The following is a 54,632-nucleotide window of genomic DNA, read 5'->3' as shown; positions in this document are numbered from 1 at the left end:
CCGCAGGCTTGGGGGAGCTGTTTTGATTCCGAATTGATGAGTTAAAGCGCCCGCTGCCTCCCCAGCGAGAGATCGCCGGGTCGCAGGTCCGCCGTCGGGCTTTAGGACAGGGCCTTTCCCGCTGCTAGAGGCAGGCGGGCTGGTAGGCGGGGTCTGCCGGGCCGGAAGGATTGCCCAGGGCATGGGCTACGATCTGGTGCACTACGGGATCGTTCGGCGTCTGGTCGTGTTCAAAGACATCTGCCGGGCACTTGTCCTGGATGGTGATGTTGGTGACCTGCCGGGCCGGACCTGCCAGGAACTGACTGTTGTAGGGAATGACCACTTCGTCGTAGACCGTGGAGATGACCGTGTAGGACGGTCCCCTCACTGTGTCACCGATGGAGTTGAGCTTCTGCATAAAAACGGAGCCTGCCTGCTGGTCGGCACAGGCAGCGCAGCCCAGACCGGCGAAATCGGGATCCTCGACGAAACTCGGGGGCGGGACGATCAGGCCTTCCGTGCCGTGGTTGGAAGGGGCGATGCCGACGAGCTGATTGACGTACTTCGCGCCGCCGAGGAAGCCCATGTAGTAGCGGGGCATCATGCCGCCTTGGCTGTGGCCCACCAGGTTTACCTTCTTGGCGCCGGTGGCAGTCCGGACCGCATCCACGAAGGGGGCCAGCTCCTTGGCTGATTCTGCCACCGGCGCCGTCGCGTACACGCCGTTCGTCTCGCCGTAATTGAGGGCGAAAACGCAGTAGCCGGCGCTCTTGAGGTACGGAGACAGCGTTGACCAGTTCTTTTCCATGCTCTCGAAGGTTCCCGGCACCAGGATGACCGGATAAGGATGTTCGGCGCTGGGTTTGCAGGACGGCGGCAGCGGCGGCGGACAGGACCCGGGTAAGCAGTGACATGGAAACCTCTTTGTTTGTGTGCCAACAGGGGCGGCCGGTGCTGGTGGACTTGTAGCGCCGTATTAGCACCGGCCGGGTTTTCCATGCTGGCAGCACCGCCGTTGCAGTGGACGTGGACTGCACAAACGTGCGGCGGAATTTGCTCCAAGGGCGCGGGCCTCCCCCTCTTGGTACTCGTAGCCAGACGGTGCATTGTTACTGGTGAGTAGCCGGCTGCCGCCCGAAGGACAATGAACGGCCACTCAGGAATGCTTGCACAAACGTGCAGGAATCTAACCGGCCCTTCGCGCTGGGTTCGCCATGCACGCTGCACGTTCAGGGGAAAACCGCATCAGACGATGGGGCGTCCCGAGGAAGGCCGCGTTGAGTGAGAGAGCGTTGCACGAAAACCCGCATTAAATGAGAGAGCGTCCTAGGGGGCGTGGGGTCAGAGGGAGGCGCCTCCGCAGATGACGTAGTTCTGGCCGGTGATGGATTTGCCGTGCGGGCCAAGGAGGAACGCAGCTAGGGCGGCCACATCATCCGGATCCACCAGGGCACCGAGGGCCGGCATCCGCACCGGGGTTGCTGCCCGGCCGGGGTCGTTCAGCATCGGGGTGTCGGTGGGACCCGGCGACAGCACGTTGACGGTGATCCCCCGCGGCGCGAGCTCCTGCGCCCACGTCCGGCCGAGCCCCATCAGCGCAGCCTTGGTCGCCGCGTACTGGCTCTTGCCCGGCGAACCAGTCGAGGTGCGGCTGCCCAGCAGGACGATCCTGCCGCCGTCGGGCATGGACGGCACCAAGGCATTGGCCAACACGGAAGCCGCCGCCACGTGCACAGCGAACATCCCCGCGAACGCCGCGGGATCCAGCTCCCCCAGCGGCGCGGTCCGCTGGAACCCGGCGGCGTGCACCAGGGCGTCGGCCGGCGCAATGGCCCCAACCACACTATCCAGCGATTCCGGCTCGGAGAGGTCGGCCTGCAGCCACTCGAACTTCCCGTCCAGGGACGACTCGGTCCGGCTCAGCCCGGTCACCCGCCACCCGTCAGCGAGTAACCGCTCAGCTATCGCCTTGCCGATTCCCGAGCTCGTGCCGGTGACAACGGCGTGCAGCTGTTCAGGCACTGAGGGTCCTGTCATTCGTCCCCACCAGGAGTAGTTGTGCCCTCGTAGGCCCACTGCGGGTCAACCCGCACGAACTTGATGGCCTGCCGGAAGTACGTGTACGCGATGTTCAGGGAACCGTCCGGCCCCTGGTGGATGGACGGGTAGGAGTATTCGCGGTTGAGGCCGTCGCGGGAGTTGTTGGACAGGCAGTACCCGTCCCCCACGTCCAGGTTCCGGCGGATGGGCCACGAACGGCCGGAGTCCTCGGAGATGGCCAGCGTCATCGGCGAGCGCGGCGTTCCCCAGAAAGCCTTCCGTGAACCGTCGTCAGCAACCGCGGCAGCATCCGGCTCAGCCAGCTGGCCCTGCTCCTCGGCCAGGCCGTCGTCGTCAATCTCGTCGTAGAGGGAGAGCCTGCGCTCGGTGTTCTCCCCCGCCCGGCTGTGGTTGTAGACCAGGGCCAGGCGGCCGTCGGCGAGCGCGGTGAACTGGATGGAGGAGTTGTTGTTGGGCAGCTCGGTGGGGACCGGCTCGCTCCAGGTGGAGCCGCTATCGGTGGAGCGGGATTCGTAGATCGAGTCGGCCCAGCGGCTGCGGAACAGGGCCAGCAGCGAACCGTCGGCCACGGGCTGGATGTTCATGTGGACGCAGCCCAGGCTGCCGGGCAGGACGTGCTCGGTCCAGGTGGCGCCGGCGTCGTCGGAGATCATCACGGCGCTGTCGTCGCTGTTGCCCACCCACTTCTCCCCCGGTGTAGTGATGCAGCGGAAGATCGGCACCATCAGGCGGCCGGACGGCAGCACCACCGGCAGTTGGCGGACAAACACACCGCCGGTTTCGTTGGCGGGGAACAGTGTTTCCACGTCACCCCAGGTGCGGCCGCTGTCCGTGGAAATACGACGGCGGACCTCGGCGGTGTCCTGGTTGCCCGCCTTCTGCGCGGTGTACAGCAGCCAGAGCGTCTGGTCCGGGGCGGTAAACAGGATGGGGTTCTGCTCAGAGCGGGTGGAATCGTCGGAGAGCTGCTGCGGTTCGGACCACTGGCTGCTGCCCGGCTCCAGGGCGGAGAACCAGATAGAGATGTCCGGCACGCCTTCCTGGGTGCCGCCGAACCAGACGCAGCCCAGCCGGCCGTCCGGAAGCGTGAGCAGGTTGGCCGCGTGGCTCTGCACGGTGGGGGCCGGCAGGTAGGCGTAGTCGGCGCCGTCGGCCCGCTTCACCTGGCCGTTCGGGGTGATGGTGCTGTACGAGTCGGTGGTGGTGTTCGTCATGGTTACTGGTCCTTGGAAGTAGCGGCGTCGAGGTGGGACTTGGCGATCTGTTCCAGGTGCGTCAGGTCCGAGGCGATGGTGGTGAACGTGTAGCCCTGCTTCAGCCGCTGGTTAGCAACAGTGCCGGCGGGGGTGTGGATGCCGGCGGCGATGCCCGCGGAGGCTGCGGCCTCGGCAATGGTCTCGAGGGCTGCGTTGAATTCACTTTCTACGTCGGGATCCCCGGGGAAAGCCCCGCCCACGGCAATCGACAGGTCGGAAGGTCCAACGTAAATGCCATCCAGGCCCGGGGTGGCGCAGATTTCCTTGACGTTGGCCAACCCCTCCGGCGTCTCGATCATGGCGAACACCAAGGTGGTGGCGTTGGCATCGGCGGGCTTCGGCCCGATCCGCAGCGCCGAGCGCATCGGTCCATAGGAGCGGCCGCCCAGGGGCGGGTACTTGGCGGCGGCCACGGCAGCGGCAGCGTCCTCGGCGTTATTGATGAGCGGCACGATGACGCCCACCGCGCCGGCGTCGAGTGCCTTGCCGATCGCGGTGAAGTCGTTGGCTTCCACACGGACCATGCCGACGGCGGTGTGCCCGGCGTCGATGGCCATCAGCCCGTTCAGCACGCCCGAGTAGCCAAGCAGCCCGTGCTGCGCGTCCAGGGCCACGTAGTCATAGCCGAGCCGGCCGATGCGTTCGGTGGCCACGGGCGCGTCCAGCACTGCCCAGTAGCCCACCGCCTGTTCACGGGCGCGGATCTTGCGGGCGAATTCGAGGGCCAGGTCGGAGGTCATCAGAGTCCTTCAGTCAGAGTCGGTCAGGAAAGAAGTCGGTTCGGTTAGTAAGGAGAAGTCAGCGGTTGTAGGCGGGCATCGGGCCGCGCAGCGAGGTCCCGACGACGTCGCAGGCTTCCACAACGTCCGCCGGCAGCGGCCCGTTGGCCACGGCGGCGATGTTGGCCCGGAGTTGCTCCACCTTGGACCCGCCCAGCAGCATCGATCCAACGCCGGGCCGGTATGCGAGCCAGCGCAGCGACAACTCGGCCAGCGAAACACCGGCACCGTCAGCGATGCGGGACAGCTCCCCAATTGCGTCGAACAGCTGCTTGTCCCAGTACCGCTGCGTGTACATCGCGGCGAGCTTGGAGTCGCCGTAGCGGCCTTCGGTGGGCTTGGCGTCGAAGCTGTGCTTGCCGGTCAGCAGCCCGCCGCCCAGCGGGTTGTAGACCATGGTGTGGACGTTGTGGGTGGCGGCAAACTCGAGGTATTCCTCTTCCAGCCGGCGTGCCACCAGGTTGTACAGCTGCTGCGCGACGACGGGCTGCGGCGCCCCCACTTCCCGCGCCGTATGGATGACGTCGGCGATCTGCCAGGCGGCGAAGTTGGACACGCCAAGCGCGCCGACCTTCCCCTCCGCAACCAGCTCGGCCACGGTGGACAACGTCTCAGCCAGCGGCGTGGCCCGGTCCGGCTGGTGCAGGTAGAACAGGTCGATGCTGTCCGTGCCCAGCCGTCGCAGGCTCCCCTCCACGCTGGCGCGCAGCGCGGCAGGAGAAAGCGGCGAATTGGAGCCGGCGTCCGCATGCGGCATGCCCGCCTTGGAAGCCAGGACGACGCCGTCGCGCTTTCCCTTCAGTAGGCGCGCAAGCATCTCCTCGGTCACCCCGCCCACGTAGGCGTTGGCGGTGTCGATGGTGGTGATGCCGGCGTCGAGCGCCTCCTCCACCATCCGCCCCGCAGTGGCCTCGTCGACCGTGTCGCCGAACGTCATGGTCCCCAGGACCAGGCGGGAGATGGGAAGTTTCAGGCCGTCCACCTGTGCGCCTTCGGGCTGCATGCTCATGGGTGATTCCTCGTGGTTGCGTTCTTCGGAAAGGGTCAGTTGGACTGGTTGGGCTAGTTCGATTGATTAGCGAGCGCCAGGGAGCGGACCAGGTGGCGGGGCTTGAGGCCCGTCATGGTGGAGGGGTCCAGGGCCGCGCGGCGGAGTTTGCGGGTGTAGTCCTCCTTGGGGGCGGTCAGGACGGACGCCGTGGAGCCATGCTCCACCAGCTTGCCCTTCTGCATCACCATGACGCTATCGCTGATCTCCTGCACCACGCCGAGGTTGTGCGAGATGAACACGTAGGTGATGCCGGTTTCGTCCTGGATGGATTTCAGCAGCCGCAGCACCTGGGCCTGCACGGAAACGTCCAGCGCGCTGGTGGCCTCGTCGCAGACCAGCAGTTCGGGCTTGGAGGCGAGCGCCCGGGCGATCCCGATGCGCTGGCGCTGGCCGCCGGAGAACTCCGCCGGGTGTTTGTCCAGGGACTTCACGGGCAGGCCCACCTGGTCGATCAGCGTCGCCGCCGCCTTGTGCCGCTCCGCCTTGGACCGGACGCCCTGCAGCTTCAGCGGCTCGGCCACGATCTCCTGCGCCGTCATATGCGGGTCCAGCGAGCCGTACGGGTCCTGGAACACCATCTGGAACTTGGAGCGCAGCGGCCGCAGCTTGGCTTCGCTCATGGCGGCGATGTCCGTGCCGTCCAGCTCGATTCGCCCGCTGGTGGGCGTGACCAGCCGCATCAGCGCCTTGGCGATGGTGGACTTGCCGCAGCCAGATTCACCCACGACGGCGATCGTCTTGCCTTTGTCCACGGAGAAGGAGACGTCGTCCACGGCCCGGAAGGTGCCGCCCGGCACGTGGTAGTCCACCACGAGGTTTTCGACGGCGAGGAACGGCTTCGTCATGGCTTTGCTCCGGTCTGGGTGAGGGCTGGGTCAGAGGTGGCTGAGGATCCGGCGGGGTGTGTGCCGGCGGAACGGCGGCCAGCAGCGGGGGCAGCGGGTGTTTCATCCCACGGCCCCAGCACCGGCACGGCGGCCAGCAGGTCCCGGGTGTACTCGGTGGCGGGGTGGTCCACGATCTGCTGGACCTCGCCGGACTCCACAAAGCTGCCGTCCTTCATCACGTGGATGCGGTCCGAGATCAGCCGGGCCACGCCGAGGTCATGCGTGATCATCAGGATGCCGATTCCCCGCTGTTCCTGCAGTTCCAGCAGCAGGTCCAGGATGCCGCCCTGCACGGTGACGTCCAGGGCAGACGTCGGCTCGTCCGCCACCAGCAGCTGCGGCTCGCTGGCCAGGGCGATGGCGATCAGCACGCGCTGCAGCATGCCGCCGGAGAGCTGGTGCGGGTACTTCTTCAGCTGCTTCTCCGGGGTGGGGATGTGCACCTGTTCCAGCAGCCGGATGGCCCTGGCCTGCAGCGCACCCTTATCCTTGGCGGAGGCAGCACCGGCAATCCGGATGGCCTCAAACAGCTGGCTGCCGATCGAGTGGACAGGGCTCAGCGCTGTCATCGGGTCCTGCGGGATTAGGGCGAGGGTCTTGCCGCGCACCTTGTCGATGGCCTTGGGGTCAGCGCTGATGTCGACGCCGTCAATCAGCACGGTGCCGGACAGTACCGCCAGGTCCTCGGGCAGCAGGCGGAGGATGCCCATCGCCGTCGTCGACTTGCCGGAACCGGACTCACCGATGATGGTGACCGTCTCGCCCCGGTGGATGCTGAAGCTGACGGAGTCAACGGCCCGGATGATGCCGGCGTCGGTGATCAGCTCCACCTGGAAGTCGCGGACTTCCAGCAGCGGCTGCTCCTTGAAAGAGGTAGCAGTAGTCATGTCAGGCACCCTTCTTCTTGCGGCGGGGACGGTCGCGGAGGCCGTCGCCCAGCAGGTTGACGCCCACCACCATGAGCACGATCACCAGGCCGGGCAGGGTGACCATCCACCAGGAGGTGGTGATGTAGTCCTGGCCGTCGGAGATGATGCGGCCCCAGGTGGCGAAGGGCCGCTGCGGGCCGGCACCCAGGAAGGACAATGCGGATTCGAGCAGCACGGCCTGGGCCAGCAGGAGCAGGACCACCAGGGTTGCCTGCTTGATGACGTTGGGGATGATGTGCTGGATCAGGATCTGGATCTTGTGCAGGCCCAGGATCCGCGCGGCGGAGACGTACGGCTTTTCGCGTTCCACCAGCACCATGGAGCGGGTGAGGCGGGCAACTTCGGGCCATTGGGCGATGGCGATCACGAATGTGATCACCGGGATGGAGGGGCCGAACAGGGCCACCACCAACAGCAGCATCATGAGCAGCGGCAGGGACATCTGGGCTTCGAGGAGGCGGGAGACGATGGTGTCCACCCAGCCGCCGAAATAGCCGGCGGCCGCGCCGAGGATGATGCCGATGGCGCCCGAGACCAGCACGGCCAGCAGGCCGATGGTCAGCGAGACCTGGCCGCCGTGCAGCACCCGGGACAGGAGGTCGCGGCCCAGCTGGTCGGTGCCGAACAGGTGTCCGTCCGTGAGCGGCGGGAGGCGCCGGGCACCAAGGTCCTGGAAGTTGGCGTCCGGCAGCGGCAGCACCTGGGCCAGGATGATGGGGATGATTACCAGCAGCGTGCAGATGGTGCCCACAATGAGCTTCCACTTCGCGGCATTACGACGGCGGGTGGCGCCTGCCTTGGCGATGTCCGCCTTGGTGACGGCGCTGGGGCTGGGCTGCCGGACTGTGTTTTCGGCTCCGCCGGGAGTGGGGGTTGCGGTGTCGAGGCTCATGCTGTTGCCGCCTTTCCAAGACGAACGCGGGGATCAAGGAGCGGGTAGGCGAGGTCGATGAGCAGCTGGACAGCCACCGCCAGCAGCGCGGTGAGGAGGACCGTGGCCTGGATGAGGGGGTAGTCGCGGGTTTCGAGGGCCCGCACAATGAGGGAGCCAACGCCGGGCCAGGCGAACACCACTTCCACCACCACCACGCCGTTGAGCATCGCCGCGAAGCGGGTGCCGAGGGCGGTGAAGACGGGGATGGCGGAGTTGCCCATGGCGTAGCGCCACGTGAGGGCGGAGCTGCGGACGCCTCGGGAGCGGGCCACCGTGAGGAACGGGGCTGCCAGGTTGGTGGTCATTTCGCGCCGGACCATGCGGGAGATCAGGGCGATCTGCAGGATGGCGATGGTGATGGTGGGGAGGACCAGTCCGCCCCAGGTGGCGAAGCCGGAGGCCGGGAAGATCGGGATCAGGACGGCGAAGCCGGTGAGGAGCATGATGCCGGTCCAGAAGTCGGGCATGGACTGCCCGGCGATGGTGAGCACGTTCACGCCGAGTTCCTTGCCGGTGTCCGGGCGTCGGGACATCCACACACCCAGCGGGATGGCCACCACGGCGGTGAGGAGGATGGACGCCGTCGCGAGGGTCAGCGTGTAGGGCATCCGCTCGGCCACCACCTGCATGGCGGGGGCCTGGAAGGAGTAGGACTGGCCCAGGTTGCCGGTGAACAGCTGCTGCAGGAAGATCCAGTACTGCTCCAGCACCGGACGGTCCAGGCCGAACTGCTCCCGCACCTTCGCGAGCTGCTCCGAGGTGGCCAGCGGGCCGGCGTAGGAGACGGCAGGATCGCCGGGGGCCATGCGGATGAGGATGAACACGGTGGACACCGTGAGGAACACGGTGAGCAGGCCCTGTCCCAAGCGTTTGAGGATGTAGTTCGTCATGGCTTAGGCCTCCAGCCGGACATCAACGAGGGGGTAGGAGTTGGTGGGTGCCAGGTTGATGTTGGACACCCGCTCCCGGTGGGCGAGGACGGACTTGGGGACGAACGCCCAGGCGCAGGGCCAGGTGTCCCATACAGCCTGCTGTGCGTCGTTTAGCAGTCCCGTCCGGCGGGCCGGGTCCGCTTCGGCGGACGCGGCCTGGATCTTGGCGGTGACCTCGGGGATCACGTAGCCCTGGTAGGTGTCGCGGGTGGCTTCCTTCTCCGGCGTGCCGGAGTACATGCCCTGCAGCATGGTGATGGCCAGGCCGGTGGGGCTGGGGTAGCCGTTGCCGAGGAGGTCCCAGTCGCCCTGCTTGCCCTGACGCCAGGCCAGGATGTTGCCGCCGGGTTCGAACTGCTGCAGTTCGGCCTTCACACCGATGTTGCCGAACATTTCCACCAGGGCCTCCATCACGGAGGTGTCGGAGGCGAACTCGCCGGTTTCCCAGATGATCTTCAGCGTGAGGTCCTTGACGCCGAGCTCGGCGAGGGTGGCCTTAGCCTTCTCGGGATCGTAAACGTACTCACCGGTCTTGTAGTAGCCGGTGAGGCTGGAGGGTGTGACGCCCTCGGCCTGGGTGACAGAGTCCACCAGCACGTCGCGGACCAGCGCCTCGCCGTCGATGGCCATGCTCAGTGCCTGGCGCACGCGGGGATCGGCCAGCGGGTGGCCGGCGGGCTTGCGGAAGTTGAAGAAGATCTGGTTCAGGCGGAGGCTGGACGCTTCCTGGAGTTCGACGCCGGGAAGTCCGGCGAGCTGTTCGCGGGAGTCGGGCGTGATGGAGTCGATGACGTCCACCTCGCCGCTGCGCAGGGCGATCACGCGGCTGGATTCCTCGGGAAGGAACCGGACTTCCACGTTGTCCACCTCGGGCGCCGGGCCCCAGTAGTTCTCGTTGCGGGCCAGGCTGTAGGTGCCGGCGCCGCGGTTGAATTTGGTGACCACGTACGGGCCGGTGCCCACGCCTTCCTGCAGTTCCTCCGGCTTGTTCTGCGCGGCCGGGGTAATCAGGATCATGCTCATGAGCGAGTCCAGGATGGGGATGGGCTTCTGGGACACCATCTTGAAGGTGCGGTCATCCACCGGGACAACCTCGGGGAATTCGGGGAAGAAGCCTGCCACGAACGAGCCCTGCACTTGCTGGTACATCTTCAGCGCGGTGGCGATGTCCTCCACCTGCACGGGGCTGTTGTCCGAGTAGCGGATGCCTTCACGCAGCGTGACGGTCCATTCGGTGGGGCCGGTCATCTCGAAGCGCTCGGCGAGGACCAGGATGGGCTTGGTTTCGGGGCCGATGGCGGTGAGGCCCTGGCGGACGGCGCGCTGGACGGTGACGGCGGCGTCGAACTGGTTGAGCTTGTTGTCCAGGCTGACCAGCGACCGGTTGAGGGCCAGGGTCAGGGTGCTGGGTCCCGGCAGTCCGGTGGGGCCGGCACAGCCGGCGAGGCTGCCGGTGCCCAGCAGAAACCCTGCAGCCGCGCCGAACTGCAGCAGGCGGCGGCGGGAAATCTCACTTCCTTGAGGAAGAACGGTCATCGTTGACCTCTCGGTAGATCGGGGACGGCTGCCGGCCGGATGGCTGCGCCGAATGTTGTGTCCATCACTGTGCCACTCCTGCGCAAATTGCGCAACCCCTCTAGCGTGATTCACGCAACCGTGTCAGAATGTTTGAAAGCATCCCGCACTTGAGCGGGGTTCGAGTCGACTACGGACGAGAGGAGCAACGTGGCTTCCGTATTTGTGCAGGCCGACGATTTCTCCGGCGCCGCCGAGGTTGGCTACTGCTTTGTCCAGCACGGGCTCTCCGCGCAGGTTCTGCTCGGAACGGGCAGCGCTTCAACAACGCACGACGGCGAAGCCTCCTTCATCCGGCCGGCCACCGATGTGGTGGTCGCGGATACGCATTCGCGCGGGCTTGCCGAGGCCGCCGCCGAGGCGTTGGCGAAGGCCGCCTTTTCGGGTCCCGACGCTGCGGGTGCGCAGGTGATGTTCAAGAAGATGGACTCCCTGTGGCGCGGCAACGTGCGGGCCGAAGTTTCCGCGCTGATTAGCCTTGGTTTTCATGCTGTTGTTGCCGGGGCACTCCCCCAGCTTCAGCGCTCCGTCGTGAATGGCCGGCCGCTGATGGCCGGCACTCCCCTGGCGGAAACGGACCTGTGGCAGGCCGAGCTTTCGGCCCCGCCGGCGGACGTTCCGTCGCTGCTCCGGCCGGAAGATCCGGCCTCAGTGCAGACCCTGGATCTGGCCGAGGTCCGGTCGGGCTCGCTGGCTAGGGAGCTGTCCGCATTGTTGGCCTCTGACCGGCCGCAACTGGTGGTTGCTGATGGCGAAACGGTTCAGGACCTGGAGCAGGTGGTGGACGCCCTGCTAGAGCTGGACTTCCAGGCCGGTGGCCGGCGGATTGTGTTGGTAGGCACCGGTGGAACCGCTGACGTGCTCGCGCAACGGCTGGCTGCACAAGTTGCGCGAAATGCGCAAGTTGCGGCAGAAACGAACGCAACCGCCACAGAACCGCAGGCAACCGCAAGGCCGGTGCTCGCCGTCGTCGGCTCCGCATCCAAAACTGCCCAGGCGCAGCTGGCTGAGCTGGAGGGCCGCGGCTTCGAAGTCATCAGGCTTCACCCGCAGTATGCCGGCGCCACTGGTGCTTACGGACCTCAGCTGCAGGAAGCAAGGGTGGCTCTGGCCGCGGGCACCGACGTGGCCGTCACTCTGGCGGCAGGAAAAGTGGATCCGGCACGCGCCGCCAGCATCGTGCAGGCCCTCTCCTCCTTCGCCGCCAAGGTAGCAAAAGGACTGGAGGCGGACCTGATACTCACCGGCGGTGAGACGGCCCGGGAAGTCCTGGACGCCGTCGGCCACCAACGCCTGGTGCCGCTCGCAGCGGTGCAGCACGGCGCGGTGCTCAGCCGCGCCGATGACGGGACGCTGGTGGGCACCAAGCCCGGCAGCTTTGGCGATGACCTCGCCCTTCTACAGCTTTACGACGAAATCCGGGAGCGCCGCGGCCAGTCCGTGCAGGCGCCCGCCAACACCCTTTCCCCGCTAGACCAACCATCTGGAGCAGACATGACAACCGCCGCAGTGACCAAGACCGAGCAGAACGAACTCCCCTACGTGGCCGTGACCATGGGCGACGGCGCCGGGGTGGGGCCGGAGGTGGTGGTGGCCGCCGTGCTGGATCCGCAAAGCAACGCCGAATGCCGACCCGTGGTGATCGGCGACGCGCTGCGCCTGCGCCAGGCCGCTGACGTCCTGGGCATCGAGGCGGACATCCAAAGCATCGAAAACGTGGAGGATGCCGTGTTCACGCCGGGCCGGGTGAACGTGATCGACCTGGCGCTGCTGCCGGAGGACCTGGCGTGGGGGCAGCTCTCCCCTGTGGCCGGGCACGCCGCGTACGAGTACATCCGGGTGGCCAGCGAGCTGGCTATGGCCGGGAAGGTGCAGGCCATCTGCACTGCGCCGCTGAACAAGGAGGCGCTGCACTCCGCCGGACACATCTTTCCCGGGCACACGGAGCTTCTGGCACACCTGACGGGCACGGAGGAAGTGTCCATGATGCTCTCCACACCCAAGATCCGGGTGATCCACGTGACCACGCACATCGGGCTGATGGATGCCATCCGCAAGATCAACCCGGACCTGGTGGAGCGCACCATCCGCCGCGGCCACGAGGCGCTGGTCCGGGCCGGCATCCCGAACCCGAAGATCGGCGTGTGCGCCATCAACCCGCATGCTGGCGAGAACGGCCTGTTCGGCCAGGGCGAGGAAGCGGAGAAGATCGAGCCGGGTGTGAAAGCGGCGCAGGCGGACGGGATCAACGCGGTGGGCCCGCTGCCGGCGGACACGCTGTTCTTCCTGGCCGGCCGGGGCGACTACGACCTAGTGGTGGCCATGTACCACGACCAGGGCCACGGCCCGGTGAAGGTGCTGGGCATCGAAGCCGGGGTGAACATCACGGTGGGCCTGCCGGTAATCCGCACCTCCGTGGACCATGGCACCGCCTTCGACATCGCCGGCAAGGCCATCGCCGATTCCCGGTCCATGGTGGAGGCACTGCACCAGGCGGCGGAGATGGCCACGCGGCCCGCCGTCGCCGTGTAGGCGTTGCTGCGGGGTCTCGTCGAGAGCCGGAACTAGCATGGTTACCACTGCCACGGGAAGGAGACCGGGAATGCTCAGCGCAAACGCGCGGCGCGAGGAGATCTACCACCTTGCCGTGACCACCGGCCTCGCCTCCGTGGAGGAACTGTCCGCCCGGTTCGAGGTGACGGCGTCCACCATTCGCCGGGACTTGGCCCTCCTGAACGGGCAGGGCCGGCTGGCCCGCACCTACGGCGGCGCCATGGCGCTGGGCGCGCACCCGGAGGCGTCGCTAAGGCAGCGCACCGGCGAGGCGTTCGAGCAGAAACACGCCATCGCCCGCTGGGCGGCGTCCGTGATCCGGCCCGGGGAGAACATCCTGCTCGACGCCGGCTCCACCGTAGGCGCTTTGGCCCACGAACTGCGCGGGTTCGAGAAGCTGTCCGTGACCACGCCGGGCATCAACACCATGCAGGAACTCGCCGAGTCCGAGGGCATAGAGGTCGACTGCCTGGGCGGCCGGCTGCGGAGCGTTTCGCAAAGTTTTGTGGGACCGCTGGCCGAGGCGGCGCTGGAGCGGATGAGCTTCGACCGCGTGTTCCTGGGTGCCGACGCCGTCACCGCCGAGGACGGCATCTGCGAGGCCGACCACGCCCAGACCCGCCTCAAGGAACTCATGGCCCGGCGCGGGCGGGAAGTCTACGTGCTGGCCGATTCGTCCAAGCTAGGGCTTAGGCCCTTCCACGCGTGGGCGCGGCTGGCGCTGCCCTGGACCCTGGTGACGGACGACGGCGCCGACCCTGAGCAGGTGCAGAAGTTCCGTGACGCGGGGGTACAGGTTGAGGTGGCGGCTGCAGGCGGTTAAGCAGGCACCGACACGATCCACTTGCCGGGTCGCCGCATTCCCTGACGCTGGTCGCGTGGGGAGACTAGATGAGTAAGTCCTATTGCCGTGGCGGGGCGCGGGAGCTTTTAAAGTAGGGCGGAGAGTGTTAAGCCGGGGTTGTGAACTCGCAACTAAACACTCTCCTGACCACACTTTACGTCTATTTGGATGGGTTGTTCTGGTAGTAGAGGTGGTAGACGCCGTCATGGAAAATCAGGCCGTTGGGGTCATTGAGCCAGGTGTTCCGGGCGGCATAATGCAGGGCCGGCCGGAAGGTCTCGGCTGTCGTGGCGGTCGCGGCAATCATGAAGGTGGCGTCTCATTTCTTGGCAGGTGTGGTCTCTGCGGGTCCCGTGGGAGTACCGGCAGGGGGGTGAGCGGGGCGGGTGGGGGCCGGCGCGGGAAGCGCCGGCCCCCACCCGTTTTTGGGTGTTAGGAGTTCTTTTTGTAGCGGTCGTAGGCCTGCTGGTAGACCTCGATCATCTTGTCGACTCCGACGTTCTTGAGCTGGGAGACGTAGCCGTCCCATTCCTGCTCGATTCCTCCGGAGACGATCCACTTGGCCATGTTCTGCTTCACCAGGGACGTGACATCGGTCTGGATGGTGCTGATCTGCTGGAGTTCCTCGTTGGACAGGGCCACCGGAGGGTAACCGTCGTTGCCGGCCAAGGGCTTGTAGAGTTCCTCCACGGTCTTCTGGCGTTCCGCTGCCCGCGGTTCCGGGGCAACCACCGTGGTGAAGTTCTCAGCGGTGTTTGCCTTCGGACCGCCGGGAGCGACCTTTTGGCGGCGTTCACCTTCGCTGGTTCCGGCCGGGGCCGGGATCTGGGTCAGCAGGCCGCTGGCGTCCCTTTGCAGGGTCTCGCCGATCGGTCCCCAGTTGGCCTGTGCGGACTGGATGGGGTCGTAGAGGTTGTCGGCCCAGCGCATGGTGGCCGCCGGGTATTTGTTGTTCCGGGTGATGGCGAAGGCGCCGCGGGCGATTTCCTGGTTGTTGGCCTGGCTGGCGATCCTCTTGCCGTCCACGCCTTCCAGCACGGGGACCAGGGCGTAGTCGGCGGCGCGGTCCGCGCCGACCATTTCGGGGATTTCCCACCAGACAAAGGAGCCGAGATTTTCGGTGGCGGCCTTGCCCTTTGCCAGGTACGCCTTGTCGTCCTGCGAGAAGGACTCAGGGTCAATCAGGCCTTCCTGGTACCACTCGTGCAGGGTCTGGATCGCCTTTTTGTAGCCGTCCTGGGTGGCGGTGAAGATGACCTTGTCGTCCTGGACAATGCGGTGGTCCATGTTGTCCGGCACGCCGCCGAGGGCAGCGATAAGGTCCACGATGTCCCCGCACCAGGATCCGGGCATAAAGCTCAGCGGGATGGTCTTGCCGGTCCCGGACGCGTCCTGGGTCTTGAACGCCAGCAAAGCATCGTGGAACTCGTCCACGGTCTTCGGCATCGGGATGTTGAGTTTTTTCAGCCAGGAGGTGTTGATGGCGAGTTCGTGGGGGAACTGGACCAGGCCGAGTTCTTCGATGGAGGGCAGCGAGTAGATGTGCCCGTCCGAGGAGGTGATGGCTGCCTTGATGTCAGGCCGTTCGGAGAGCAGCTTGGAGAGGTTGGGGGCGTTCTTTTCGATCAGGCCCTCGAGCGGGATGAGGGTGCCGCTGGCGGAGTACGTGGCGATCTCGGCGTCGGTCAGGCCGGTGTTGAAGAACGCATCGGGCAGGTCACCGCTGGCCAGGATGAGGTTCTTCTTTTCCTGGAAGACCGTCTCGGGCAGGTTCTCCCAGTTGACGCGGATGTTGGTGGCCTTTTCCCATTCCTGCACCACGGTCATGGTGTTGTAGTCCGGGGCCAGTGCGGTTTTGGTGCCGGAGAAGGTCAGGTCAAGTTTCTTGCTGACGATCGGGAAGCCTGTTTCCTGGAAACCGAAGTCAGCGGAGGCGTCTTTGATCTCCGTGGTGCCCGAGCCGCCGCCGGAGCAGGCGGTGAACGTCAACGTTCCGGCCAGGACGGCGCCGAGGACGGCGTATTTGCGGCTGAATGCCATGGTCATTCCTTATCTGAGGTGTAGTTGTTCCGAGGTGGGGTGTTCCCAGGTGGGAGGTGCTGTTGCTGCCCGACGGCGGTTGCCGGGGCGGGAATAGGAGCTATTTGACGGCGCCGATCATGGCGCCCTTGGTGAAGTGCTTCTGCATGAATGGCAGGGCAATCATGAGGGGCAGGCTCGAGACGACGATCATGGCGTACTTGGTGAGCTCTGCGATCCGCTGCGCTGCGGCATAGGATTCGATGTCTCCGCCGGTGGTACCGGTGGATGAGACATCTGACTGGATGAGGATGTTGCGCAGGACTAGCTGCAGCGGGTATTTGGTGTCGTCATTGAGGAAGATCAGTGCGTCGAAGAACGAGTTCCACTGCGCCACCACGTGGATCATGATCATGAGCATGATCAGCGGTTTGGACAGGGGCAGCACCATCTTGAAGAAGAACTTGAAGTCGGTTGCCCCGTCCATCTGGGCGGCTTCGCGCAGTTCGTTCGGAATGGTGTGTTCAAAGAACGACCTTGCGATGATCAGGTTCCACACACCCACGGCGCCGGGCAGGACAACTGCCCAGACGGTGTCGAGCATGCCCAGGTCGCGGACCACCAGGTACTTGGTGATGAGTCCGCCGTCGAAGAACATGGTGATGACGAACAGGAGCATCAGGAATTTCCGGCCCGGCATGTCCTTGCGGGACAGGGCGTAGGCGCCGCAGAGGATCGTGCTGACGCTGACGGCCGTGCCGAGCACTGTGTAGACAACGGTGTTGCCCAGGCCATTCCAGATCCTGCTGTCCGCGAAGATGCGCTCGTACCCTTCGGTGGTGATGCCCGAGGGGAGGAGCCAGACCTTTCCTTCGTAGACGGCGTTCGGGTCGCTGATGGAGGCGATCACGATGAAGTACAGCGGATACACCACGGCCAGGATGGACAGCACGAGGACGGCTGTGGCGGCGATGCCGAAGGCGCGGTCGCCGTACCTGGCCCGCAGCGATTGCTTGGGGCGGACCTGGCTGACGGTCCGGTTCGGGGTGTCGGTAGTGCGGGGGTTGGTTGTCAGAGACATATCGGCATCACCACAGGGTCGCTTGGTTGGCCCGGCGCGCAATCGTGTTGAAAACGAGCAGCAGCGCCAGGTTGAGGAGGGAGTTGAACAGGCCGATAGCGGCCGAGTAGCTGAACTGCGCCTGCTGCAGGCCCGCGTGGTAGACGTACGTCTGGATGATTTCCGAGGATGCGATGTTCAGCGGCGTCTGCATCAGCAGCGCCTTCTCAAAACCGACGTTGAGCAGGTTGCCGATGGCCAGGATGAACAGGATGGTCACCACCGGCATGATGCCGGGCAGGTCGATGTGCCGGATGCGCTGAAGCTTCGAGGCGCCGTCCACCTTGGCCGCGTCATGCAACGCAGGATCGATGGCTGCCAGGGCCGCCAGGTAAACAATCATCGAGAAGCCGGCGTTCTGCCACACATCCGAGATCACGTACACGGGCCGGAACCACTCCGCGGAGCCCATAAAGAACACAGGCTCCCCGCCGGCAAGCTGGATGGCGTTGTTCACCAGCCCGGACCGGGGTGAGAGGAGGACGAACATGATGCCCACCACCACAACGGTGGAGATGAACGCGGGCGAGTAGAGCACAGTCTGGGTGAACTTCTTGAACCTCTCGCTTTGAAGCTGGTTGACCAGCAGCGCGAGGATGATCGGGATGGGGAAGGCCACCAGCAGGCCGAGGATGGCGATCCACAGGGTGTTTCCGACCACCTGGCCGAACTGGTAGGAGTTCACGAACCTGATGAAGTGGGTCAGGCCCACCCAGGGGCTGTCCGTGAAGCCGTCCACCGGGTTGTAGTTCTTGAACGCTATCTGCACGCCGTACATCGGCCAGTACTTGAAGACCAGGATGTAGATAACGGCCGGTGCTAGTAATACGTATAACTGCCAGGCGCGGGAAATTCTCTTGAGGCGGAGCGAAAGAGAATTTTTCCGCTGCGGCAGCGGTGCCGCGGCTGGACTGCCGTGTCGGGCCGGGATGGTGCGGCTCATGGCGTCTCCTTGGGACGGGTCACTGAGTTCCGTTCGATCAGAGGGCAGTCCATGAGCTCGACCCGGCCATCGGGTTCCGCATCCTGGAGGATCAGTTCAACCGCGCGCCGGCCCATGGCGACGAACGGCAATTCAAAGGTGGTCAGGCCCGGCCGCAGGAACGGCGCCAACGTTGCCTGATTATCAAAGCCCACAATGGACACGTCGCCAGGGATTGAAAGGCGCAGGTCAGAGACGGCCTGGTAGGCGCCCCAGGCGCCGCGGTCGTTGGCGCAGAAGATCGCGGTGGGCGGGTTGCTGGAGGTCAACAGCTCCATCGCGTACTTGTAGCCGTCTTCCTCGCCGCCACTGCCGAAGCGGACCAGGTCCGGATCCAGTTCCAGTCCGGCTTCCCCAAGTGCTTTCCGGTAGCCGTCGTAGCGTCCGACGGCGGCCGGCAGCCCGCTTTCGAGGGTCTCAATATTGATCAGCGCGATCCGGGAATGCCCGGCCTCGAGCAGCCGCTGGGTGGCCGCATATCCGCCGGTGACTTCGTCCGGCGCGACACTGGCAACCCTTCCTGCCCGATCCTGTGAGTTCAGCACCACGGACCGGACGCCGGTCAGGGCCTCCGGAACATCCAGGCGGCGGTGGTACATGCCGGCGTAAACCACTCCTGCAACCTTGTAGGAGAGCATTGTGTCCAGCGACGCGGCCTCAAGCTCCTTGTCCCCGCCCGTGTTGACCGTCAGCAGGAGGAGTCCGTCTTCCCACGCCCGCTGCTGCGCGCCTTCGATGATGGCGCCGGCAAAAGGAGTGGTTGCAACGGTGTCGCCGATGAAGCCGATCATCCCGGCCACGCCTTCGCGAAGTGTCTTGGCGTGGGCGTTGGTGCGGTAGCCCAGCTGCTTAACTGCGTCTCGGACCTTCCGGCGCGTATCCTCGGAGAACCGCGAGCCTGAGGCCGAGTTCAGCACCAGGGATACGGTGGCCTGCGAGACGCCGGCGGCAGCAGCGACGTCGTGCATTGTCGGTCCTGACTTTGGCCGTGATCCAGCCATGGGCACCTCCTCGGGCCGGTGGTAAATCGCATAGTTATTCGTATAACTGGGTCAACTGTAGCGGGCGTCACGTTGGAGCGTCAATAGGGGAGTGGATGATGGCACGCAGGAATATCTCTCCGGGACGCGGGCTTGTCCCCAATGGCAGGAGCAGCACACCATGAGGAGGACCATGACCATCGGAACAGGAACAACAAGAAGTACGGGGCGTACGGCTCTCGTGGTGGGAGCCACCGGCATCGCAGGATCCGCCCTGGTGGACACCTTGGCAGGCGAAGGCTGGGATGTCCTTGCGCTGTCCCGCAGGTCCGGAGCGGAGCGCGCCGGGGTTCGGTGGTTATCGGCAGACCTGACCTCGGCTGCATCCCTGGCCAGCGTGCTCGGCCCGGAGAATCCCTCGCACGTCTTTTTCACGGCGTGGTCCCGGCGCGACACGGAAGAAGAGAACATCACCGTCAATGCCGGCATGGTCCGTGACCTGCTCGCTGCACTCCGCGGCAAGGACGTAGCCCACGTCGCCCTGATGACCGGCCTTAAGCATTACCTCGGACCCTTCGAGGCATACGCAGCGGGAGAGATGGCGGACACGCCCTTCCACGAGGAGGAGCCGCGCCTGCCGGTGCCGAACTTTTACTACGCGCAGGAGGATGAGCTCTGGGCCGCGGCGGCGGAGCAGGGGTTCACCTGGTCCGTGCACCGTGCGCACACGGTGATCGGGCATGCGGTAGGCAACACCATGAACATGGGCCTTACCCTCGCCGCCCAGGCCACCCTTTGCAGGGAGCGTGGGGAGCCGTTCGTTTTTCCCGGGTCCGAGACGCAGTGGAACGGCCTGACCGACATGACCGAGGCGGGCCTGCTCGCCGAGCACATGCTCTGGGCAGCCACCGCACCGCAGGCTGCAAACGAGGCCTTTAATATCGTCAACGGCGACGTGTTCCGCTGGCGCTGGATGTGGCCGAAGCTGGCAGCCTACTTTGGCGTGGAGTGGGAGGGGTACCAGGGGGAGCCCCGGCCGCTCGAGCAGTCGATGGCAGGGCGGGAGGACCAGTGGCGGGAACTGGCCCGGCGCCATAACCTCAGTGAGCCGGAGCTGGACCGGGTCGCCTCTTGGTGGCACACGGACGGCGACCTGGGGCGCAACATCGAGGTAGTGACAGACATGGGCAAGAGCCGGGATGCCGGGTTTACCGGCTACCGCCGGACGCTCGATGCCTTCATCGCACTTTTCGACCGCTACCGGGCGGACAACCTCATTCCCTGACCGGGGCGCTCGCAGGGGGCGGCGGCCGGTTTGCAGGCGCCGCTGCCCGGCCCCTTGGCTCCGGCCCTTGGGACGGAGGGCTGAAATCACGACGGCGGGATGCAAGCTCCCGGCCGCATCCCGCCGTCGCTTCCTGCTCGGTTAGAGGCCCTGGCGGGCCAGGTCCTCCGCCACGAGCCGTGCCAGTTCAATGGCACCGGCACGGTTGGGGTGCAGGGTGTCACCGGTCATGAACAGGGCCAGCGTCGCCTGCGGACCAATCTCGGTGAAGTAGCTGGATGACAGGACGTTCAGGTCAACCAGGGGGATGCCCTCCTCCTGTGCCAGGGCAATAGTGGAGTTGCGGTACCAGCGGTTCACCGAGGAGTGGACGCCGTCAACGAAGTCCGTTGCCCGGCCCTGCGGCGTAACCAGGACGGGCGTCGCTCCGGTGGCTGCCACCTGCCGGACCATGTCCCGCATGATCTCCTTAAACTCCGCCTCGGTGGTGGCGTTCTTGGCAGCAGTGTCGTTGATGCCCATCTCCAGCAGGAACAGGTCGCCCGGCTTGATGTACTGCAGGATGGCTTCCAGTTGACCGTCGTTGCGGAAGCCGCGGGCGATTTGTCCGCCGGTTGCAATGTTCCGGATGTCGAAGGCTTCCGGGTCAACAAACTGCGGGAGCATCTGGCCCCAGCCGCCCTGCACGCTGGTCTCCAGGGGGTAGTAGCTGGCAACTGTAGAATCCCCGCCCACCCAAATGGTCGGGTCCATCTCCGAATGGCGGGACACCTTTTCGATTTCCAGTGCGCTCAGCGTGAAGGCCGTGCCAACCTTGCCTTCGGTGACCAGCAGGTTCAACTGGCCATCAGTTACGGGAATCTCGAAGGAAGCCGTGGCACCGTTTCCGGTCAGGTTCATCTCCTGGAAGACGCCCTCGGCCGCAATGCTCGCGCGGGAGGTGTCACCGAGGGTGACGGACACCTTGTACAGGCCTTCCTTCAGGTCCACATCAAAGGTGTTGGCGCTCTTGGTCCCGAATTGCAGGAAGCGGACCGCGTCGCTCCCTGCCCCGGTTCCCTTTGCGGGAACGTTGGCCATGTGCTCGGGCGTTTTGAAGCCGTAACGCTTCTCGGGGCTGTACACGTCGGTGGCGTTGACCCCGATGTAGCCCTCTTCAATCGGTCCGCTGCCGAAGTCAAAGAGGTAGTTGCTGGGCTCAGCGTGGGCGGCAGGTGCGGACACGCTGAGTCCTGCGCCGCTCACCAGCGCCGCAGCCGCAAGGCAACAGGCAAGGGTTTTTCGAGTGGGCTTGCCGGACGTGTTGCGCAGGCTGGGACTTTCGGTCACGTTCATCTCCTTCGATGACGGTGGAGCAGGGACCACGGCGTCGTGTTCTTGTATCGATTCAAAAAGTGGGCCCAACGGTGCTGCTTGATTCGAACCGGGGCTCGCCGGAGGGGGATGTGATGTACCGGCGTTACAACCTTTGTAACAGTGTGCAACGTGAGCGGTCAAGATGTTTTGGGAGAATTGTGTGCTGTTTTGTTCCGCAATGTAGCAGATCCGTGACCCCAAAACTTGGCTCGTGGAAGTGCCCGCTAGCCCAGTTCCCCGGTTCCAGCTGCAGCAAGGGGCAGGATCCTGTCCCAGAAATCCTCGGGAATTTTCGTGCTGGCCAGCTGCAGCGCTTCCTCAACGCGGCCGGGTTCGGACATGCCCACGATGGTGGAGCTGACCCGAGGATCGCGGATGGAGAACTGCAGGGCAGCGGCCGCCAGCGGCACGGAATACTCGGCACAGAGCGCCTCCATTTTCCGGACCCGGGCGATGATCGCCGGACTTGCCGGGCGGTAGCAGTAGTTGGGCGCGGCGTCGGGCCCCTTCACCAGCATGCCACCGCCAAAAGGTGCGGCATTGATGAACGCCACCCCGCGTGCCATCGCGTCCTGGATCAGGGGCTCGGCGGTCTGGTCCACCAGGGTGTAGCGGTTGTGGCTGATGACGACGTCGAACAGGTCCGTGGCCAGGTACTTCAGCTCCAGGTCGATTGGCCCGCCCGCCACGCCCAGGTGCCCGATGACGCCCTGGTCCCGCAAATCAACCAGCGCCTCCAGCGGCCCGCCCTCCCTGGTGCCTTCCTCGAAGGTGATCTTTTCCGGATCGTGCAGGTAGACCAGCTGCAGCCGGTCCATGCCGAGCCGCTCGAGGCTTTCCTCCACGGAGCGGCGGACGCGGTCCCCGGAGAAGTCGTTGGTCCCGCGGATGGGGTCAACTTTAGTGGCCACAACGAAGCCTTCCGGGAGGCTACCGGCCTCGGCAAGGGCCTGGCCGATCCGCTTCTCGCTGTTGCCGCCGTCGCCGTACTCGTTGGAGGTGTCGATGAAGTTGAAGGGGCTTTCCAGGACGCGGCGGATGGTTGCGACGGCGGTGTCCGTCCCGCGCGGAGCAGGGTGGCTGCCCAAGGAGCTGGTGCCCACACAGATGGCTGAGACGGAGAGGCCGGTACGGCCCAGAACACGGTAATCCATTGTTTGCTCCTCAATGGTGGGTTTCCCGGAAAGGCTACCCCGATCTTGAGCCGGAGCAACTGGAGTACGCTCGTCCAGGAGCCGGAGCCTCACCCGGCGCGCCACGCAGGGAGGTGCGGATGTCCTGGGAGATGGTCGCCGGAATTGCGGCCGGATTGCTGCTGGCGTACGCCGTGCTGCTCCTCCTTCTGTGGTGGTACGCGCGCCGCCATCCCGAGACCGTCACCATGAAGGACGCGCTGCGGCTGCTGCCGGACCTGCTCCGGCTCATCAGGAGGCTGGCCGCGGACCGGACCCTCGCCGTCGGAGTGAGGGTGCGGCTGGTGCTGCTGCTTGCCTACCTGCTCTCGCCCATTGACCTGGTGCCGGACTTCATTCCGGTGATTGGCTACGCGGACGATGCGGTCATTGTGGCCCTGGTGCTGCGGTCGGTGCTCAAGCGGGCCGGGCCCGAGGCCCTCGAAAGGCACTGGCCCGGAAGCCGGCCCGGGCTGGACGTCATCCTGAAAGCGGCGGCCCCGGTCCGCCGTCGGCCCTAAATTCTTTGGCTTTGTCCGCTCCTTTCGCGCCGGGTGCTGTTAGCGTGGAGGCCCGGCCACTGAAGGAGGAGCAATGACCATCAACTCACCAGATTCACTGCCCGACGACGAGCTGCAGGAAGGCGCCACGGCCAGCAAGGGCAAGGACGACGGCGGTGTTCCCGGCGGGGAGGATGGCGTCGGCATCGGTGCGGATGCGGAGCCGAACACCTTCGAACCGGAAGAGGACCCGGAGGCAACCGACGGGCCGGAGACGGACTGAAGCCCCGCGGCTTGCTGCTGCCGTCGCCGGCTCAAGGTTCACTCAAGATTTGCGGCAAACGGCCCAACCCGGCTTTCCGGTAGTTACCAGCCGGTAGATTCTTAGGTGCTTCCAACTTTTCCCCCAAAGCGGAAGCACAAGGGAAGCCCCTGCGCTGGAGCATGACTCGCGCAGGGGCTTCCCATCACCCAATTGCGGGACTCGCTCGTCCTTGCTGTCCATGGCTCCAGCTGGAAGATTTGCCGGCATGGCAATCTTCAGCGGATCCGATGACGTGCCGCGTGCCGGGTTTTTGACGTGAACCTGCGAGGGGCGCGGTTCGTGAGGTGCGACCTGTCCGGTGCTGTAATGCGCTCCCGGTGGGCCCGCTGTCACCTAACCGCTGCAAGGTGAGTGGGGCCGGCGACGGCTGGGGGAGGTGCCCGCGGTCTCAGACGGACACCAACGTCGCCGGCCCCAGCCTGGTTCCCGGCAAATATGCCGGGAAATCTAGGGGCTGAGAGCCAGTAGCGGGATTTGCTTTCCCCGCTGTTGAAAAGACTAAATGGCTTGAGCCACGTGGACACGAGTAGTCAGTACTCGTTAACGGCAAGGACTCCACTTAGGAGAAAGATGGCCGGTGGAGTCTGGGGAGATTGCCGGGCCACAGCAAAGAAGGGCGCCGCTCCGGTTGGAGCGACGCCCTTCCCATGATGGGAAATCAGTCTTTCTTGAATGCGTCTTTCACTTTTTCTCCGGCCTGCTTCAGGTCGCCTTTGGCCTGGTCGCCCTGGCCTTCGGCCCTCAGGCTCTCGTCGCCCGTAGCTTCTCCGGCGGCTTCCTTGCCCTTGCCGCCCAGCTTCTCGGCTGCGTTACCGATCTTGTCGTCCAAACCCATGGTGATTCTCCCTTCGGTCGGAATCCGCCCGCATCGCGGTGACGGACTTACGCCACCATCCTAGCCCGGCGGTTTACTGCCGTATCCTCGGATTTTTAAAGAAATCCTTGGCTCTGCGTCTTTTCGTCAGCCCCTCTCACACCGTAGTGATAGGCAAGTTTGCCGCCGAGGTAGCCGGAGGCGCCCACGATGGCGTAGCCCGCGAGGCTGAGGATGAAGGGGACGGTAGCGAAATCCTGCTTGTCGTCTCCCAGCCTGAGGAAGAAGCTGACCGTGAAAGCGCGAATTATGTAGGTAACCTAACTTTAGAAGCCGCGGTGAGTTTAAACAAGGGATGTGTTTTTAGAAGGAGGGAGTGCGGGAACCCGTGTTGCCGTGCGCGGGGAACAGGCTTAGGCCGGGATCAGGCCCCGCTCCTGCAGGTCCTGCCACAGCGCCTCGGGGACCTCGATGGACATGCGTTTGGCGCTTTCGCTGATCTGCGCCGGCCTGCTGGCGCCGACGGTGACGTTGACGACTGCTGGGTGGCGGAAGGGGAACTGGATGGCGGCGGTGGGAAGTTCAACACCGTGTTCTTTGCAGATGGCTGCCAGTTTGCGGGCCCGGTCCAGGATTTCTGCGGGGGCCTGGGAGTAGTTGTAATGCGCATCGGAAGGCAACTCGGGCTTGGCCAGGATGCCGGAGTTGTAGACGCCCACGCTCACCACCCCGGTGCCCAACTCCTGGCAACGGTCAAGCAGTCCCTCACCGGGACGGCCGTCCGAGCCGGGCTGTTCCAGCATAGTGAACCTGCCGGCCAGCATCAGGAGATCCAGGCTGGCCGCTTCCACGCACTGCAGGGCGGCGCCGGCGGTGTTGGTGCCGACGCCTATGGCCCGGACCAGCCCTTCAGCGCGAAGCTTCTCCAGGGCTGGAAGGGCAGACTTCACGGCATCTTCCATGCTGTACACGTCGGGATCGTGCAGGTAGGCGATGTCGATGTGGTCCAAGCCCAGCCGTTCCAGCGACTGCTCGATGCTGCGCCGCACTCCTGCCTCGGAGGGATCCCATTCGCGCCGCAGTTCAGCGGGCACGTCAAAGCCTTCCGGATCCTTCGTGTCCCTGGTTGCGGGTGATGGGACGAGGACCCTGCCCACCTTCGTGGAGAGAATGAAGTCTTTCCGCGGTTTCCGGGTCAGGACCTCGCCGATCCGCCGCTCGGACAGGCCGAGCCCGTAATGCGGCGCTGTATCGAAGTAGCGGATGCCGGCGTCCCACGCCGATTCCACCGTTGCGGCCGCCTGCTCGTCAGAAATGGCGCGGTACAGATTGCCCACTCCGGTGCCGCCAAAGCCGAGGCGGCCCAGCTGATCCCGTAACTGCCCGTTGTCCTCGTTCATGGCGCTGTTCCTCCGCTTCCGTGGCTCACAATGGCAGGAGCCTAAGTTGGGGCGTTGGTGCTGTCAACGACATGGGGGGAGCGGATGAATGTCTGGCCCCCTTGTTGTCCTGCCGTCGAGGATGTCCATGCCGAAGGTGTCAGGGTGGGGTCTTTGAGTTTCCGGAAGCATTGTCCGGAAACGGCTACACCGGCCCTTATCTAACAGTTATTTCGAGGGTCTCCTGACGTCATGTTGGGGTGTACTTCATTTCCAGTACGTCCGCCGTTGTGAAGTTGGCGTTAGTAGCCGTGTTCTGGGAGACGAAGGACTGGTCACGCAAGGGAGAGGAAGAGCTTTTCCAGCTCTTTTTTGTCCATCGTGGTGTCTTCGCGGACGATGCATTGCTCGAGCCCTGTGGCGATGATGGCGAAGCCGGCCCTGTCCAGGGCCTTCGAGACGGCAGCCAGCTGCGTGACGATGTCCTTGCAGTCCTTGCCTTCCTCGAGCATGCGGGTGACAGCGGCTAGCTGTCCCTGGGCGCGCTTGAGCCGGTTGACCACGGGGGTCAGTTCAGTTGGGTCGAGTTGCATGGAGTCTCCAAAAAGGCTGGGTGGATTGGCTTCAACTATACCCCCTCGGGTGTTTTGCATACCCTAGGGGGTATCTGCAATACTCGGTGGCGTATCCACCCTTCCCCCCACCCCACCGAGAGGCCAGCAATGACTTCCCCTTCCACCGCGCCAGCCGTTACCGCCCTTGCTCCCGAGACCCTTCGCAGCTGGATCGAGAACTTTCAGGACCTCGTGGTGATCGATGTCCGGTCCGCCGCCGAGTTCGAGTCCCTGCACATCCGCGGCTCCTACAACGTGCCCCTGCCGCTGCTGTCCGAGCACACCGACGAGCTTGCCGCCCGACTGGGCTCCCGCATTGTCCTGGTCTGCCAGTCGGGGGTGCGCGCCGAGCAGGCCCGTCAGCGTCTTGCCAAGGCCGGGATCGACACTGCCTACGTCCTGACCGGCGGCGCGCCGGGCTTCGCTGCCGCCGGCGGGCACGTGGTGAGGGGCAAGGACCGCTGGGCCCTCGAGCGCCAGGTCCGCCTCGCCGCAGGATCCCTGGTGGTCCTGGGTCTGGCCGGCGGAAAGTTCGTCTCCCCGAAGATCCGCATGCTCGCCGGTGCCATCGGCACGGGACTGACCTTCTCCGCAGCCACCAATACCTGCGCCATGGGTAAGGCCCTCTCAGCCATGCCGTGGAACAAGGCCACCAAGGAACCCACGCGCGAAAGCGCCATCCTGACCCTGCCCGTCGTTGACGCCCGGGTGAAGGCCGAGGTCAACGCGTCATGACCGTCACCCTGGCCCTGGTCCTTGCCCTGTCGGTGGTCATCGGGCTCTCGCTCGGCGTTCTGGGTGGCGGCGGATCCATCCTGACCGTCCCGATCCTGGTCTACGTCGCCGGGTTCGAGGCCAAGGAAGCCATCGCAGCCTCCCTCTTCGTCGTGGGCGTTACCTCCGTGGTCAGCGTGTTCAGCCACGCCCGGGAGGGAAGGGTGATGTGGCGGACCGGCCTGATTTTCGGCGCCGCGGGCATGGCCGGCGCGTTCGCCGGCGGCCTGCTCGGCGGGCACATTCCCGGCCAGATCCTGCTCATCGCCTTCGCCATCATGATGGTGGCGACCTCCGTGGCAATGCTCCGTGGACGGAAAAAGAAGAACGACGACGGCGCCGCGCCAGTCAGGCACGCGCTGCCCCTTGGCAGGGTGCTGCTGGATGGCGCCGCCGTCGGGCTCATCACCGGCCTGGTCGGCGCGGGCGGCGGATTCCTGGTGGTCCCGGCCCTGGCACTCCTGGGCGGCCTGCCGATGTCCGTCGCCGTGGGCACCTCCCTGGTGGTCATCGCCATGAAATCGTTCGCAGGGCTCGCCGGCTACCTCACCACCGTCCAGCCCGACTGGGGGATCACCCTCGGCGTGACCGCCGCCGCCATCGTCGGCAGTCTGATTGGCTCGAAGCTGGCCGGCCGGATCCCGGAAGCGGCACTGCGCAAAGCTTTCGGCTGGTTCGTCCTTGCCATGGGAAGCTTTGTCCTCATCCAGCAGGCACCGGCCCACCTGCAGTGGTTCATCGCCGCCGGAATCGCAGCGCTCACCGCAGCCCCCGTCGCAATCTGCTGGTTCTTGATCAGCTCCTGCCCACTGCGCAATACCCGGCGCAACGTTCCCAGACCCGCCTGATTCACGCTTACCACCCTCTTCTCAAAGGAGATCACTACATGCTTATCGAGCGCATTTACGACGAAGACCTCGCACAGGCCAGCTACCTGATCGGCTGCCAGGCCAACGGCACCGCGGTTGTTGTGGACGGCCGCCGCGACATCGCGGTCTATCAGGAACTGGCTGAGAAGAACGGTATGAAGATTGTGGCCGTTACCGAGACCCACATCCACGCCGACTACCTCTCCGGCACCCGTGAACTGGCCGCAGCCACCGGTGCGAAGATCTACGTCTCGGGCGAGGGCGGACCGGACTGGCAGTACGAATTCGACGGTGAACGGCTCTACGACGGCGACAAGATCACCATCGGCAACATCAGCATCCAGGCCGTCCACACCCCGGGTCACACCCCGGAGCACCTGTCCTTCCTGGTGACCGACGGGGCGTTCAGCGACCTGCCCGGCTTCCTGCTCTCCGGCGACTTCGTCTTCTCGGGCGACGTGGGTCGGCCGGACCTTCTGGACGAGGCCGCCGGCGGCGTCGACACCCGCTTCGAAGGCGCCAGGCAGCTCTTTGCCAGCTTGCGGGACAAGTTCCTGACCCTGCCCGATCACATTCAGGTTCATCCTGCCCACGGTGCCGGCAGTGCCTGCGGCAAGGCCCTCGGCGCGATCCCGTCATCCACGGTCGGTTATGAGCGGCTCTACTCCTGGTGGGGTCCCTACCTCGCGGCGAACGACGAGCAGGGCTTCATCAACGAACTCCTCGACGGCCAGCCCGACGCCCACGCCTACTTCGGCCGGATGAAGCGCGAAAATCGCGAAGGACCTGCCGTGATGGGTGAGCGGACCCCGCTGCCCGAACTCGCAACCGGCATCGTAGCTGCAGGCCTGGCCGAGGACACCCTGACCTTCATCGACACCCGCCCCAGCAGCGAAGTCCACGAAGGCACCGTCACCGGCTCGCTGAACATTCCGGCCGGCAAGTCCGTTGCCAGCTACGGCGCCTGGGTCGTTAACCCGGAAACGGACAAGAACCCGCTGGTCCTGCTGGCTGAGGACCAGGAAGCCGCGCAGGGCGTGTGGGACCATCTTGTCCGTGTAGGCATCGACAACATGGCCGGCTACGTAACCAGCATCGACGGACTCCCCACCTTTACGCCGAAGCTGATCCAACCCGAAGACCTGCACGGCTTTGACGCCGCCATGGTCGTGGATGTCCGGAACAAGACCGAGCACACCGCCGGGCATATCCCCGGCTCGCACCAGCTCAGCGGCGGCCGCCTGATGTGGCACCTCGATGAGCTTCCCGCCGAAGGCACCATCGTCACCTACTGCCAGTCCGGCGTCCGGAACTCCGTCGCCGCCAGCGCCCTGCGCCGGGCCGGGTACGACGTCGTCGAACTGGACGGCAGCTACGCTGCGTGGGACGCGTTCCAGGCCTCCGCGCCCGCGGACACCACGAGCTGATTGACCTCGCAGGGCGGCGGGCCGGGGGACCACGCGGCCGGCCGACGGCGAATTCCCGGAAGTCCCACAGTGGCTTCCCGGGCAGCAGTGCGAGGAACAGGGCGACAGGCCTGAGGAGGATTGCTCCCTGGATCAGCTGCTGGCCCTGGGCTCGGGGAAGCGTTCTACGAGTATGACTTCGGTGACAGCTGGCTTCATCGGCTCGAGCTCGTTTCCCGCCGGCCCGCGGACGACGACAGTCCGCTGGCCCGCCTGGTCGACGGTGCCCGGCGGGGACCGCTGGAAGACTCCGGAGGTTTCTCCGGCTGTGAGGAACTTATCGATGCCTTGGCCGACCGTCGCATCCTCACCACGCCGCACACGCTGCATGGGTGGCCGACATAACCGGTTCCGATGTGCCTTTTGACCCTGCCTTCCTGGACATCCCCGCCGTAAACCGGGCGCTGGCTGAGCAGTTGACGGCCCTTTTCGTCCGCGCAAAGAGCAGGCTCCGAGGATGACGCCCTAAGCGCCCGACCGGACGGACGCTTAGGGCGTCATCAAGGGCGGAAGCAGATAAGGTGCTCACCATGTCCGGATCGCTTCGTTGTGGTGGCAGCTCCTGATTTCTCCTACCGAGGGGGAACCAGGTGACTCTGCTCCGCGCCCGGCTGTGGTTTAGTTCTTGTTTTTGTCGCCCCCGTGATCGTTCGGCTTGCCGGCCTTGGGCTTTTTGTTGTCATCGCGGCCTCCACCTGTGGCGGGTTGTTCCCCGTTCGCGGTTTGGTCCTGTTGCTCCGCTGGAGGGGCATCTACTGCCTGTGCGTCGGCGGGGGTTTCCACGGTAACGGCGGGCGCGGGTTCGGGATTGGAAACAGGAACGGGGTCTGAAGTTGCTACCGGCACGGGCGAGGGGGCTGCGGGCACTGCCTCGGCGGTGGGTTCTGCAGAAGAGGTGATGAGTGTTTGCAGATCGTTGCGGACCAGACGGATGGCCTTAATGATGCTCCGGTATTTTTCGAGCGTCATCCCGTTCCTGTCTGCTTCATTACTTACATCCTTTTCCAGCCGGTCCAATAAGGTGAGGGCAGCTTGAAGGTCACCTTTATTTCCCGCTTGGCGCGCACCTGGCTGTGGGTGGACTGGAAAGCAGGGAAGGGCTTAAGAGCGGTTTCAAGCTGGTCAAGGTGAAAATCGACTGGATTGTTCTGCACCGGTACTGCAGGCCCGGCAGGTGAAGCAGATTTGACGGTGCGGTCGCTGCCAAGGGTTGCACTTGTCACTCCGGTGAGGAGGACCGCCGCGATGGACGCGGCTAGAGCAGCCCGGGCGCGCTTTCCGGGTTTTCGCAACTGCCGGGCAGCAGCGGCTGGCGGATGCGGCGGCAACGGCGGGGGTACGGGAGTCCCTGAACTGCTGACGCTCCGCTCCATAGGTACGATGTCAGCAGTTGTTACTGAGACGGCGTGCGTGTCGTCCTGCAGGGCCAGCCGCTGCAGTGCGGTCGCTGCTTCTGCCGCGCTTAGCCGGTCAGCGGGTCGCCGGGCAGTCATCGCAGCCAGCAGGGCCTTCCAGCCTGCGCCAACACTGTCGGGGATGACGGGGTCCCTGTAGAGCCGCGCCACGCCCGATTCGATCTGGGCGCCGGGGAACTCGACCTGGCGTGTGAAGCACTCCAGCAGCACCAGACCCAGGGAATAAACGTCGCTTGCACCGTTCAAAGGCTCACCAAGAGCCTGCTCAGGGCTTAGGTACGCGGCAGTGCCGACCATGCGGCCTGTCCCCGTAAGATGGTCCTCCTCCATCATCCGGGCAATCCCGAAATCGGCGAGCTTGGCCCGCCAGTGCGTAGGAGGCTGGCCGGACCGGGGGTTGTAGAGAAGCACGTTCCCCGGTTTGAGGTCCCTATGGATCACGCCGCGGCTGTGGACGTAGTCCAGGGCAGCTGCCAGGTCCGACCCCGCGCCGGCGATCCCAGCTGGGTCCATGGGTCCGTCCCGCAGCCTACGCCGGAGGTCAGGGCCGGGCACGTACTCCATCACCACGAAGCTCCGCTCCGTGTCCGGATCGGTGCCGGCGTCGAACAAAGTCACCAGGGACGGATGGATCAGGGAGGCAAGGATCCGAATCTCAGCGTCCTGGCGGGCCAGCAACTCGGGCTCGCCGCCCTCCTTGGAGAAGACCTTAAGTGCCACTTCCCGGCCCAGGGCCTCATCCAGCGCCCGGTACACGCCTGCGGCGGCGCCGCGGCCGACCAGCTCCTGAAGCCGATATCGCCGGCAGAAAAGCTGGCCGGTTACTGCCGACTTCTGTACTTCCGTCATGCGAGCTCCCGTAGCGTTTCTGGCCGTTCTTATCCGGCGGGTAGTTGGCATCGCTGCTCCGCTCGTTGCGGATACAACAAGAGGCGCACCCCGTTCGCTGAGTGCGCCCCTCCTTGCAGCCTGGTCAATCCTTCTTGAAAGCGTCCTTGACCTTCTCGCCGGCCTGCTTTAAATCACCTTTGGCCTGGTCGGCCTGCCCCTCGGTCCGCAGGCTCTCATCGCCCGTGGCCGCGCCTGCCGCTTCCTTGCCCTTGCCGCCGGCTTTCTCGGCAGCGTTTTCGATCTTGTCGCCCAATCCCATGGTGTTTCCTCCTCTGGTTGGCAGCCGTCCGCATTCGGCTACAAACATCATAAGCATGCTTATGATCCTTTTATCAAGTGCCGGCCCGGCCTAACGTGGACAGCTGCCCTAGCTGCATTACCCCTCAGTTCTAGGCACACCGCTGTGCATCAGGATGACTGCTGCTATGCCGGGGGGGGGCGTATTCGTCCGGCGTATGGCCGACGGAAAACGCCCAAATATGGAACGGGAGTTATCACAACTACTTCTACTCCCTTGCTCAGGGCCGATAATGGAGATTGTCCCCGGCTATCGGCGGGCGGACCGGACTGCTCGTTGAACAGAAATCAGTTCCGGTTGTTCTGGGACCAAAACAAGAGAGCCGTGTGCCAGCCTGGAGTTGCCGTGAAAGGCTGCAGTTATGGACACCTCATTTCGGGAACATGACCTCGTTCTCTACGGAGCGACGGGTTTCGTTGGCCGATTGATCGCCGCCTACGTCGCGGAGCATGCACCGGCCGGTATGCGAGTCGGACTCGCCGGCCGGTCCAGGTCCAGACTCGGGGCGGTTCGGTCGCAGTTGCCGGTCGCGGCGCACGGATGGGCGCTCATCGAAGCCGACACGGAGGACGCGGACTCCATCGCCGCCCTGGCCGCGAACACACGCGTGCTCTTCACAACCGTCGGTCCATACGCGAAACACGGACTACCCGTCGTCGACGCCTGCGCACGGGCCGGTACCCACTACGCCGACCCGCGGGTGAGGTGTCCTTCATCCGGGAGGCGATTGACCGCTATGACGCTCTGGCCAGGACGAACGGGGCCAGGATCGTGCACTCCTGCGGCTACGACTCCGTGCCGTCCGACCTCGCTGTACTGCTGCTTCATCAGGCGGCAGAAGCCGACGGCGCTGGCAGTTTGGTCGAGGTCCAACTCGTTGCCACGGCCAAGGCTGGCATCAGCGGAGGAACGCTCGAATCGATGCGCGGGCAGCTGGACGCGATGCGATCAAGCACCGCCCTGCGGTCATTAGCCGCTGACCCGTACGCCCTGAGCCCCGACCGCACACGGGAGCCGACGACACAACAGCCTCCTGACGCCGGTCCTGTGCGCCGTTCCGATGACGGCACCTGGACCGCGCCATTCATCATGGCCCCTGTCAACACCCGGATAGTGCGCCGCAGCAACGCGTTGCAGGGCTGGGCCTACGGCCGCTCCCTCCAGTACGGCGAGGTGATGGGGGTGGGCCCCGGACCGGCAGGAGCAGTCGTCGCCAAGGCAACGGCACTCGGGCTCGGCGCATTCACGGGCGCGATGGCGTTCCCGCCCACCCGACGGGTGCTCGACCGCTTTCTTCCGGCACCAGGCACGGGTCCGAGCACCAGCACGCAGCGCGAAGGCTGGTTCCACTCCAGGGTAACCGCCCGCACAGAGAACGGGCACCGATACCAGGCGATTGCTGCCGGCCCCGGTGATCCCGGCTATGCCGCCACCGCCGTGATGGCAGGTGAGACTGCACTCGCTCTTGCCCTCGACGGTGATCGGCTGCCGACCGCGAAAGGGTCACTGACACCGGCCACTGCACTCGGGAACGTTCTCATACAGCGACTCCGCGCGGCTGGCCACACTTACCAGGTAACCAAACTCGCCTGAGCCCATGCTCCCGCTCCTGGCTTGGCGTAGGTAGTGGTAGACCGTCTCCCTGCTGATCCCGTGATCGCGGCTATTGACGACTTTTGAAATGCGGGGAGGGCCGGCGGCGCCTGTCACGAGCGGGTGTCGAGGTAGTGCAGAATCGCCCGGGCCGTTTCCTCCGGAGCGCTGACGTGGGGGCAGTGGCCGGTGGCCTGAAGCTGCACCAGGGTGCTGTGTTCCAGATTCTTGTGCAGGTAGGCGCCCACTTCCGGCGGGGCAAGCCGATCGTTGGAGCACTGCAGGATCAGGCAGTTGGTGCGCACCTTTTTCAGTTCAGGGCGGGTGTCGGAAAAGAAGGTTACCCCGGCGAAGTGCCGTGCGATGGCCGGGTTTGTCCGGCAGAAGCTGGCACGCAGGTCCTCCGCTAATTCCGGCTCCTGCGGGTTGCCCATAACCAGGGGCGCTACGGCCGCGGCCCAGGCGAAATAGTTGCTGTCCAGAGATGCCAGCAGGCCCTCGATGTCTTCCCGCGAAAACCCGCCCACGTAGCCGTCGTAAGGGTCATCGGTATGACGGGGTGAAGGGGCCAGCAGTACCAGGTGGGAGAAACGGTTGGGGTCCTGCACTGCGGCGATCACGGCGATCATCGTGCTGACGCTGTGGCCCACCAGGATGACGTCCTCAAGGTCAAGGGCGGCACAAATCTCCAGCAGGTCCGACGCGTATCCGTTCAGGGTCCCGTACTTCTCCCAGTCATAGGCGCTGATGTCCGAGTGTCCTGCGCCAACATGATCAAAAAGCACCAGCCGGTAATCATCGACGAAGTAGGGCAGCAGCTTCCGCCACATCGCCTGATCGCAGCCAAAACCGTGGGCGAACATCATGACAGGCCCATCATCCCGGCCGCATATGGTGACATTGTTCCGGCGGATTACCGCAGCAGCTGCTTCGATCACGTTCTCACTGACCCTCGCATAGGGTGTTCTCCTGCCCCAGACTATCCACGGGAAATAGAGAATCCCAGGGATCCTCCCACTATGACCTTCAAGACGACGTCGATACAGCCCACTACATGCCGAAGATTCCGTCAACCTGACTAGGGTCGGACAAACTGACCGTGGTGACTCTGTCCCGTCCCCAGTTCGGGTCAATACGGGTCCGAATCACCACCTCATTCACCACCTGTGGTGATGTTGTGTCACCACACCCATCCGTAGTTTTGGAACTGTCCCCGGCACCCAGGCCAGGGCCAACCACAATAACGGAGCCCGAGATAGCAATGAGTTCGCTTACAGACCATACAAAACGTCGACGGCCATTCCGCCGCACACGCAAAATACTTGGCCTTGTCGCTATCACTGCGTTGGCCATAACGCTCGCATCCACAGGCGCCAACGCGCTCCTGGAACAGCAGGAGAGATCGAGCACTGCCCAGTACGGTGAACTAGTGGAGGTCGCGGGAGGCTCACTGAACGTCGTCCGGGGTGGCACCGAAGGTGGACAGCCCCTGGTCCTTCTCAGCGGTCTGGGCACGATAGCTCCGGCGCTGGACTTCGCCCCTTTGATGAGGGAACTCGTTGCATACGACGTCATCGTCGTCGAGCGCTTCGGATACGGCTACAGCGACATGAATGCACGTGATCGGACGGTGGAGAATATCAACACCGAGCTCCACGAGGCCCTCTCCTCACTCCACCTCGGGAAGCCCTACGTTTTGGCTGGACATTCGATCGCGGGCTTCTACACACTCGACTACGCCAACCGGTACCCAAGCGAAGTATCCGCCGTTATCGGCATCGACCCCACCGTGCCCACCGCCGAGCTGGAGAAGGGATCCGCGGCTGGCGGCGGAATCAATATCATCGGGATACTGTCCGCAATTGGCCTGGTCCGCACCGTGGTGTCGGTCGCTCCCGGCGAGGTGGACCCGAAAAGCGACGACTTCACCACAACTGAATTGGAACGCATGCGCCAGATGACAATCTGGAACTTCGGCAACGCGGCAGTCGCCGACGAAAGTGCCCGAGTCGCCAGCAATGCCGCAGCACTCCACGGAGTGACCTACCCGGAGAACACGCCCGTTCTTCACTTCCTTGCCAGCGACAGCGTGACCGCCTTTCCGGACTGGCTCGAGTCGCACAAGAACCAGCTAAAGAGCGTCAACCGCCACGAAATCGTCGAGCTCAAGGGCATGCATAACCTGCACTGGACGCAGTCAGCGGCCATGGCTCAGAAGATCACACAGTTCCTTGAGGACACTGACAGCAACGGCCAGCCGGAGGACAAGGAACAGTCCTTTTAGCAGGAGCTAGTGAAAGCCAGGCAGACAACATAGCATCAGGCGAACCTCGAATTATTTGAGACCGCCCCAACCACGGAGGATGCACATGACAGAACTTGCAGAGCGCATCGAGCAGTTCACCGTGACTCAGAAGCTCACGTTGATGGTCAATCGCTACGAGATTCGTTCCGTCGCCGGAGACGGGCAGCCTGGGCACCTGCTCGCCGTCGCACAGCAGAAACGGGCCGCTTTCAAGGAACAGGTGACCTTCTACCAGGACGAGTCAAGGACCCTGCCGCTTTTCTCCTTCAAGGCCCGGCAACGCCTCGACCTCGGCGCCACATACGACGTGCTGGACGCCAATGGACAAGCGATCGGCAGCTTCCGGAAAGACTTTGGCAAGTCCCTGCTGCGGTCCACCTGGCACCTCGAAGCGTCCGGGCTAAAGGTCACCGGAAGTGAACGCAGCCTCGGGGTCGCCATCGGCCGGCGCATATGGGAAGCGACGCCGATTGGTGATGCGGTCCCTTCGCCCTTCCGTTTCCACTTCGACTTTTTCGACTCAAACGGAGAAGTGCTCATGACATCAGAACGGGGACGGTCCCTGCGCGACCGCTACCTCATCACCCTTCCAGGCGCACGACTCGACGGCCGGGTTGCGGCTGCGATGGCAGTGGCACTGGATGCTCTCCAGTCCCGATAGAGCCGCCAATTCCACAAAGGGTGCGAGGACGGGAAAAATCCGGTAGAGCGCGGGTCCGGGCCGGCCGCAGCTGCAGCCGGCCCGGACACCAGATCAGCGCAGGTCGAAGCGGTCCAGCTCCATCACCTTCACCCAGGCCGCCACGAAGTCGTTGACGAACTTCTCCCTGGCGTCATCGCTCGCATAGACCTCGGCGATCGCCCGGAGCTGTGAGTTGGAGCCGAAGACCAGGTCCACCGGCGTGGCGGTCCACTTCAGTTCGCCGGTGGCGACGTCGCTGATTTCGTAGACGTTCTCCTCCGCCTCCGACGCCTTCCACTTGGTGCCCGGTGAGAGCAGGTTGGCGAAGAAGTCGTTCGTCAGGACCTGAGGCCGGTCCGTGAGCACGCCGTGGGCGGAACCGCCCACGTTGGTGCCGAGGGCACGCATGCCGCCGATGAGCGCTGTCATCTCCGGTGCGGAGAGGTCCAGCAGGTACGCCTTGTCCAGCAGGAGGGTCTCCGGCTGGAGTTTCTCGCCGGGGCGCACATAGTTCCGGAACCCGTCTGCCCGCGGCTTCAGGTACTGGAACTGCTCGACGTCGGTCTGCTCCTGGGCGGCGTCGGTGCGGCCGGGCCGGAACGGCACGGTGATCGCGAAGCCTGCGTCCCGGGCTGCCTTTTCCACCCCGGCGCAACCACCGAGGACGATCAGGTCAGCCAGCGAGACCTTCTTGCCCCCGGCCTGGGCCGCGTTGAACTGCTGCTGGACCCTCTCAAGCGCCTGCAACGCCGTCGAAAGCTGGTCGGGTTCGTTGACCTCCCAGCCGCGCTGCGGCTCCAGCCGGATCCGCGCCCCGTTAGCGCCGCCGCGCCGGTCGGTCTTGCGGAAGGTGGACGCGGCGGCCCAAGCCGTGCCGGCGAGCTGTGAAACGGAAAGGCCCAAGTCCAGGAGCTGGGCCTTGAGCGAGGCGATGTCCTGCTCGTCGATCAGCTCGTGGTCCACTGCCGGGACCGGGTCCTGCCAGAGCTGCGCTTCCGGAACCCACGGCCCGAGCATGTGCGGGCCAACCGGGCCCATGTCACGGTGCAGCAGCTTGTACCAGGCCTTGGCGAAGGCGAGCTGGAACTCATCCGGGTTCTTCAGGAAGCGCTGCCCAATCTCCTCATAGACCGGGTCGAACCGCAGCGACAGGTCCGTGGTCAGCATGGTGGGCCGGTGCTTTTTGTTGGGATCATGCGCGTCCGGGATGATCTCGGGGGCATCCTTGGCAACCCACTGGTGCGCGCCGGCAGGGCTCTTGACCAGCTCCCACTCGTACTCGAACAGGATCTCCAGGAAGCGGTTGCTCCACTGGGTGGGCCGGTCCGTCCAGGTGACCTCGAGCCCGGAGGTGATGGTGTCGCCACCCTTGCCGCTGCCGTACGTGCTGAGCCAGCCCAGCCCCTGCGCCTCGAGGTTGGCGCCTTCCGGCTCGGGCCCTACGTGCGCGTCGGCGTCACCGGCGCCGTGGGTCTTGCCGAACGTGTGGCCGCCGGCGATCAGCGCGAAGGTCTCTTCGTCGTTCATCGCCATGCGCTTGAAGGTTTCGCGGATGAAGGCCGCAGCGAGTTTGGGATCCGGGTTGCCCATCGGTCCCTCGGGATTGACGTAGATCAGGCCCATCTCCGTGGAGCCGACCTCCTCCGACATTTGGCCCTCGCCGATGTAGCGTTCGTCGCCGAGCCAGGTGTCCTCCGGTCCCCAGAAGATTTCCTCCGGCTCCCACACGTCTTCGCGGCCGAAGGCGAAGCCGAACGTCTTGAAGCCCATGGACTCGAGGGAGACGTTGCCGGCCAGGACCAGCAGGTCCGCCCACGAGAGCTTCTGGCCGTACTTCTGCTTGACGGGCCACAGCAGCCGGCGGGCTTTGTCCAGGTTGGCGTTGTCCGGCCAGCTGTTCAGCGGCGCGAACCGCTGGCTGCCGTCCCCGGCGCCGCCGCGGCCGTCGTGGACGCGGTAGGTGCCGGCGGCGTGCCAGCTCAACCGGATCATCAGTCCGCCGTAGTGGCCGAAGTCCGCCGGCCACCAGTCCTGGGAGGTGGTGAGGACCTGGATGATGTCCTGCTTGAGCGCCTCGACGTCGAGCTTCTGGAACTCTTCGCGGTAGCTGAACGTGAGGTCAAGCGGGTTGCCCTTGGGATTATGGCTGTGAAGCACCGAGAGGTCAAGCTGGTTGGGCCACCAATCGGCGACGGTCCGCGGCCGGTGCCCCTTCGGCTCCGGCGAATCGATCGCAGGGTTTTCACTCTCGCTGCCGTGCGAGGTGACGCTGCCATGCGCCACCGGGCAGCCGCCTTCAACCTTGCTGTCCAGGCCTTGGGCACTTCCGGGGGTGGGGATCGGGGGGTGTTCCGGACGATCGGTCATGTGCTTCCTTCCATCTGGCCGAGGCCGTGGAGCGGACTCGGGCGGCCGGTTCAACCTTCCCATTTGAACATGGACGGCGTGGAGGTGGGAGAGCCCGTCCGCCATAAGAGAAACGGCCGCGTTGCCGTTGCACTTAAGTGATTTCCAGCTCCCGTTACGCGTCCGCTAGTGCGCTGCACCAAGCTCGATGAGCAGGACACCGCCGATGATGAGCCCCAGCCCGAGCATCATGATGGGGGTGATTTTCTCCTTGAAAAAGACGCGGCTGCCAAGGGCCGTCAGCGCGACGCCGGCCGCGGCCCAGATGCCGTAGGCAACCCCGAGACTCATTCCCTGGTCCAGGGTCAGGGTGAGGAGCGTGAACGCCAGGAAGTACCCGACGGCGACAGGTATGTACCAGCGCCGCTTACCGGTGGATGCGACGCGCAGGAACAGGGTGGCGGTTACCTCGGTGAGAATTGCCGCGGCCAGCAACAGCCACATCATGAGCGGGCCATTTCTTTTGCCGGTTCGTTTGCAGGTTCTTTATGCGATCCGAGTTCCACGCAGAGCACGCCGGCGATGACCATGGCGACGCCGATCATCATCACCGGCGTCAGTGCTTCGCCAAAGATGACGGCGGCCAGCAGCACCGTGAGTGTCACTCCCAAAGCAGCCCAGATGCCGTAGGCAACGCCGAGTCCCAGGCCTTTGCGGAGGACCGCCGCGAGGAAAGCGAAGGAAGCGGAATAGCCAAGAATCACCACGATGAAGAAGGCAGGATTATCCAACGCCGCTTTCAAGGAGAGGGACGCCGTCACCTCACTCAGGATCGCGCCGGCGAGGAGAAACCACTTCATGAAATTAGTCCTTGAGATTCGTTGGGGCTTGGTCCCCAAGCATGCAAACAGCGCGAATGCGTCCGGTGTTCCCGGGCTTCCCACCGGTAAAGGCAGGTGGGAAGCCGGGAACGGTTGGTTAAGCCTGGGGCGGGAGCTCCAGCCCGGCGACAGCTGAGCTGCCGAGGTCACTCCTGGTGAGGGCGTGCTGTGCAGTCAGGGCATCGGCCCACGTATCAGTATCGGCCACGGCTGCCCAGTTTGAGTTCAGCAGGGCGAGGAGCGTCGTGTGCACGGTCTTCGCGTCGGCGGAACCGGCGTCGTTGGCGAGGTTGATGGCGCCGGTGGCGTCGGAGAGGACTTCGGTGGTGAAGCCAAGGAACTCTGCCTCCACGGCGGAGGCGAGCACGCAGTTGTTGGTCATGTAGCCCGCCAAGGTGACTGTGTCGACGTCGTGCTTCCGCAGCCAATCAGCCAGGTCCGTACCGGCATAGACAGAGCCGTACTGCTTAACAAGCGACTTCCACTCACCGGTGCTACGGCGTTCAATCTCAGGGTGCAGCTCGAAGCCCGGCGTGCCGGGCGCAAAGACGGGCGCACCTTCGCCGGCAGAGTGCTGGATGACGGCAATCGGAATGCCCGCGGCGGTGGCGGCATCCACTGCCCGCGCAATCATGGGGAGGGACTCCTGGTGCGGCGGGTACTGGATTTCGAGGGGGCCGTCAAAGTACTGCTGCTGAACGTCGATGAGGATGAGGGCGCGGCGAGGGGTGCTCATGGTTGTTTTCTCCCGGGTGGTGACTTCCGGCCGCCGATTGGCAACTTCTCAAGTCTTCCCGGTGCCCATCTGAGCCAACAGTGGCACGAAGGCAGATGTACGATGGATTCGGGCCAAAGTAGCGGAAGGGGCCAGGATGAGGATCGCGGTCTACGCATTTTCTGGGGCGACAATGTTTCACCTGGCTGTTCCGCAGATGGTTTTTGACGAAGTAGCCCGTCAAGGCCTTGCCGAGTGGAAGACCTTTCTTTTCTCCGACCAGGAGGGCGAGGTTACTACCGCTGAGGGTTACCGGCTGGGCGGGGTCAAAGGGCCCAGGGCGGCGGAAGGGGCCGACGTCGTGGTGGTGCCTTCATGGTTCGACGACGGGCGCGTCCTGAGCGATTCGCTGCGGCAGGTGCTTCAAGGGGCGCATGGGCGTGCGGTGCCCATCTTGGGTTTGTGCCTTGGTGCGATTCCCGTTGCCGACGCCGGCTTGCTCGCCGGGCGGCGGGCCGTCACGCACTGGCAGGCTTTTGATTCCCTTGCCGGGCGGCACCCGGATATCGCCCTTGATCAGTCGGTGCTCTACATCGACCACGGGGATGTCCTGACCTCCGCCGGCACGGCCTCTGCATTGGATGCCTGCCTGCACCTTGTGCGAACCAAGCTTGGAGCGGAGGCCGCGAACCAGGTGGCACGCAGCCTCGTCATCGCGCCGCACCGGGAGGGTGGGCAGGCGCAATATATCGAGCGTCCTGTGCCTGCCCGCTCCACCGATGATCCAATTTCCCAATTGCTCGAATGGACCCTGGGCCGCCTGGGTGAACCGCTCACCATCGACCGGCTCGCCGCCCAGGCGCACCTGAGCCGGCGCACCTTTGTCCGCGCGTTCCGGGCCGCAACGGGGACGACGCCGGCCGCCTGGATCCGAGCGCGCCGCCTTGACGCAGCCCGGCGGCTGCTCGAAACCACTGATCTTTCGATAGATCAGATCTCCGCCGACTGCGGATTCGGCAACGCCGTCACCCTCCGGCAAAACTTTGCAGCCGCCTTTTCCACGACGCCAACGGAGTACAGGCGCCACTTTGACGCCCGGGTTGGGCCAGCGGGCTCGCCTTGATCAACGACGCCGGCGGGCGGGCAGCGTAGCCCACCCGCCGGCGTCGAACGTTGGTTTCCAGGGTCCGCGTCAGTCGACGAGGCCTGCTGCGCCCAGCTCCATGGGCAGGACACCGGCTTAGGTGAGCGGCGAGAGGGGAGTGACGGAAAACGGTACTGCCAATAGCGGTTCGACTTCCTTCACAAACTCCTTGACATGGACTTCTTCGTTATGTGCTGCGAGGTCCTCGTTACGGGCCCAGCCTTCGAAGAGAACGAACGTGCCGGGCTGATGTTCGTCAGAGAAAACGGTGTATTCCAGGCATCCTGGGTCTTTCCGGCTGAGCGTCTGCAGAGCGTGGAGGGCTTCCTGGAGGTCGGCTTCGTGCCCTGCTTTGGCGATGAAAACCGGCATGAGCCAGACTTCTGCAGTCTCCTGGCGGACAGGGAGGGAATGTGGCATTTTGTCTTCCTGGGTTAGGGTCCTGGGTTCCGGGAGGGACGGCTTTTCGCCGTCCCTCGGAAACGGGTTAATCGGTGATCTGCGGAACGTCCACCCATGATTCTTTTGCAGCAGATTCGACAATTGCGTCGTCGATGAGGGCCACCTGATAGCCGTCTGCGAAGTTGGGGCTCACGCTGCCGCCTTCTGCAATCGCCTTGAAGAAGTCGTACGCTTCGATGATCTTCGTTTCCCCGTAGCCAATGCCCAGGGCTGGAATGGGCCAGAGGCCTTCTCCGTAGGGATGGGCCGGGCCGGTGTACACGGTGCGGAATCCGCGGCGGTCGGCCTGGTCGGAAGCGAAGCAGACCTGCAGCTCATCGCGTCGTTCGTAGTTGAAGACGATGCTGCCTTCGGTTCCGTGGATTTCGAAGGTGATGTAGTTGTTCCTTCCGTGCGCGTTGCGTGTCGCCTCCACGGATCCCACGGCTCCGTTGGCGAACCGGATCATTGTCATGACCTCGTCGTCGACATCAACCTCACCCCGAGGGCCCTCTCCGCCCCGTACGGTGCCGAGCGCATCGGCCCCGCCCGCCTGGAGGGGCCGCTCGGGGATCCAGGTGGACAGGACGGCGTTGACGGCGCTGAACTCGCCGACGAGGTAGCGGGCCATATCGAAGACGTGCGTGGCGATATCGCCAAGTGCGCCGGAACCTGCGATCGACTTTTGGAATCGCCAGGACAATGGCGAGTTAGGGTCGGCGCTCCAGTCCTGCAGGTAGGTGCCGCGGAAGCTGATGACTTTGCCTATTGCACCTTCCTCGATGTACTTCTTGGCCAGCGCGACTGCGGGGGTGCGCCGGTAGTTGAAGGCCACCATGTGGACGATGTTCTTGTCTTTGACTGCGTCATACATGGCCTTGGATTCCTCACCCGTGCGGGCCAGGGGCTTTTCACAGATGATGTGCTTGCCCGCTTCGGCGGCGGCAATGGCGATTTCAGCGTGGAGATGGTTCGGCGTTGCAATATCCACGACGTGGATGTCCGGATCTTCGATAATGCTGCGCCAGTCAGAGGTGGAGTTTTCGAAGCCGAAGCGACGGGCCGCTTCGGCTGCCATTTCCGGATTGGCCTCCGCGATGACCTTGCGGACCGGGAGAGCCGGTGCCGGCCAGAAGAACATAGGCATGGCGGCGTAAGCGAGGGAGTGGGCTTTGCCCATAAAGCCCCCACCGATGAGGCCGACGTTGAGGTTCTGCATGTGAACGAGGTTCCTTTCGGAAAAGACGGGAGTCGCCGAGGCTGGCTTTCCCTGATGGTCAAAATTGGTTAGAGGATTTTCTCGAGATACTTCTTGCTGATTTCGGCAGCTTCGCGGGGATCGCCGTCGTAGTTGTCGAGTTCGACCATGAGCCAGCTGTCGTATCCGCTTTCCCGGATGGCTGCAATGATGTCCGGGAAGTCGAGTTCGCCCTGGCCCAGCGGGAGGAAGTTGAACGGGTTCTGCTGGAAGTCTTTGAGGTGGACGTGCCGGATCCTGTCGGGATACTTCCGGATGACCGCCGCCGGGTCTGCTCCGCCGGCTGCAAGATGTGCCGTGTCCGGGCAGAAGCCTATCCGGGTGAGCGGCATCAGCTTGTCCAGCTCGTCCGGGCTCTCCACGATGGTGCTGAGATGCGGGTGGTAGCTTGCCGACAGCCCGAAGCTTTCTGCGATGTCCGTTACGCTGTCCAGCGCTTCCCCGAGGCGGCGGTAGTCCTCCTCGTTGGTCCCGGCAGCACGTCGTGCCCCACCACCAACCACGAGCCGTTCCGCTCCGAAGTTCGCCGCCAGCTCGGCGGCCCGGTGGATCCGGTGCATTTCGTCGGGAAGGATGTCGGCGTAAATGAAGTTGGCCCCGGTATACACACTTGCCAGGGAGACTCCGGAGCTGCTCAGGAGCTCTTTGAGTTCCTCCGGCTTTTCGGCGTACTCCGCGAGGTTGCCGTCGAACATTTCCACACCTTCATACCCGACAGATGCGATGTCCCGGACGGCATCGTTCATTGGTCCGTGGGTCATGTAAAAAAGGTCCTTGACGCTCGTCACGCCTTGGGGGTGGCCGACGACGCCGCCCCAGGTGATGGAACAGTAACCAAGTTTCATTGTTTGTGCCTTTCGACTGCAGAGATGGACTGCAAGTTGCGTGCCGGAATCATCGGCACTGTTTTACTTCTTCCGGGCAAGCGCGACGGCGAGAATGATGATGACGCCGCGGACCACCTGCTGCTGGCTGCTGTCGAGCCCGGCCAGGATCAGTCCGTTGTTGATCAGGCCAATCAGCAGGGCCCCGAAGAGCGTTCCGACGATTGAGCCGAATCCGCCAAAGAGGCTGGTTCCGCCCAGGATGACCGCTGCGATGGCGGAGAGTTCGTCGCCTGCTCCCCATTGGAATCGGCCCGACTCCAGGCGGCCGGCGTACAGCATGCCGGCGACGCTCGCTACCATGCCCGAGATGAGGAGCACCTGGAATTTGATCCGCTTGGTGTTGATGCCGGTGAACTCTGCCGCGTTGCGGTTGCCACCTGTGGCGAGGACCTGCCGGCCGAACCGGGTGCGGTTCAGTACGACGGCGCCGATGGCGACGAAGATGGCGCTCCAGACCACCAAGCCCGGAATGGGACCGAAGTTCCCCGATCCGAACAGCGTGTTGAAGGTGTCATTCAGAATCGGCTGGGGCGCCGAGGCGGTAATCCACTGGGCAACGCCAACGGCTATTCCCAGCATGCCGAGGGTCACCAGGAAGGAGGGGATGCCGAGGAGGCTCACCAGGGCGCCGTTGACCGATCCGACCACGAGCCCGACGGCGAGCCCGGCCAGAATGCCGGGGATCAGGCCCCACTGGGAGAGGGCCATAGCGGTGCAGACACTGGAGAGGCCAGCTACGGATCCGACGCTCAGGTCGATTTCCGCGCATGCGATCACGTATGTCATGCCGACTGCGATGACGGTGATGGTGGCAGTCTGCCGGAAGATGTTCAGCAGGTTGTTCGGCGACAGGAAGCCCTGGTCGCGCAGCAGAACGGCGAAGAACAGGAAGACGACGACGAAGCCGATGTAGATGACGTAGCGTCGCCAGTCGAGTTCTTTCAGGATGGTGCCAAATTGACGGGGTGCCGCGGTGGTGTCCCGGGGCGCGATGGTGTTTGCCTTGCTCACTGTTCAGACTCCCTGGACTGCAAGTTGAAGATATTCCTCGTCAGCGATCTCGCTGCGGGGGATGTCGCGGATGATGGAGCCGTCCTTGAGGACGAGGACGCGGTCGCTGACCGCGAGTAGTTCGGGGTACTCGGAGGAGATGACGATGACCGCTTTGCCGGCACTGGCCAACTCACGGATCATGTCCAAAATTTCGCTTTTGGTGCCGATGTCGACGCCGGCCGTTGGCTCGTCCAGGATCAGGATGTCCGGATCGGTGCCCAGCCACTTGGCGATGACCACCTTCTGCTGGTTGCCGCCCGAAAGCAGCCGCACCGGCCGGTGGGGGTGGGCTACCTTTACTGCGAATCTCTTGATCAGCGACGAGGACAATTCCTTGCCTTTGGTGCCGTCCAGGAGGGGTCCGCGCTGAATCTGTCCAAGCAGCGGCAGCAGCAGGTTGTCCTGGACGGAATGCTCCAGGACCAGGCCTTGGGCCCTGCGGTCCTCGGGGATGAGGGCGACTCCTGCGTTGATGGCCTGCTGCGGAGTTGCAAGATTGACCTTTTTGCCGCGAAGCAGGACTTCACCGCTGTCCACTTTGTCAATGCCGAAGAGCGCGCGGGCAAGCTCGGTGCGTCCGCTGCCCATGAGACCTGCCAGGCCGAGGATTTCGCCGGGCCGGAGCGCGAAGGAAACATCCCGGACCCGGTGGCCGGCATTCAGCCCGCGGACTTCCAGAAGGGGTTCCACGTCCTGGTCCACAGGACGGGCACGATAGGAAAGCTGGCCCTCGATCTTTTTGCCAACGATTCCTTCTACGATCTGCTCGGGAGTGACGTCAGTGAGCGGCTCGGTGAGGAGGTGGCGGCCGTCCCGAAGGATGGTGATGCGGTCTGCCAGCCTGTACACCTCGTCCATGCGGTGGGAGATGTAAATGATGGAGATGCCACGCCGCTTAAGGCGGTCAATCAGTTCGAAGAGGGCCTCGGACTCGTGCCGCGCCAGGCTGGCGGTCGGTTCGTCCATAATCAGCACAGTGGCGTTCTGTGCGAGGGCCTTGGCGATTTCCGTCAGCTGCCAGTAGGCGGTGCCGAGCCGCGAGACCTCTGCCCGGGGGTCGACGTCGACCTCCATCTCGGCGAAGACCTCCTTGGCCCGCTTCACCGCTGTTCGGTCGTCGATGAGCCCGCCCGGGCCGAGCGGTTCAGCGGCGAGGAAGATGTTCTGCGCAACGGTCAGGCTCGGCACGAGGCTGAATTCCTGGAAGACCATGCCGATCCCGGCGGCCTTCGCGTCCTGGATCGAGTTGATGGAGGCAGGTTTTCCTCCGACGAGGATCTCGCCGGCGTCTGTCTGGTAGACGCCCTGGAGGATTTTCATGAGCGTGGACTTCCCGGCACCGTTACCGCCTGCCAGTGCGTGGACCTCGCCGTGGCGGACGTCGAAGCTGACATCCTTTAGCACGGAAACGCCATTGAAGCCCTTGGAAATCGAGCGCATCTCGACGACATTGTCTGCGGTGTTCATTGTTGCCCTTTCGGCGCGGTGCGGGGGTGGGGCCCCCGCACCGTCGGGTCTGGCTACTGCTTGTAGGACTCTTGAATGTCCTTAGGGGCGTCCTCGTGGTAAACCTGCTTCCAGGCTTCGAGGACGTTTGAGTGGTCAACTGGGAGGGCGCTCAACGCCACGTAGGCCGGCGCTTCCTTACCGAGCAGGGCGCCTGCGCCCAGCCGTGCTTCAGTAACACCCTGGTCGAAGGGAACCTGTGCTCCGAGGCCGACGACGAGCTCGTCCTTGGCCAGGGCGATGGCAACGTTCTTGCCGAGGTCCTCTGTGGCGATCTTCAAATCCTTCCGGCCGGCGGCGCGGGCTGCTGCCATGACACCTTCTGCCGGGACGTCCCATACCGCCCAGATGCCGGCGAGATCGGGGTACTTGCTGATCATGGCGTTGGCAGCAGCCTGGGCGTCTCCAGCGAAGTCCGGGCCGGCGATGCCCTTTTCCTCCACTATCTGGATCTCCGGGTATTCCTTGGTAATGGTGTCCTTGAATCCTTCGTGGCGCTGCTTGGTCACAAAGAAGTCGGCTTGGTGGAAGACAAGGCCGATCTTTCCCTTGCCGCCGAGCGCCTTGGCCATCTGGTGAGCAGAGACGACGCCGTTGCCGTAGTTGTCTGCAGAGACAACGGAGACGTAGTCCTGGCCGGCGGTCAAGCCCTGGGGAACGTTGTCCATGAAGATGAGCTTCGTGCCGGCAGCAGCGGCCTTCTTGTAGGCGGAGGCGGTGGCAACGGGATCCGTGGGGATGGACACGATGATGTCCGGGTCCTGTGTCATCACTGTCTCGAGGTCGGAGACCTGCTTGTCCGGCTTGAAGTTCGCATCGGTTGTGGCGATGACCTTGATGCCCAGCTTTTCGAATTCGCTCTTCAATCCGTTGACTTGTGCTGTGGCCCAGTCATTGCCGCCGTAGTGCATCACAATTGCTGCTGTGGCGTTGAGTCCTTTGACCTTCTCGATCTCTTCAGGCGTCAGGTCTGCAACGGACGCGGGGGAGGGCGTTTCGCCGTTGGGGCCCTTGCTCAGGACCTGTCCCGTGATCTTGTCGAGGGCCTGTTGAGCCTTTTCGGAGATACCGGCGTCAGGAGCGTTCGAACTAGCCGTTGTGGAACTGCTGCAGGAGGCGACCGAAAGTGACAGGACTGCTGCCACGGCCATGAGGGGAAGCCTGCGGATCATCATTGTTCTCCAGTGCTTTGAGGTGGATGGATGGTTGGGGTGGATCAGGCGAGGGCTATGGCCAGCGCCGGGGGAATTGGTGACAGGACGAGGCCACCGGCCGCGGAGGCCGAGCGGATAGCTGCAGCCTTGTCCGAAGCGCACAGGAGCGCCTGCGCATGCTCTTTAGTGACGAAGAAGCCCAGGGAGCACGGCCCATAGTGGGTTTGCACCCACCTCACTGCCTCGCCCGCCGCTTTGCTCATTTCACCGCCGGCTTCAGCAGCCGGGCCGTCCAGCGTGGACACAGTTGCGCCTCCACCGGACTTGTCAACGGTGATGACCATGCTGGCCCAAAGGTGGTTGTCATCGAAGATGCAGGCAACGGCCGAGGAGCCAGCGGCGACGAAGGCTCGGACAGCTACGGCGAGATCATCGACTGCTTGGTCCGTGAGGAGCATTTCCAGGTTTGTCCACTGCGCCCGGTGAACATTTCGAAGCCTGAAACGGGAATCGAGCGTAAGTGCGTCTGCAACAGTGCCAGGCATGTCCGCTCCTTCCTCATTGAATGTCTGCTTCCGTAAACGCTAACGCTGATGCCGTGAACGTTTACGGAAACGATCGTAAACGTTTACGGAGCCGCGTGTCAAAACTCACAGCAGCAGGACGCGCAGGCTGGCGGCAGGACGCCGTCGACATAGGATTAGGACGCACGAAGCCCGCCGCCGGCGTTGGCGCCGGCAGCGCGAGACAGGAGAGGCATGGCAGACGCTGAAATCCCACGTGGGGCAAGGGGAGGGCTGGCGGACGCCTCGTTGCGCCGGAAGCCGACCATCAATGACGTGGCCCAACTCGCCGGGGTCTCTTTTGGGACGGTCTCGCGGGTTCTCAACAACGCACCGGACGTCAGTACAGCAACCCGTCAGCGGGTTTTGCAGGTCATTCAGGACATCGGGTACCGCCGGAACAGGGCAGCGACAGCGCTGGTCACCAGCCGGTCGACGTCCATAGGGATACTTTCCGACGGCTCCCCGCGGTTCGGGCCGGTGGGGACACTCATGGCCCTTGAGAACGTGGCGCGGAAGAAGGGCTATGCCACTACGGTCATCAGCGTCGACCAGCCTTATGCAGAGTCTGTGCAGCCCGCCCTGGACACCCTCGATGACGTCGGCGTAGGTGGAATCATTGTTATCGCTCCAGTGGTGGACATGGCCGCAGCTGTCTGGAATGCATCATGCCGCGTGCCCGTGGAGATGATTGCCGCAGGTGCATCATCAACCCCCAACGTGTTCACATACTCCGAAAACCAGGAGCTTGGAGCGCGGCTGGCCACCCAACATCTCATCGACTTGGGCCACACAGACATCGCCCACATCGCCGGTTCAATGGATTGGTTCGACGGACGGGTCCGCAAGCGTGGCTGGGAGGCCGCGCTTCGTGACGCCGGGCTTTCCCCGGGCCTCTGCCTCGAGGGCGACTGGAGCCCTCGATGGGCCTACGAAACCGGCCTCCGGTTGGTCCGCGAGGACAGGGTCCCCCAAGCGATCTTCGCGGCCAGCGACCACACCGCCCTCGGGCTAATTCGCGCGTTCGCCGAAAATGGGGTCCGCGTCCCGGATGACGTGAGCATTGTCGGCTTTGACGACATTGAAGGTTCAGACTATTTCCTGCCGCCCCTGACCACCGTCCGCCAGGACTTCACCGCATTGGCGCTCATGAGCATGGAGGTGCTGATCGGCGCCATGGAGGGGCGGGAGGTAGACCGTACTCCCATCGCGCCGACGCTCGTTGTGCGCAGCAGCTCCACCCACGCCGCACCCCGCAAGTCCCAGGAGGCGTAGCACTGCGAACCCTTGCGCGCATGTCCACCACTGCGCACACTGGACGAATGTGAGGAATGAACCCTGCCGGCCCGAGGCCAGGGCGGGGCTGCAACGTCCTTCGAGGAGCATTGATGAACGGTCGGATCCTGTCAGCTCGCCGTGCTCTTGTCTGTGTCGCGGTCGGCGCGGTGGCCGGCATTATCGCAGCGGTGGCCACAGAACCTTCCCTTGGTCCCCTGGTCGGGTGGTGCACCGCCGGCGTCACCGCTCTGGCATGGGTGTGGCGGATCTGCTGGCGGCAGGATCCGGCAGGGACTGAACGGGTGGCCCGCGAGGAGTCCGTTCCCCATGTGACCGACAATGCGATCATCACGGCCTGTATCGCGAGCATCGCCGCTGTGGTGGTCGCCTTGATCCAGTCAAGCAACCAGAACGGAGATGCGACCTCGATCGCATTGGTCATCCTGGGCGTCCTCGGCACGATTGTTGCGTGGGCGCTCGTCAACACCGTCTATGCCTTGAAGTACGCCCGCATGTACTTCCTGGATCACCCCGACGACGGGTTCGACATCAAGCAGGAGAGGCAGCCTACCTACAGCGACTTCGCATACTTCGCTTTTACCGTGGGGATGTCCTACGCCGGGCCTGAGATCGAGCCAATCAATAGTGAGGTCCGGCGCAAAGCTCTTCTTCACGCTCTCCTGTCATATTTTTTTGGCACAGTCCTGATCGCGGTCTCCATCAATCTGGTCACGAACCTGGGGCAAGGATGACGTGCGGGTGTCACCAGCACATGCGTTGCTGGTGACACCCATCGCCGTTCTGGCAGGTCAGTTGTCAGGCTCTGTGCGCTCCTTTCGCAAGGTCCTATAGGCCGTTGCGAGCCCTACAGCCGCCAGCGCCCAAGGGGCGGCCACGATGATCGGGTCGATCCACTGGTGGTTGGTGTCGGCGCGTTTTTGTCCCAAGCGGGAGCTGACACCGTGGCGGGAGAATTCGCTGAGCACGCCGGTTTCAGTGATGGGGTTGTCCGGGCGCAGGGTCGCCAGGGACTTCACGTGGTGTTCCGTGGCGTCCACGCGGTCTGCGGCGACGAGCAGGAGCCAGTGCGCTGCCCGGCCTTCGCTGTATTTGTAGGCGTATTTCCGGAGGGCCCCGGACGCGCCCTTGGGTGGGGTGGAGGTGCCGAAAACGGGGGTCAGGAAGGCGTGTTCGACGGACCGTTCCCGGGGCCATTTCTCGGGCTGGCGTTCGGGGAAGTCCCAGTGCGCGCCGGTCTCGATGCCTGGCTGTTCGCGGGGGTAGGAGGGCCTGTCGGCCGGGTCCAGGTCCGCACCCCAGCCCGGGATCCTGGCCCGCAGGTCCTCTACGGATTCCTTGAGGGCCGGTTTGGTGGCGGTGTAGGGCGTTGGTATGGCAGCCATGATGGTTTTTTTCCTTTCAGGCCGGGCTGGGAACGACGAGCGGTTTGATGCAGTTATCGAGTTTGGCGGAGAAGATGTGGTATCCCTCGGCGATGTGTTCCAGCGGGATGCGGTGGGTGATGATGTCGCTGGGTTTGAGGTAGCCGTTGCGGATGTGTTCGAAGAGCCGGGGCCATTGCCGTTTGACCGGGCATTGGTTCATCCGCAGCGTCAATCCTTTGTTCATCGCGTCGCCGAATTTCACGGCGCTGAAGATGGGGCCGTAGGCGCCGACCACGGACACGGTGCCGCCCTTGCGGACGGAGTCGATGGCCCAGTTCAGGGCGATGGGGGAGCCGCCCTGGAGTTTGAGTTTGCTGCTGGTGACGTGCTGGAGGAAGTTGCCGTCGGCTTCGGCGCCTACGGCGTCGATGACGACGTCGGCGCCGAGGTAGTCGGTCTCCTTCTTCAGGTGGACCACAATGTCGTCGTATTCGGCGAAGTTGTAGGTTTCGGCGTGCGCGAAGGTGCGGGCCTTTTCCAGCCGGTACTCCAGATGGTCGACCACGATGACCCGGCCTGCGCCCATCAGCCAAGAGGACTTGGCGGCGAACAGGCCCACCGGCCCGGCACCGAACACCACCACGGTGTCGCCTTGGGCGATGTCGCCGAGTTGGGCGCCGAAGTAGCCGGTGGGGCAGGCGTCGGTGAGCAGGACGGCGTCCTCTTCGTCCATCCAGTCGGGGATCAGGCCTGGCCCGACGTCGGCGAAGGGGACGCGTACGTACTCGGACTGTCCGCCGTCGTACCCTCCGCAGGTGTGGGAGTAGCCGTAGATGCCGCCCACCGCCGTCGCGTTCGGGTTTACGTTGTGGCAGTTCGAATACAGCCCGCGGGCACAGAAGTAACAGGACCCGCAGTAGATGTTGAACGGGACCATCACCCGGTCTCCGACGGCCAGGTTCTGCACCGAGGAGCCCACCTCGTGCACCACGCCGATGAATTCGTGCCCGAACGTCATTCCCACCCGGGTATCGGGCATCATGCCGTGGTACAGGTGCAGGTCAGAACCGCAAATCGCAGCCCTCGTCACCCGCACGATCGCATCGTTGGGATGCTCGATCTTCGGAATGTCCTTTTCTTCCACGCGCACCTTGTAGGGTCCGCGATACACCATTGACCGCATCAGTACCGCCTCCGGAAAATAGTTATTTCTGACATCTCAAATCTCCTGTCTGGGCTTTCTCAGGCGTTGGCTGGGTGGAGGACGACTTTGGTCCAGCCGTCTTCGCGGCTGTCAAAGTTTTTGTAACCTTCGGGGGCCTGGTCCAGCGGCAGTTCGTGGCTGACGATGAAGGAGGGGCTGGCCTTTCCGCCGGCGATGAGGTCGCGCAGGGCCCGGTTGTATTTCTTGACCGGGCACTGGCCCGATCCCATCGTTTGTCCCTTGAACCAGTAGTTTCCGTAGTCGAAGGCCACCTGCCCCTGCTTTTCGAGCTCATCGGGGCCGCCAGGGTCCTGGGGCAGGAACACGCCTACAACGCCCAGGCCACCGACGAACCGGACGGAGTCCACGAGCCGGTTGAGGGTCTGGTTGGGATGTTCGTTTCCTTCCGGGTCGTGTGCCTGGTAACCGACGCATTCGCAGCCCCGGTCGGCCCCGAACCCCATGGTCTGGTCCTTGACGAACTCAACAGGGTCCACGGCGGAATCATCCACGGGGATTGCGCCGATCTGTTCGGCCAGCTTCAGGCGGTCCTTTTGGCGGTCCACCACCATGACTTTTCCGGCGCCTTTGATAATGGCCGAGTAGGCGGCCATGAGGCCTACTGGTCCTGCACCGTAGATGACCACGGAGTCACCCGGGTACACCCCCGCCAGCTCGGTGGCGTGCCAGCCGGTGGGGAAAATATCGGCGAGCATGACATAGTCGAGCTCCTTCTCCACGGAGTCCTCGCCCAGGCGCAGGCAGTTGAAGTCACCGTACGGCACCCGCAGGTATTCGGCCTGCCCACCCTGGTACGGGCCCATATCCGCGAAACCGTAGGCCGCGCCTGCGAGCTGAGGTTCCGGCTGCATGGTCAGGCAGTAATTAGTGAAGCCCCGATCGCAGTTCTTACAGAATCCGCAGGCGATATTGAACGGCAGCACCACGCGTTCGCCCACCTTAACTTTGCTGACCGCCGGGCCGGTCTCAACTACTTCGCCCAGGTTCTCGTGTCCAAAGGTGCGGCCGGGTTCGAAGCTGGTGCGGCCCTCGTACATGTGCAGGTCTGAGCCGCAGATATTCGCTGCGGTAATCCGCACCAGTACGTCGGCGGGATGTTCTATTTTGGCGTCCGGTACGTCTTCGACGCTGACGTTGTTCGGTCCTTTGTAAACTACTGCCTTCACTTTTCCGCTCTTTTCTTCTATCCCATCCCGATCGTTGGTCCAGTACTGGTAGCTTCCGGGCATAGCAAAGCAAGGGCCGGCAGGCCGGCGACCCGGAAAAGGGGGGGGAGTGTCACCCGATACGCGTATTGGAGCTGGCGAAGGAATGGGGGAACAAGGATGGTGGCCCCTGAGCCCACCCAAGGCTCGTAGGCCAAAAGGTTTTCAGACCGCCAGGCTGTCCGGGAAAAAATCCCGCCTGACGGCTGTACGCAAAAGAGAAACTGCTCGAACCCTAATGCTAAGCAACCTTAGTAACGGTGTCGAGGGGTCACCGGAAAAATGTGGAGACGATGCCGCGTCGAGGATTTGCCGCCGGATAAGACTGGGCCAGTTCGCAGCCTGCAACTCAGGACAAACCGACTGGATCCTTTTTTCACGGCTCTTTAACAACCGGAACATCAGGTTGGAGTGGATCTATAACCAAAAAAGGCCAATGCTGTCTCCAAGCCGAGACTTGAAGACAGCATTGGCGGGATTCTCGACGACTTCGGCCTTGGAACGTGAGCCCGCTGCCTTAGAACACCCAACGACCGAAAATCAGTCCTTACTGCTTGAAGGCGGCGTCGAAGGAGGTGTTCGACGGCGGGAAGTCGAACTTTTTGAGGGCGGCGAGGGCTTCGGGGGCGCCGTGGAGGCGGTCCATGCCGGCGTCTTCCCACTCCACGGAGATGGGGCCGTTGTAGCCGATCGCGGACAGGGCGCGGAAGGATGCTTCCCAGGGGACGTCACCGCGGCCGGCGGAGACGAAGTCCCAGCCCCGGCGCGGGTCGCCCCAGGCGAGGTGGGAGCCCAGGACGGTGTTCCGGCCGGTCTGGCGGACCTTGGTGTCCTTGCAGTCAACGTGGTAGATCCGGTCCTTGAAGTCCCAGATGAAGGAGACGGGGTCGATGCCCTGCCACATCATGTGTGACGGGTCCCAGTTCAGCCCGAACGCGGGGCGGTGGTTGATCGCTTCGAGGGTGCGGA

General features: G+C 64.2%; 53 protein-coding genes and 4 pseudogenes. 17 read left to right on the top strand and 40 right to left on the bottom strand.

Annotation, left to right across the window (positions count from 1 at the left end):
• Positions 1–124: 124 nt before the first annotated feature.
• The 10 genes and pseudogenes from M8J71_RS01560 to M8J71_RS01515 all read right to left on the bottom strand — a co-directional run.
• Positions 125–853 (bottom strand): annotated as a pseudogene (locus M8J71_RS01560) (esterase/lipase family protein); the annotation flags it as partial.
• Positions 854–1,323: 470 nt separating this feature from the next.
• Positions 1,324–2,019: an SDR family NAD(P)-dependent oxidoreductase gene (locus tag M8J71_RS01555; RefSeq protein WP_374114791.1), complete on the bottom strand. Its 696-nt coding sequence runs from the start codon at positions 2,017–2,019 to the stop codon at positions 1,324–1,326.
• Positions 2,016–3,257 carry a sialidase family protein gene (locus M8J71_RS01550; RefSeq protein WP_256246256.1) on the bottom strand — a complete coding sequence of 414 codons (1,242 nt, stop codon included), beginning with the start codon at positions 3,255–3,257 and terminating at the stop codon, positions 2,016–2,018. The genes M8J71_RS01555 and M8J71_RS01550 overlap by 4 nt, the downstream gene beginning before the upstream one ends.
• A 2-nt stretch (positions 3,258–3,259) precedes the next feature.
• Positions 3,260–4,039, bottom strand: coding sequence for an HpcH/HpaI aldolase family protein (locus M8J71_RS01545; protein WP_256246255.1), 780 nt, complete (start codon positions 4,037–4,039; stop codon positions 3,260–3,262).
• Positions 4,040–4,097: 58 nt separating this feature from the next.
• Entirely contained in the window at positions 4,098–5,087 is a 990-nt protein-coding gene (locus M8J71_RS01540) for an aldo/keto reductase (protein ID WP_256246254.1), read from the bottom strand.
• 53 nt (positions 5,088–5,140) lie between these two features.
• A complete protein-coding gene (locus M8J71_RS01535) occupies positions 5,141–5,974 on the bottom strand; it encodes an ATP-binding cassette domain-containing protein (protein ID WP_256246253.1) in 834 nt (277 codons plus the stop codon).
• Positions 5,971–6,903 carry an ABC transporter ATP-binding protein gene (locus M8J71_RS01530; protein ID WP_256246252.1) on the bottom strand — a complete coding sequence of 311 codons (933 nt, stop codon included), beginning with the start codon at positions 6,901–6,903 and terminating at the stop codon, positions 5,971–5,973. Before M8J71_RS01530 ends, M8J71_RS01535 begins: the two co-directional genes overlap by 4 nt.
• Position 6,904: 1 nt before the next feature.
• Positions 6,905–7,837, bottom strand: coding sequence for an ABC transporter permease (locus M8J71_RS01525; protein ID WP_256246251.1), 933 nt, complete (start codon positions 7,835–7,837; stop codon positions 6,905–6,907).
• The gene (locus tag M8J71_RS01520) at positions 7,834–8,769 is read right to left on the bottom strand and encodes an ABC transporter permease (RefSeq protein WP_256246250.1); all 936 of its coding nucleotides are present in this window, start codon (positions 8,767–8,769) and stop codon (positions 7,834–7,836) included. Before M8J71_RS01520 ends, M8J71_RS01525 begins: the two co-directional genes overlap by 4 nt.
• Before the next feature lie 3 nt (positions 8,770–8,772).
• Entirely contained in the window at positions 8,773–10,347 is a 1,575-nt protein-coding gene (locus M8J71_RS01515) for an ABC transporter substrate-binding protein (RefSeq protein ID WP_256246249.1), read from the bottom strand.
• Between the two features lie 189 nt (positions 10,348–10,536).
• Here M8J71_RS01515 and pdxA point away from each other — a divergent pair, with 189 nt between their 5' ends.
• Together pdxA and M8J71_RS01505 are read left to right on the top strand one after the other, a co-directional pair.
• The gene (gene pdxA, locus M8J71_RS23415) at positions 10,537–12,918 is read left to right on the top strand and encodes a 4-hydroxythreonine-4-phosphate dehydrogenase PdxA (RefSeq protein ID WP_256246248.1); all 2,382 of its coding nucleotides are present in this window, start codon (positions 10,537–10,539) and stop codon (positions 12,916–12,918) included.
• A gap of 70 nt (positions 12,919–12,988) precedes the next feature.
• Positions 12,989–13,762, top strand: a complete 774-nt coding sequence (locus M8J71_RS01505; protein ID WP_256246247.1) for a DeoR/GlpR family DNA-binding transcription regulator — start codon at positions 12,989–12,991, stop codon at positions 13,760–13,762.
• A 190-nt stretch (positions 13,763–13,952) separates the two neighbouring features.
• On the opposite strand, the pseudogene M8J71_RS01500 reads toward M8J71_RS01505, so the two are convergent.
• The 5 genes and pseudogenes from M8J71_RS01500 to M8J71_RS01480 all read right to left on the bottom strand — a co-directional run.
• Positions 13,953–14,090: pseudogene (locus M8J71_RS01500) on the bottom strand (hypothetical protein); the annotation flags it as partial.
• A 125-nt stretch (positions 14,091–14,215) separates the two neighbouring features.
• Entirely contained in the window at positions 14,216–15,823 is a 1,608-nt protein-coding gene (locus tag M8J71_RS01495; protein WP_256246246.1) for an ABC transporter substrate-binding protein, read from the bottom strand.
• Between the two features lie 100 nt (positions 15,824–15,923).
• The gene (locus tag M8J71_RS01490) at positions 15,924–16,883 is read right to left on the bottom strand and encodes a carbohydrate ABC transporter permease (protein ID WP_256246245.1); all 960 of its coding nucleotides are present in this window, start codon (positions 16,881–16,883) and stop codon (positions 15,924–15,926) included.
• 7 nt (positions 16,884–16,890) lie between these two features.
• Positions 16,891–17,865: an ABC transporter permease gene (locus M8J71_RS01485; protein ID WP_256246244.1), complete on the bottom strand. Its 975-nt coding sequence runs from the start codon at positions 17,863–17,865 to the stop codon at positions 16,891–16,893.
• Positions 17,862–18,905: a LacI family DNA-binding transcriptional regulator gene (locus M8J71_RS01480; protein WP_256246243.1), complete on the bottom strand. Its 1,044-nt coding sequence runs from the start codon at positions 18,903–18,905 to the stop codon at positions 17,862–17,864. The genes M8J71_RS01485 and M8J71_RS01480 overlap by 4 nt, the downstream gene beginning before the upstream one ends.
• Before the next feature lie 172 nt (positions 18,906–19,077).
• Here M8J71_RS01480 and M8J71_RS01475 point away from each other — a divergent pair, with 172 nt between their 5' ends.
• Positions 19,078–20,169: an SDR family oxidoreductase gene (locus M8J71_RS01475; protein WP_256246242.1), complete on the top strand. Its 1,092-nt coding sequence runs from the start codon at positions 19,078–19,080 to the stop codon at positions 20,167–20,169.
• A 141-nt stretch (positions 20,170–20,310) separates the two neighbouring features.
• Here M8J71_RS01475 and M8J71_RS01470 read toward each other — a convergent pair whose 3' ends face one another.
• Together M8J71_RS01470 and M8J71_RS01465 are read right to left on the bottom strand one after the other, a co-directional pair.
• Positions 20,311–21,498 (bottom strand): rhamnogalacturonan acetylesterase, encoded by a 1,188-nt coding sequence (locus tag M8J71_RS01470; RefSeq protein WP_256246241.1) that lies wholly within the window; start codon positions 21,496–21,498, stop codon positions 20,311–20,313.
• A gap of 251 nt (positions 21,499–21,749) precedes the next feature.
• On the bottom strand, positions 21,750–22,679 hold the full coding sequence (locus tag M8J71_RS01465) for an aldo/keto reductase (protein ID WP_256246240.1): 930 nt from the start codon (positions 22,677–22,679) through the stop codon (positions 21,750–21,752).
• Between the two features lie 338 nt (positions 22,680–23,017).
• Between M8J71_RS01465 and M8J71_RS23555 the strand changes: the two are divergent.
• The 3 genes and pseudogenes from M8J71_RS23555 to M8J71_RS23550 form a co-directional block, all read left to right on the top strand.
• Positions 23,018–23,099, top strand: a pseudogene (locus M8J71_RS23555) (YkvA family protein); the annotation flags it as partial.
• A gap of 192 nt (positions 23,100–23,291) precedes the next feature.
• Positions 23,292–23,480: a hypothetical protein gene (locus tag M8J71_RS01455; RefSeq protein ID WP_256246238.1), complete on the top strand. Its 189-nt coding sequence runs from the start codon at positions 23,292–23,294 to the stop codon at positions 23,478–23,480.
• Positions 23,481–23,777: 297 nt separating this feature from the next.
• Entirely contained in the window at positions 23,778–23,873 is a 96-nt protein-coding gene (locus M8J71_RS23550; RefSeq protein ID WP_374114790.1) for a pentapeptide repeat-containing protein, read from the top strand.
• A gap of 307 nt (positions 23,874–24,180) precedes the next feature.
• Here M8J71_RS23550 and M8J71_RS01450 read toward each other — a convergent pair whose 3' ends face one another.
• The 4 genes from M8J71_RS01450 to M8J71_RS01440 all read right to left on the bottom strand — a co-directional run bounded on the left by M8J71_RS01450 (position 24,181) and on the right by M8J71_RS01440 (position 26,308).
• Positions 24,181–24,357 (bottom strand): CsbD family protein, encoded by a 177-nt coding sequence (locus tag M8J71_RS01450; RefSeq protein WP_163165952.1) that lies wholly within the window; start codon positions 24,355–24,357, stop codon positions 24,181–24,183.
• A 95-nt stretch (positions 24,358–24,452) separates the two neighbouring features.
• Positions 24,453–24,644 (bottom strand): DUF2231 domain-containing protein, encoded by a 192-nt coding sequence (locus M8J71_RS23545; RefSeq protein ID WP_374114793.1) that lies wholly within the window; start codon positions 24,642–24,644, stop codon positions 24,453–24,455.
• Positions 24,645–24,749: 105 nt separating this feature from the next.
• Complete coding sequence (locus M8J71_RS01445) at positions 24,750–25,736, bottom strand: aldo/keto reductase (protein ID WP_256246237.1); 987 nt, start codon at positions 25,734–25,736, stop codon at positions 24,750–24,752.
• Between the two features lie 314 nt (positions 25,737–26,050).
• Positions 26,051–26,308: a metal-sensitive transcriptional regulator gene (locus M8J71_RS01440; RefSeq protein ID WP_256246236.1), complete on the bottom strand. Its 258-nt coding sequence runs from the start codon at positions 26,306–26,308 to the stop codon at positions 26,051–26,053.
• A gap of 129 nt (positions 26,309–26,437) precedes the next feature.
• Here M8J71_RS01440 and M8J71_RS01435 point away from each other — a divergent pair, with 129 nt between their 5' ends.
• The 4 genes from M8J71_RS01435 to M8J71_RS01420 all read left to right on the top strand — a co-directional run bounded on the left by M8J71_RS01435 (position 26,438) and on the right by M8J71_RS01420 (position 29,783).
• Entirely contained in the window at positions 26,438–27,064 is a 627-nt protein-coding gene (locus M8J71_RS01435) for a rhodanese-like domain-containing protein (protein WP_256246235.1), read from the top strand.
• On the top strand, positions 27,061–27,951 hold the full coding sequence (locus M8J71_RS01430; RefSeq protein WP_256246234.1) for a sulfite exporter TauE/SafE family protein: 891 nt from the start codon (positions 27,061–27,063) through the stop codon (positions 27,949–27,951). Before M8J71_RS01435 ends, M8J71_RS01430 begins: the two co-directional genes overlap by 4 nt.
• 38 nt (positions 27,952–27,989) lie before the next feature.
• Positions 27,990–29,399, top strand: coding sequence for an MBL fold metallo-hydrolase (locus M8J71_RS01425; protein ID WP_256246233.1), 1,410 nt, complete (start codon positions 27,990–27,992; stop codon positions 29,397–29,399).
• A 120-nt stretch (positions 29,400–29,519) separates the two neighbouring features.
• Positions 29,520–29,783 (top strand): plasmid pRiA4b ORF-3 family protein, encoded by a 264-nt coding sequence (locus M8J71_RS01420; protein WP_256246232.1) that lies wholly within the window; start codon positions 29,520–29,522, stop codon positions 29,781–29,783.
• 273 nt (positions 29,784–30,056) lie between these two features.
• Here the strand turns inward: M8J71_RS01420 and M8J71_RS01415 are convergent, their stop codons facing one another.
• The 3 genes from M8J71_RS01415 to M8J71_RS01405 form a co-directional block, all read right to left on the bottom strand.
• Positions 30,057–30,407 (bottom strand): hypothetical protein, encoded by a 351-nt coding sequence (locus M8J71_RS01415; RefSeq protein ID WP_256246231.1) that lies wholly within the window; start codon positions 30,405–30,407, stop codon positions 30,057–30,059.
• A 23-nt stretch (positions 30,408–30,430) separates the two neighbouring features.
• On the bottom strand, positions 30,431–31,702 hold the full coding sequence (locus tag M8J71_RS01410; protein ID WP_256246230.1) for a serine/threonine-protein kinase: 1,272 nt from the start codon (positions 31,700–31,702) through the stop codon (positions 30,431–30,433).
• A gap of 124 nt (positions 31,703–31,826) precedes the next feature.
• Positions 31,827–32,003 (bottom strand): CsbD family protein, encoded by a 177-nt coding sequence (locus tag M8J71_RS01405; RefSeq protein ID WP_137320645.1) that lies wholly within the window; start codon positions 32,001–32,003, stop codon positions 31,827–31,829.
• A 400-nt stretch (positions 32,004–32,403) separates the two neighbouring features.
• Here M8J71_RS01405 and M8J71_RS23410 point away from each other — a divergent pair.
• A pseudogene (locus tag M8J71_RS23410) lies at positions 32,404–32,685 on the top strand (enoyl-ACP reductase); the annotation flags it as partial.
• A 62-nt stretch (positions 32,686–32,747) separates the two neighbouring features.
• Positions 32,748–33,635 carry a saccharopine dehydrogenase family protein gene (locus M8J71_RS01400; RefSeq protein WP_308292939.1) on the top strand — a complete coding sequence of 296 codons (888 nt, stop codon included), beginning with the start codon at positions 32,748–32,750 and terminating at the stop codon, positions 33,633–33,635.
• 113 nt (positions 33,636–33,748) lie between these two features.
• Here M8J71_RS01400 and M8J71_RS01395 read toward each other — a convergent pair whose 3' ends face one another.
• Complete coding sequence (locus M8J71_RS01395) at positions 33,749–34,573, bottom strand: alpha/beta fold hydrolase (protein WP_256246229.1); 825 nt, start codon at positions 34,571–34,573, stop codon at positions 33,749–33,751.
• A 491-nt stretch (positions 34,574–35,064) separates the two neighbouring features.
• Here M8J71_RS01395 and M8J71_RS01390 point away from each other — a divergent pair, with 491 nt between their 5' ends.
• Together M8J71_RS01390 and M8J71_RS01385 are read left to right on the top strand one after the other, a co-directional pair.
• Positions 35,065–35,919, top strand: coding sequence for an alpha/beta fold hydrolase (locus tag M8J71_RS01390; RefSeq protein WP_256246228.1), 855 nt, complete (start codon positions 35,065–35,067; stop codon positions 35,917–35,919).
• Positions 35,920–36,004: 85 nt separating this feature from the next.
• Positions 36,005–36,601 (top strand): hypothetical protein, encoded by a 597-nt coding sequence (locus M8J71_RS01385; RefSeq protein ID WP_256246227.1) that lies wholly within the window; start codon positions 36,005–36,007, stop codon positions 36,599–36,601.
• A gap of 93 nt (positions 36,602–36,694) precedes the next feature.
• Here M8J71_RS01385 and katG read toward each other — a convergent pair whose 3' ends face one another.
• The 4 genes from katG to M8J71_RS01365 all read right to left on the bottom strand — a co-directional run bounded on the left by katG (position 36,695) and on the right by M8J71_RS01365 (position 40,585).
• Positions 36,695–38,989, bottom strand: a complete 2,295-nt coding sequence (gene katG / locus M8J71_RS01380; RefSeq protein WP_256246226.1) for a catalase/peroxidase HPI — start codon at positions 38,987–38,989, stop codon at positions 36,695–36,697.
• Between the two features lie 165 nt (positions 38,990–39,154).
• Entirely contained in the window at positions 39,155–39,475 is a 321-nt protein-coding gene (locus M8J71_RS01375) for a DMT family transporter (RefSeq protein ID WP_256246225.1), read from the bottom strand.
• On the bottom strand, positions 39,472–39,828 hold the full coding sequence (locus tag M8J71_RS01370; protein WP_256246224.1) for a DMT family transporter: 357 nt from the start codon (positions 39,826–39,828) through the stop codon (positions 39,472–39,474). The genes M8J71_RS01375 and M8J71_RS01370 overlap by 4 nt, the downstream gene beginning before the upstream one ends.
• A gap of 118 nt (positions 39,829–39,946) precedes the next feature.
• Positions 39,947–40,585, bottom strand: a complete 639-nt coding sequence (locus tag M8J71_RS01365) for an isochorismatase family protein (protein WP_256246223.1) — start codon at positions 40,583–40,585, stop codon at positions 39,947–39,949.
• 136 nt (positions 40,586–40,721) lie between these two features.
• On the opposite strand from M8J71_RS01365, the gene M8J71_RS01360 reads away from it, so the two are divergent.
• Complete coding sequence (locus M8J71_RS01360; protein WP_256246222.1) at positions 40,722–41,687, top strand: GlxA family transcriptional regulator; 966 nt, start codon at positions 40,722–40,724, stop codon at positions 41,685–41,687.
• Positions 41,688–41,804: 117 nt separating this feature from the next.
• Here M8J71_RS01360 and M8J71_RS01355 read toward each other — a convergent pair whose 3' ends face one another.
• From M8J71_RS01355 to M8J71_RS01325, 7 genes are all read right to left on the bottom strand, one after another.
• Positions 41,805–42,128, bottom strand: coding sequence for a putative quinol monooxygenase (locus M8J71_RS01355; protein WP_256246220.1), 324 nt, complete (start codon positions 42,126–42,128; stop codon positions 41,805–41,807).
• Positions 42,129–42,195: 67 nt separating this feature from the next.
• Positions 42,196–43,368, bottom strand: coding sequence for a Gfo/Idh/MocA family protein (locus M8J71_RS01350; protein ID WP_256246219.1), 1,173 nt, complete (start codon positions 43,366–43,368; stop codon positions 42,196–42,198).
• A gap of 68 nt (positions 43,369–43,436) precedes the next feature.
• Positions 43,437–44,252 (bottom strand): sugar phosphate isomerase/epimerase family protein, encoded by an 816-nt coding sequence (locus tag M8J71_RS01345; RefSeq protein ID WP_256246218.1) that lies wholly within the window; start codon positions 44,250–44,252, stop codon positions 43,437–43,439.
• A gap of 63 nt (positions 44,253–44,315) precedes the next feature.
• Entirely contained in the window at positions 44,316–45,305 is a 990-nt protein-coding gene (locus M8J71_RS01340; protein ID WP_079595157.1) for an ABC transporter permease, read from the bottom strand.
• Positions 45,306–45,308: 3 nt separating this feature from the next.
• Positions 45,309–46,814, bottom strand: coding sequence for a sugar ABC transporter ATP-binding protein (locus tag M8J71_RS01335; protein ID WP_256246217.1), 1,506 nt, complete (start codon positions 46,812–46,814; stop codon positions 45,309–45,311).
• Positions 46,815–46,867: 53 nt separating this feature from the next.
• Entirely contained in the window at positions 46,868–48,028 is a 1,161-nt protein-coding gene (locus M8J71_RS01330) for a substrate-binding domain-containing protein (protein ID WP_256246216.1), read from the bottom strand.
• A 41-nt stretch (positions 48,029–48,069) separates the two neighbouring features.
• Positions 48,070–48,552: a hypothetical protein gene (locus M8J71_RS01325; protein WP_256246215.1), complete on the bottom strand. Its 483-nt coding sequence runs from the start codon at positions 48,550–48,552 to the stop codon at positions 48,070–48,072.
• Positions 48,553–48,765: 213 nt separating this feature from the next.
• Here M8J71_RS01325 and M8J71_RS01320 point away from each other — a divergent pair, with 213 nt between their 5' ends.
• Together M8J71_RS01320 and M8J71_RS01315 are read left to right on the top strand one after the other, a co-directional pair.
• Complete coding sequence (locus tag M8J71_RS01320; RefSeq protein ID WP_256246214.1) at positions 48,766–49,845, top strand: LacI family DNA-binding transcriptional regulator; 1,080 nt, start codon at positions 48,766–48,768, stop codon at positions 49,843–49,845.
• A 113-nt stretch (positions 49,846–49,958) separates the two neighbouring features.
• Complete coding sequence (locus M8J71_RS01315; RefSeq protein ID WP_256246213.1) at positions 49,959–50,600, top strand: DUF1345 domain-containing protein; 642 nt, start codon at positions 49,959–49,961, stop codon at positions 50,598–50,600.
• A gap of 57 nt (positions 50,601–50,657) precedes the next feature.
• Here M8J71_RS01315 and M8J71_RS01310 read toward each other — a convergent pair whose 3' ends face one another.
• The 4 genes from M8J71_RS01310 to M8J71_RS01295 all read right to left on the bottom strand — a co-directional run.
• Positions 50,658–51,251, bottom strand: coding sequence for a hypothetical protein (locus tag M8J71_RS01310; RefSeq protein WP_256246212.1), 594 nt, complete (start codon positions 51,249–51,251; stop codon positions 50,658–50,660).
• Positions 51,252–51,267: 16 nt separating this feature from the next.
• A complete protein-coding gene (locus tag M8J71_RS01305; protein ID WP_256246211.1) occupies positions 51,268–52,416 on the bottom strand; it encodes a zinc-dependent alcohol dehydrogenase in 1,149 nt (382 codons plus the stop codon).
• Between the two features lie 59 nt (positions 52,417–52,475).
• The gene (locus M8J71_RS01300) at positions 52,476–53,624 is read right to left on the bottom strand and encodes a glutathione-independent formaldehyde dehydrogenase (protein ID WP_256246210.1); all 1,149 of its coding nucleotides are present in this window, start codon (positions 53,622–53,624) and stop codon (positions 52,476–52,478) included.
• Positions 53,625–54,210: 586 nt separating this feature from the next.
• A partial coding sequence (locus M8J71_RS01295; RefSeq protein WP_256246209.1) for a sugar phosphate isomerase/epimerase family protein occupies positions 54,211–54,632 on the bottom strand: 422 nt, incomplete at its 5' end.

It is taken from the genome of Pseudarthrobacter sp. R1 (assembly GCF_024494415.1).
Classification (GTDB): Bacteria; Actinomycetota; Actinomycetes; order Actinomycetales; family Micrococcaceae; genus Arthrobacter.
Note: the sequence above shows the minus strand (reverse complement) of the source record. Positions and strands in the feature narration are given on the sequence as shown.

Coding starts and splice junctions, on each gene's coding strand:
- M8J71_RS01555 (WP_374114791.1), bottom strand. CDS start 2,019: ATGACAGGACCCTCAGTGCCTGAACAGCTGCACGCCGTTGTCACCGGC.
- M8J71_RS01550 (WP_256246256.1), bottom strand. CDS start 3,257: ATGACGAACACCACCACCGACTCGTACAGCACCATCACCCCGAACGGC.
- M8J71_RS01545 (WP_256246255.1), bottom strand. CDS start 4,039: ATGACCTCCGACCTGGCCCTCGAATTCGCCCGCAAGATCCGCGCCCGT.
- M8J71_RS01540 (WP_256246254.1), bottom strand. CDS start 5,087: ATGAGCATGCAGCCCGAAGGCGCACAGGTGGACGGCCTGAAACTTCCC.
- M8J71_RS01535 (WP_256246253.1), bottom strand. CDS start 5,974: ATGACGAAGCCGTTCCTCGCCGTCGAAAACCTCGTGGTGGACTACCAC.
- M8J71_RS01530 (WP_256246252.1), bottom strand. CDS start 6,903: ATGACTACTGCTACCTCTTTCAAGGAGCAGCCGCTGCTGGAAGTCCGC.
- M8J71_RS01525 (WP_256246251.1), bottom strand. CDS start 7,837: ATGAGCCTCGACACCGCAACCCCCACTCCCGGCGGAGCCGAAAACACA.
- M8J71_RS01520 (WP_256246250.1), bottom strand. CDS start 8,769: ATGACGAACTACATCCTCAAACGCTTGGGACAGGGCCTGCTCACCGTG.
- M8J71_RS01515 (WP_256246249.1), bottom strand. CDS start 10,347: ATGACCGTTCTTCCTCAAGGAAGTGAGATTTCCCGCCGCCGCCTGCTG.
- M8J71_RS01505 (WP_256246247.1), top strand. CDS start 12,989: ATGCTCAGCGCAAACGCGCGGCGCGAGGAGATCTACCACCTTGCCGTG.
- M8J71_RS01495 (WP_256246246.1), bottom strand. CDS start 15,823: ATGGCATTCAGCCGCAAATACGCCGTCCTCGGCGCCGTCCTGGCCGGA.
- M8J71_RS01490 (WP_256246245.1), bottom strand. CDS start 16,883: ATGTCTCTGACAACCAACCCCCGCACTACCGACACCCCGAACCGGACC.
- M8J71_RS01485 (WP_256246244.1), bottom strand. CDS start 17,865: ATGAGCCGCACCATCCCGGCCCGACACGGCAGTCCAGCCGCGGCACCG.
- M8J71_RS01480 (WP_256246243.1), bottom strand. CDS start 18,905: ATGGCTGGATCACGGCCAAAGTCAGGACCGACAATGCACGACGTCGCT.
- M8J71_RS01475 (WP_256246242.1), top strand. CDS start 19,078: ATGACCATCGGAACAGGAACAACAAGAAGTACGGGGCGTACGGCTCTC.
- M8J71_RS01465 (WP_256246240.1), bottom strand. CDS start 22,679: ATGGATTACCGTGTTCTGGGCCGTACCGGCCTCTCCGTCTCAGCCATC.
- M8J71_RS01455 (WP_256246238.1), top strand. CDS start 23,292: ATGACCATCAACTCACCAGATTCACTGCCCGACGACGAGCTGCAGGAA.
- M8J71_RS01450 (WP_163165952.1), bottom strand. CDS start 24,357: ATGGGTTTGGACGACAAGATCGGTAACGCAGCCGAGAAGCTGGGCGGC.
- M8J71_RS01445 (WP_256246237.1), bottom strand. CDS start 25,736: ATGAACGAGGACAACGGGCAGTTACGGGATCAGCTGGGCCGCCTCGGC.
- M8J71_RS01440 (WP_256246236.1), bottom strand. CDS start 26,308: ATGCAACTCGACCCAACTGAACTGACCCCCGTGGTCAACCGGCTCAAG.
- M8J71_RS01435 (WP_256246235.1), top strand. CDS start 26,438: ATGACTTCCCCTTCCACCGCGCCAGCCGTTACCGCCCTTGCTCCCGAG.
- M8J71_RS01430 (WP_256246234.1), top strand. CDS start 27,061: ATGACCGTCACCCTGGCCCTGGTCCTTGCCCTGTCGGTGGTCATCGGG.
- M8J71_RS01425 (WP_256246233.1), top strand. CDS start 27,990: ATGCTTATCGAGCGCATTTACGACGAAGACCTCGCACAGGCCAGCTAC.
- M8J71_RS01415 (WP_256246231.1), bottom strand. CDS start 30,407: ATGACGCTCGAAAAATACCGGAGCATCATTAAGGCCATCCGTCTGGTC.
- M8J71_RS01410 (WP_256246230.1), bottom strand. CDS start 31,702: ATGACGGAAGTACAGAAGTCGGCAGTAACCGGCCAGCTTTTCTGCCGG.
- M8J71_RS01405 (WP_137320645.1), bottom strand. CDS start 32,003: ATGGGATTGGGCGACAAGATCGAAAACGCTGCCGAGAAAGCCGGCGGC.
- M8J71_RS01385 (WP_256246227.1), top strand. CDS start 36,005: ATGACAGAACTTGCAGAGCGCATCGAGCAGTTCACCGTGACTCAGAAG.
- katG (WP_256246226.1), bottom strand. CDS start 38,989: ATGACCGATCGTCCGGAACACCCCCCGATCCCCACCCCCGGAAGTGCC.
- M8J71_RS01375 (WP_256246225.1), bottom strand. CDS start 39,475: ATGATGTGGCTGTTGCTGGCCGCGGCAATTCTCACCGAGGTAACCGCC.
- M8J71_RS01370 (WP_256246224.1), bottom strand. CDS start 39,828: ATGAAGTGGTTTCTCCTCGCCGGCGCGATCCTGAGTGAGGTGACGGCG.
- M8J71_RS01365 (WP_256246223.1), bottom strand. CDS start 40,585: ATGAGCACCCCTCGCCGCGCCCTCATCCTCATCGACGTTCAGCAGCAG.
- M8J71_RS01360 (WP_256246222.1), top strand. CDS start 40,722: ATGAGGATCGCGGTCTACGCATTTTCTGGGGCGACAATGTTTCACCTG.
- M8J71_RS01355 (WP_256246220.1), bottom strand. CDS start 42,128: ATGCCACATTCCCTCCCTGTCCGCCAGGAGACTGCAGAAGTCTGGCTC.
- M8J71_RS01350 (WP_256246219.1), bottom strand. CDS start 43,368: ATGCAGAACCTCAACGTCGGCCTCATCGGTGGGGGCTTTATGGGCAAA.
- M8J71_RS01345 (WP_256246218.1), bottom strand. CDS start 44,252: ATGAAACTTGGTTACTGTTCCATCACCTGGGGCGGCGTCGTCGGCCAC.
- M8J71_RS01335 (WP_256246217.1), bottom strand. CDS start 46,814: ATGAACACCGCAGACAATGTCGTCGAGATGCGCTCGATTTCCAAGGGC.
- M8J71_RS01330 (WP_256246216.1), bottom strand. CDS start 48,028: ATGATGATCCGCAGGCTTCCCCTCATGGCCGTGGCAGCAGTCCTGTCA.
- M8J71_RS01325 (WP_256246215.1), bottom strand. CDS start 48,552: ATGCCTGGCACTGTTGCAGACGCACTTACGCTCGATTCCCGTTTCAGG.
- M8J71_RS01320 (WP_256246214.1), top strand. CDS start 48,766: ATGGCAGACGCTGAAATCCCACGTGGGGCAAGGGGAGGGCTGGCGGAC.
- M8J71_RS01315 (WP_256246213.1), top strand. CDS start 49,959: ATGAACGGTCGGATCCTGTCAGCTCGCCGTGCTCTTGTCTGTGTCGCG.
- M8J71_RS01310 (WP_256246212.1), bottom strand. CDS start 51,251: ATGGCTGCCATACCAACGCCCTACACCGCCACCAAACCGGCCCTCAAG.
- M8J71_RS01305 (WP_256246211.1), bottom strand. CDS start 52,416: ATGCGGTCAATGGTGTATCGCGGACCCTACAAGGTGCGCGTGGAAGAA.